Consider the following 57671-nt stretch of genomic DNA (forward strand, 5'->3'; position numbering starts at 1 on the left):
TATATTCCGGATAGATATCCAGTTCGCCGGAAGTAATCGCCCCGCGCACCACAGGAGTGGTTCCCAACTGGACTTTATTGACCGTCGGTACGCCATGGCTTTCGAGTACCTGTAAGATGATGTTGCCGAGTAGCGCGCCCTCGGTATCGATTTTCGAACCAACTTTAACGGGGGAAGCCGCCTGTAGCGGCAGGCTCACGGCTGCCAACATAACCAGTGAACCTGTCCAGAGCTTTGAGAGTGGCATGATGCTTTCCTCATTCTTTTACTGTTGTTTTCAGCGAATTAAGAGAAAAGCATAGTTGATAATAACAGGGTTAGCCTGAGCGGACGGATTCAGTTGCAGAATCAGATAAATACTTAAAGGGCATATCTTGCCCGGTGTATCTTGCCGGATGCGGCGCGAGCGCCTTATCCGGCCTACAAAGGGCGAAAATTCAGCAAGTTAAGATGTGAACATCAGGCAAAGGGCGCAAACGTCGCGCCCTTACTAAAGCATTACAGCAACTCAAACTCGCCTTTCTTAACGCGTGCGGAATCGGTACCGATGAAGACGTTGAATTTGCCAGGCTCGGCGTCATATTTCATCTGTTGATTCCAGAACTTCAGCGCCTCAATATCGATTGGGAAGCTGACGGTCTGAGTTTCGCCCGGTTTCAGGGTGATTTTCTCAAAACCTTTCAGCTGTTTCACCGGGCGACTCATGGAAGCCGTTACATCCTGCAAATACATCTGGACTACCGTCGCCCCTTCGCGCTTACCGGTGTTCGTCACCTGCACGCTGGCGGTCACTTTACCGTCACGCTTCATGGTCGGCGCAGAAAGTTTCACATCAGAGACGGTGAAAGTGGTATAGCTCAGACCATAGCCGAACGGATAAAGCGCCCCGTTAGCTTCATCAAAATAACGCGAAGTGTATTTATTCGGCTTGTCGGCATTATACGGACGACCGGTATTCAGATGGCTGTAGTAAACCGGGATCTGCCCGACAGAACGCGGGAAGGACATTGGCAGCTTACCGGACGGGTTGTAATCACCAAACAACACATCGGCAATCGCATTACCCCCTTCTGTACCCGCAAACCAGGTTTCCAGAATCGCATCAGCCTGCTGATCTTCTTTCACCAGCGCCAGCGGACGACCGTTCATCAGCACCAGCACCAGCGGTTTTCCGGTGGCTTTCAGCGCCGCAATCAAGTCACGTTGGCTTTGCGGAATAGTAATATCGGTACGGCTGGAGGCTTCGTGCGCCATCCCCTGGGCTTCACCGACCACAGCCACTACCACATCAGATTGTTTCGCGGTTTGCACCGCTTCATCAATCATCTCTTGGGCAGAACGAGGATCGACTTTGACCGCTTCTTCATACTGATTCAGGAAATCGATAATGCCTTTGTCACTAGTAACGTTCGCCCCTTTGGCATACAGCACTTTACCGTTTTCACCGACGGCATTTTTAATCCCGGTCAGCACAGTCACGGATTGATCGGCGACACCGGCTGCGGACCAGCTGCCCATCACGTCACGTTTACTGTCCGCCAATGGCCCAACCACCGCAATGGTTGCTGATTTTTTCAGCGGTAACGTTTCGAGACGGTTTTTCAGCAACACCAGGCTTTCGCGCGCCACTTCACGCGCTTCTTTGCGGTGCAGGCGGCTTTCAGCATTGGTATCCACCGGGTCAGACTCTTTCGGACCGAGATGGCTGTATGGGTCGTTAAACAGCCCCATATCATATTTAACGTTCAATACGTGGCGGGCGGCGTCGTCCAGCTCTTCCATCGTCACTTTGCCGGACTTGATCAAACCGGGCAGATACTTCGAGTAATACTCGTCGCTCATGCTCATGTTGATCCCGGACTTAAGCGCCACGCGCACCGCATCTTCCGGGTCTGCCGCCGTACCGTGTTTGATCAACTCTTTGATTGCGCCATGATCGGAAACGGTGATGCCTTTAAAGCCCCACTGATCGCGCAGGACATCTTTCAGCAGCCAGGAATCAGAAGTTGCAGGCGTGCCGTTGAGTGAGTTCAGCGCCACCATCACCGCGCCGCTGCCTGCGTCCAGCCCCGCTTTGTACGGCGGCATATAGTCATTAAACAGACGCTGCGGGCTCATATCGACAGTGTTGTACTCTTTACCGCCTTCTACCGCGCCGTAAGCAGCAAAGTGTTTGACGCTGGTCATCACCGAGTAGCGATCCGCCGGGCTTTTACCCTGCATCGCTTCAACCATGGTTTTACCCATAGTTGAGGTGAGATACGTATCTTCACCAAAACCTTCGGAAGCGCGACCCCAGCGAGGATCGCGCGAGACATCAACCATCGGCGCCCAGGTCATGTTCAGGCCATCGTCCGCCGCTTCATAAGCTGAAACGCGCCCGACGGTTTTCACTGCGTCGAGGTTAAAAGAGGACGCCAGACCGAGGCTAATCGGGAAGACGGTGCGCTGACCGTGCAGCACGTCGTAGGCAAAGAAGAGAGGAATTTTCAGGCGGCTCAGTTCCATCACCTGATCCTGCATGGCGCGGATATCCTGGCGTGTGACGGTATTGAAAATCGCCCCCACCTGCCCGTCTTTGATCATCTCGCGGATCGCCTCTTTCGGGTTATCCGGACCAACACTGATTAAACGCAGCTGACCAATTTTCTCATCGACCGTCATTTTCTTGAGCAGTTCGGTGACGAACGCATCCCGCGCTTCGGGCGTTAATGGATGGTTGCCGAATAAATCATCCGCCAGTGCTGGCTGTAGGGCCAGACTCACCGCGATACCTACTGAACATAGCCATTTCATATGGATTATTCTTCCTCTGTTGCCCGACGTGGCAGCGAAAATGGTGCAAAAGAGGTAGTTTGCCATAACCCTGATAGAGAGAGAAAAAGAAAGCTCAGTTTATTGTCTGAATTTTCAAAATATTCACTCGCTGAATTGTCATACAAGGCGCTATTCTAGTTTCTGATATTTTTTCGCCACCACAAGGAGTGGAAAATGTCTTCCATGACAACAACTGATAATAAAACCTTTTTGAATGAACTTGCCCGTCTGGTCGGTTCTTCACACCTGCTCACCGATCCCGCAAAAACGGCCCGCTATCGCAAGGGCTTCCGCTCCGGTCAGGGTGACGCGCTGGCCGTTGTTCTTCCAGGCTCGCTACTGGAATTGTGGCGAGTACTGAAAGCCTGCGTCACCGCCGACAAAATTATTCTGATGCAGGCCGCCAATACCGGTCTGACCGAAGGCTCCACGCCAAATGGTAACGATTATGATCGCGATATCGTGATCATCAGCACCCTGCGCCTCGACAAGCTGCATGTTCTCGGTAAGGGCGAACAGGTGCTGGCATATCCTGGCACCACGCTCTATTCGCTGGAGAAAGCTCTCAAACCATTAGGCCGCGAACCGCACTCGGTGATTGGTTCATCGTGTATTGGCGCATCGGTTATCGGCGGCATCTGTAATAACTCTGGCGGCTCGCTGGTGCAGCGTGGCCCGGCGTATACCGAAATGTCGTTATTCGCACGCATAGATGAAAACGGCAAGCTGACGCTGGTTAACCATCTGGGAATTGATCTGGGTGAAACGCCGGAGCAGATCCTTAGCAAGCTGGATGACGATCGCATCAAAGATGACGATGTGCGTCACGATGGTCGTCACGCCCACGATTATGACTATGTCCACCGCGTCCGTGATATTGAAGCCGACACGCCCGCACGTTATAACGCTGACCCGGATCGCCTGTTTGAATCCTCCGGTTGCGCTGGCAAACTGGCAGTTTTCGCAGTGCGTCTGGATACCTTTGAAGCGGAAAAAAACCAGCAGGTGTTTTATATCGGCACCAACCAGCCGGAAGTACTGACCGAGATCCGCCGCCATATTCTGGCTAATTTCGAAAATCTGCCGGTTGCCGGCGAATATATGCATCGGGATATCTACGATATCGCGGAAAAATACGGCAAAGATACCTTCCTGATGATCGACAAGCTAGGCACCGACAAGATGCCGTTATTCTTTAATATCAAGGGACGTACCGATGCGATACTGGAGAAGGTGAAGTTCTTCCGACCACACTTTACCGATCTCGCAATGCAGAAATTCAGTCATTTGTTCCCCAGTCATTTGCCGCCACGCATGAAAAGCTGGCGCGATAAATATGAACATCATCTGCTGTTAAAAATGGCGGGGGATGGCGTGGGCGAAGCAAAATCCTGGCTGGTAGATTTTTTCAAACAGGCCGAAGGCGATTTCTTTGTCTGTACGCCGGAAGAAGGCAGTAAAGCGTTTTTGCACCGTTTCGCGGCGGCAGGCGCAGCGATACGTTATCAGGCCGTGCATTCCGATGAAGTCGAAGACATTCTGGCGCTGGATATTGCTCTGAGGCGTAATGACACCGAGTGGTATGAACATCTACCGCCGGAAATCGACAGCCAGCTGGTGCATAAGCTCTATTACGGGCATTTTATGTGCTACGTCTTCCACCAGGATTACATCGTTAAGAAAGGCGTGGATGTGCATGCGCTGAAGGAACAGATGCTGGAGTTGTTACGCCAGCGCGGCGCGCAATATCCTGCCGAGCATAACGTCGGTCATTTGTATAAAGCACCGGAGACGTTGCAGAAGTTTTATCGTGAAAACGATCCGACCAACAGTATGAATCCGGGGATCGGTAAAACCAGTAAGCGGAAAAACTGGCAAGAAGTGGAGTAAATACGGCTGGATGCCTGATGCGCAAGCATCGCATCAGGCATGGGCATCAAATGCCGGATGCGGCGTAAACGCCTTATCCGGCCTACGGGCGCGTCACGTTTGTAGGCCTGATAAGATGCGCAAGCATCGCATCAGGCACGGGCATCGAATGCCGGATGCGGCGTGAACGCCTTATCCGGCCTACGGGCAAGCAAACTTAATCGTTTTGTGCCGTCTGCCCTGCCGCCGCCATCTGGGCGGCCTTTTGTTTTTTATAACTCAACGCCGCTGCCGGAACGGGCATCACTTTGCCGGTTTCAATCCATGTACGCAGGCGGCTAGCATCGGCAAAATGGGTATATTTGCCAAACGCATCCATCACCACCAGCGCCACCGGTTTATTATTGAAAACCGTGCGCATCACCAGGCAATGCCCTGCGGCATTGGTAAAGCCCGTTTTGGTTAGCTGGATATTCCAGTTATCGCGATACACCAGATGGTTAGTATTGCGGAATGGCAGCGTATACGACGGGTTAGAGAAGGTCGCCATATCTTCACGGGTGGTACTTAACTGACCGATCAACGGATATTGTTTGGTGGCAATCAACAATTTGGTCAGATCACGGGCAGTCGAAACGTTATGCACAGATAGCCCGGTCGGTTCAACGAAGCGCGTGTTATTCATCCCGAGAGCTTTTGCTTTCGCATTCATTGCTTTAATAAATGCGTTATAACCGCCAGGATAATGATGTGCCAGGCTCGCCGCCGCGCGGTTTTCCGAAGACATCAACGCCAGCAGCAGCATATCTTTACGGCTGATTTCGCTGTTCAGTCGTACGCGCGAATAGACCCCTTTCATCTCCGGCGTCTGGCTGATGTCTACTTTTAGTTTCTCATCCAGCGGCAGTCGTGCATCCAGCACAACCATCGCAGTCATTAATTTGGTGATTGAGGCAATCGGACGCACCAGATCCGGGTGGTTCGAATAGATCACTTTGTTGGTATTAAGATCAACAATCATCGCACTACCGGAAGCAATTTCCGGCTGCGAAGCGGTGGTAGCGGCTGCCGTTTTCGCAGCGGCCTGCGGTGCAAAAGGCACAGCCAGCATCAGGGCCAGGCTAAATAAAGAAACTCGAAATTTCGGCATGATGAGCATTCAAATAGTGGTTCACGCGCACGGGTTGCGCACCGCCGGAGTAAGGATTTACTGAGGCTAGCGAAGCCATCATAACGAGCAAAAAGTGCGGTCGTCAAAGGAGAATCGTGAGGAAATGCTGCATTGCTGACATTTACGCCAGCAATGCAACGCAAAAGAACTTTCTAGAACAGACGATAACCGTACCCCCAAAGTATGACGGTAAGGGCGAGCAGGACTTCCAGTACCAGCACACCAATCGCCAGTGTCGAACTGGAGAAGCTAAGACCTTCCTCTTTGTTAATATTCAGGAAGCTTGGAATACCGAGATAAAGCAGATACCCCGTGTAAAACAGCGCCACCGTGCCGACCAGAGCACACAGCCAGACCAGCGGGTAAAGCGCTACCAGACCGCTTAGAAACAGCGGCGTCGCGACGTATCCCGCGAAGACCATACAGTGCGCAAGCGACGGGCGCTGTGGGTAATTGCGCGCCATCCACCAGATGACCCGCCCCATCACCGCGACCCCAGCCAGCATCACGCCATAAAACAAGACAGCCAACGCCAGTCCGGTAAACCAGGATAACTTCAGGATAGTGCCATCGCCAAAATTCCAGCCGATTTGCGTGGTGCCAATGAAGGCGCAAATCACCGGAATCGCCGCCATCAGCAAAACGTGGTGGGTGTAGTGATGAGAAATCGTTTCGTTTTCACGATTAATCACCTGCATTTCACGATCGGGATGGGAAAACAGTCCCCAGACATGGCTCATACCGCCCCCTTGTTGTGAGTTCATGAACCTGACAGTTCAAGTATAAGTCAGCTTGTGATTAATTTTTATTCAACCACAAAATTAGTGCACTACCCTGAGGGGCTTTTTCTGCGTGAATAATTTACTGGGTGTATGCTTACAGGTAACCAAAGGGAGACAGACTGGCCTATGGATATTAATACACTTATTTCACAATATGGTTATGCCGCGCTGGTACTTGGCAGTCTGGCTGAAGGTGAAACCGTCACCTTGCTCGGTGGTGTTGCCGCGCATCAGGGGCTGCTGAAATTCCCGCTAGTGGTACTTTCCGTAGCACTTGGCGGCATGATTGGCGACCAGGCGCTTTATCTGTGCGGGCGGCGGTTTGGCGGCAAGCTGTTACGACGTTTATCAAAACATCAGGATAAAATTGAACGGGCGCAGAAGCTGATCCAACGTCATCCGTATCTGTTTGTTATTGGTACACGTTTTATGTATGGCTTTCGGGTGATTGGTCCGACGCTGATTGGCGCTAGTCAGCTACCGCCGAAAATATTTCTACCGCTGAATATTCTCGGCGCATTTGCCTGGGCGCTGATTTTTACCACCATTGGCTACGCAGGTGGCCAGGTGATTGCGCCGTGGTTGCACGAACTTGACCAACATTTGAAGCACTGGGTTTGGTTGATTCTGGTTGTGGCTCTGGTGGTTGGTGTTCGCTGGTGGCTGAAACGGCGCGGGAAGAAAAAGCCGGATAATCAGGCGTAAAGCAGTTATCTCATGATGCGGCCTGTAGGTCGGATAAGGCGTCCGCGCCGCATCCGACATTCGGTGCACCATGCCTGATGCGACGCTTGCGCGTCTTATCAGGCCTACAAAATATTACCTATTGAAATAGCCACTCACCTCATTGCACTACTCCGGCTTAAACTGCGGATTTGCCAGCATAAAACCGCCATCGACAATCAGCGACTGCCCGGTGGTGTAATTGGCGCCTTCGGAACATAGCCAGGCCACCAGGCTGGCAATCTCTTGCGTTGCGCCGAAACGTCGCAGGGGGATCGAAGGCTCTGCATCAGGCTTCACATCGCCGTCATCCATTCCGTTCATCGGCGTGGCAATCGCGCCAGGCGCGACCGCATTCACCAGAATCTTGTGCCGCACTAACTCCAGCGCCATTGCTTTAGTTAACCCGCCGAGCGCATGTTTAGCGGCTGTGTAGGCGCTGGCATCCGGCAGCGGCGTATGTTCATGTACCGACGTAATGTTGATGATGCGACCGCCCTGCCCTTGTTTCACCATCTGGCGGGCAGCAATTTGCGAGCATAAAAATGCACCATCGACATCAACGGTAAAAATCTTTCGCCACTCATCAAAAGCCATATCAAGAAACGGCGCTTTGGCCATCGTGCCCGCATTATTCACCAGCACATCAATGCGCCCCAGCCGTTGAATAAGTTTCTCCAGCGCCAGTGCTCCTTCTGGCAGTTTACCGAGATCCAGTTGCACGATCTCCGCACGTACACCGTGGCTAACCACCTCACGGGCGGTATCTTTTGCCCCTGCTTCATCAGAGTGCCAGGTAATGCCAATATCAAACCCCTGCTGCGCCAGTGATAACGCGCACTCTTTACCTATCCCTGAATCAGAAGCGGTAATAATCGCGACCTGCGCCATTGAGTTCTCCACCTAACGCTGACTAAACGTTAAGTATAGAAGGCGCATATCCTCAGCGTTTGTAGCCCCCGCCCAGCGCACTGGTGAGTTGAATGGAGGCATCCAGCCATTGCCCTTGCAAAAGCAGGCCGTTGGCTCGTTCGCGAAGCGCCGGAATTCTGGCTTCACTGACGCGGGAACCCGCGATGATGTCCGCGTTAAATCGCGCCTGTGCCAGCCCCACCACTCGCATGGCATCGCGCTCAATTTGTGCCTGATGCTGGTTTTTCTCTGCCAGTATCTGCACCTGACTCGCCGCCCGCGCCACATCGTTCACCGCCTCGACCACTGCTTTGTTGTAGTTGGCAATCGACAAGTTGCTTTCGGCTTTCGCAATATCAAGATTGGCATTAAGTCTGCCGCTGTCGAATATTGGCAATGTCAGCCCCGCCGTGACGCCCATCTGTTGGGCGGAGCTACGAAAAAGATCGCTTAAATGCAAAGCATCCTGTTGCAGGAAGGCCATCAGATTGATGTCGGGATAAAATGCCGCTTTTGCTGCGTCGATGGTACTTAACGACGACTCGACATACCAATGCGCCGCCTGCAAATCTGCCCGCCGGGCCAGCAAGGAATATCCCAGTTCATCAGGAAGCTGGCTTGCCACTTTCGGCAACGTGACCGGATGCAGCTTCAATGCGCTTTTCTGATGGTTGGTGAGCGCACTTAATCGCGCCTCGATGATTTTCATTTTACCCGCGACATCGTTGAGCTGTTGCTGGGTTTTACTGGCATTAATATCGGTTTCCACACCTTCAACCGAAGAGGTAATTCCACGCTGATAGAGCTGGCGATCGGTCGCAATAATGGTGTTCTGCTCTTTTTCGATTTGCAGCAATACAGTGTTCAAAGCTGCCTGGGTTTGCCACTCCCAGTACAGGCGTGCCACGCTGCCAGCCAGCAATTGTCGGGTCTGCTCACGTTCAGCCGCCCGTGCTTTAACATTCCCCAGGCGAGCAGTAACTTCCGCCCGATTCTTTCCCCAAATATCAAGATGCCAGCCCGCCGTTAAACCAAAAGTACCGTTGGTATACCACGGCCCCGTAGTTCCTGCGGCAGGATCGTTCAGGGCAAACGGCCCCATTAACCCTTCAGCCGACATTTTTTGCCGTTCCATATCCGCAGAAAAACCTACCTGCGGGCCATCCTGGGTCGCTACTGCTTTCGCCTGCGCTTCAGCCAGTTGAATGCGCTGTTCAGCCACCTGCATATCCGGCGCGTTCTGTATTGCATTATTAATTAAGGAAGTGAGTTGATTATCGTGGTATTCCAGCCACTGGCTGTCTGGCCAACCGTTTTTCAATGCCGCAGGTAACGCAGTGTCCACTTGCGTGGCAGGCGTTTGCAGGCTTAACGCCTGGCGAGTTTCGTGCACAGGCGCACACCCAGCCAACAAAATTAAAAGCGGAAAACAGACGCTTGCTGCATTAAATGAATCACGATTCATGGGGAATAATCAGGTAAGAAACGGTGCGCGGAGATTACCGTGTGTGGCGATATATTTTTTAGTTTCGCGTGGCAATACATCAGCGGAAATAAAACGACATATCCAGAAAATATACAGTAAGTGAATGATATCCTCTGATTTATCTTAATCGTTTATGAATGACGGCAAAGAGTTTCATTTTTTCCTATACTTATTCAGCATTCACAAATAAAGGAACGCCAATGAAAATTATACTCTGGGCAGTATTGATTATTTTCCTGATTGGGCTACTGGTGGTGACTGGCGTATTTAAGATGATATTTTAAAAATCAGATATGGCATAAAAGTTGTCAGGCTAGTAATTAGATGTTTTGTGTACTTGATTTGCAAACAGCTCCGGTGTTGGTGGCGTCAAAATCGCTGAAGCGTTCCCCGAAGGCCGGGGCAGCCCACATGGATGTGGGCTGAGGGCGCGTCATACAAGGACGTTACCTCGCGCCCGACCCGGTAGCCGAGGGGGATAAGCTGAAGGTACCGCGCAGCGGCGATTTTGTTCGCCAGAGCCCGGGGGTGCAGGGGGAGGAGGCGATTGTCCTCCCCCTGTGCGCTCCTTGCACCAGTAGCAATATGTGGCTTAGCTCATGAAAGGAGCGCAACAAGATGATGAAGCTGAATAAGCGATTCATTGTCCCTTATAAGCTGCGATTCCACTATTATCGCAGCTTATCGATATCAATTGCCTGAATAGCCATTGCAATATCAGGGGAATTATTCAACACCCGCACATGCTGAAATAATTCCGTTGCTTCATCATATTCTTTACGTAAATAACTCAACCACTGCTTAATCCGCGCGACGTGATATAAGCCGGTATCTCCCTGTTTCTCCAGACGGGTATACTTTTGCAGCAATGCAACGACCTCCGGCCACGGCATTCGCGGTTCGTTATATTTCACCACCCGACTCAGGTTGGGAATATTGAGCGCCCCGCGCCCAATCATCACCGCGTCGCAGCCGCTGATAGCCATGCATTGTTGCGCACTCTGCCAGTCCCAGATTTCACCATTGGCAATCACCGGAATATTCAGCCGCTGGCGAATCTCGCCAATCGCCCGCCAGTCGATATGCTCCGCGCGGTACCCCTGCTCTTTTGTCCGCCCATGCACCACCAGCTCCGTAGCACCAGCCTGTTGAACAGCATCGGCAATTTCAAATTTTTTCTCGCCACTGTCCCAGCCCAAACGCACTTTCACGCTGACGGGCAAATGCGCCGGTACGGCTTCGCGCATCGCTTTCGCGCCCTGGTAGATGAGTTCGGGATCTTTCAGTAACGTTGCCCCACCGCCGCTGCCGTTAACCGTTTTCGACGGGCAGCCGCAGTTAAGATCCACGCCCCAGGAACCTAATTCCACCGCACGGGCGGCGTTCTCTGCCAGCCATTGCGGAAACTGCCCCAGCAACTGTACGCGCACCAGCGTACCTGAAGGAGTACGGCTGGCGTTTTGTAGCTCAGGACAAATGCGATGAAAAACTTTTACCGGCAGCAGTTGATCCACCACGCGAACAAACTCAGTGATGCACAGATCGTAGTCGTTAACTTCAGTCAGCAATTCGCGCACCAGAGAGTCAAGTACCCCCTCCATTGGCGCCAGTAACACACGCATATCATCACCCGCAAAAAAATGAGGCGCTATGTTAGCGCCTCCGGTCAGCGGATTAAAGGTCTGCCGAGAGGGATTGCGGCAAAGCTGCAATCCCTCTCTATGCTTGATCTATGGCAAACACACTTTCTGTTGCGAAAAAGCAGATTTGCCTGAGTTCGCTGCTCACATCGTCATACCCAGGCACGAAAAATAGCGATGAATTCTTAATGTGATCTGTAGCACATTTTATGAATTAATTGTATGATGAATCCATCTCATCTGGGGTGTTGATTATGAGTAAGACACTGAACATTATCTGGCAATATTTACGCGCTTTCGTCCTGATTTATGCCTGCCTGTATGCAGGCATTTTCATTGCATCCCTGCTACCGGTAACCATTCCGGGCAGCATTATCGGGATGCTGATCCTGTTTGTCCTGCTGGCCTTGCAAATTCTTCCGGCGAAGTGGGTCAATCCGGGGTGTTACGTTTTAATTCGCTATATGGCGCTATTGTTTGTGCCGATTGGCGTAGGCGTAATGCAATATTTTGATTTACTACGTGCGCAATTTGGCCCGGTAGTGGTTTCCTGTGCAGTCAGTACGCTGGTGGTTTTTCTGGTGGTGAGCTGGAGTTCTCAACTGGTGCACGGTGAACGTAAAGTCGTAGGTCAGAAAGGATCAGAAGAATGATGGCAAATATCTGGTGGTCATTACCGCTGACGTTGATTGTCTTTTTTGCCGCCCGCAAGCTGGCGGCGCGGTATAAGTTTCCCTTGCTTAACCCGTTGCTGGTGGCAATGGTGGTGATCATTCCTTTTTTAATGCTGACCGGCATCTCTTACGACAGCTACTTTAAAGGTAGCGAAGTGCTAAACGATCTGCTGCAACCGGCGGTCGTCGCACTGGCCTATCCTTTATATGAACAGTTGCATCAAATCCGCGCCCGCTGGAAATCAATCATCACCATCTGTTTTATCGGCAGCGTGGTAGCGATGGTGACAGGGACTTGCGTGGCATTGTTGATGGGGGCTTCACCGGAAATTGCTGCGTCAATATTACCGAAATCAGTCACCACGCCAATTGCGATGGCTGTCGGCGGCAGTATTGGCGGTATTCCGGCAATCAGTGCAGTTTGTGTCATTTTCGTCGGGATCCTCGGCGCGGTCTTTGGTCATACGTTACTTAATGCGATGCGTATTCGTACCAAAGCGGCGCGCGGTCTGGCGATGGGGACGGCTTCCCACGCCCTCGGTACGGCGCGCTGTGCTGAGCTGGATTATCAGGAAGGCGCATTTAGTTCGCTGGCGCTGGTGTTATGCGGGATTATTACTTCGTTGATCGCGCCGTTTCTTTTCCCAATTATTCTGGCAGTAATGGGCTAAAATTTGCGATGCGTCGCGCATTTTTGATGTACGTTTCACTTGTTGCATAATTAATGAGATTCAGATCACATATAAAGCCATAGCAGGTTCGTAAACTGTTATCCCATTACATGATTATGAGGCAACGCCATGCATCCACGTTTTCAAACTGCTTTTGCCCAACTTGCGGATAACTTGCAATCTGCGCTGGAACCTATTCTGGCAGACAAGTACTTCCCCGCTTTGTTGACCGGGGAGCAAGTCTCTTCGCTTAAGAGCGCAACCGGGCTGGACGAAGACGCGCTGGCTTTCGCACTGCTACCGCTGGCTGCGGCCTGTGCGCGTACGCCATTGTCGAATTTTAACGTTGGCGCTATTGCACGCGGCGTGAGTGGTACATGGTATTTCGGTGCCAATATGGAATTTATTGGTGCAACAATGCAGCAAACTGTTCATGCCGAACAAAGTGCTATCAGCCACGCCTGGTTAAGCGGTGAGAAAGCTCTCGCGGCCATCACCGTTAACTACACGCCTTGTGGTCACTGCCGTCAGTTTATGAATGAACTGAACAGCGGTCTGGATCTGCGTATTCATCTGCCGGGTCGCGAAGCGCACGCACTGCGTGACTATCTGCCGGATGCCTTTGGACCAAAAGATCTGGAGATAAAAACGCTGCTGATGGACGAGCAGGATCACGGCTTTGCGTTAACTGGTGATGCGCTTTCTCAGGCGGCGATTGCCGCGGCAAACCGTTCGCACATGCCTTACAGTAAGTCACCAAGCGGTGTAGCGCTGGAATGCAAAGACGGTCGTATTTTCAGCGGCAGCTACGCTGAAAACGCCGCATTCAACCCGACTCTGCCGCCATTGCAGGGTGCGTTAATTCTGTTGAATCTCAAGGGTTATGATTACCCGGATATCCAGCGCGCGGTTCTGGCAGAAAAAGCCGATGCGCCGTTGATTCAGTGGGATGCAACCTCCGCAACGCTGAAAGCTCTCGGCTGTCACAGTATCGACCGCGTTCTTCTCGCTTAAGCCTGGTGCCGGATGCGGCGGGAACGCCTTGTCCGGCCTACAGGTCTGGCACGCTGATAAGCGTTGCATCAGACTTGCCAGCGCTCTCCTGATGTCGAAAATCCCGGCAAACAGTTTACCGTTTCTTGCGCAAAAGCAGCGGGTAAAGTAGCCTGATAAAAATTTCCCGAGATCGAGTCTTCTGCATGTTAAAGCGTCTGTTCTACAGCCTGTTAGTCATGATCGGCTTGCTGCTGTTGACTGTGCTCGGCCTCGATCGCTGGATGAGTTGGAAAACCGCGCCTTATATCTACGACGAGTTGCAGGATCTCCCCTACCGTCAGGTCGGCGTGGTGCTTGGCACAGCAAAGTATTATCGCACCGGAGTCATTAATCAGTATTACCGCTACCGTATTCAGGGGGCGATTAATGCCTATAACAGCGGTAAGGTGAACTATCTATTACTTAGCGGCGATAACGCGTTGCAAAGTTATAACGAACCGATGACCATGCGCAAAGATTTAATAGCCGCTGGCGTCGACCCCTCTGATATTGTTCTCGATTACGCGGGCTTCCGAACACTGGATTCCATCGTACGCACGCGCAAAGTGTTCGATACTAACGATTTCATTATTATCACCCAGCGTTTTCACTGTGAGCGGGCATTATTTATCGCTTTACATATGGGTATTCAGGCCCAGTGTTATGCCGTACCATCGCCAAAAGATATGTGGTCTGTCCGTATTCGCGAATTTGCCGCCCGTTTCGGCGCGCTGGCTGACCTTTATATTTTTAAACGTGAGCCGCGCTTTTTAGGTCCATTGGTCCCTATTCCGGCAATGCATCAAGTGCCGGAAGATGCGCAGGGCTATCCCGCCGTCACGCCCGAGCAGTTACTTGAATTACAAAAGAAACAAGGAAAGTAGTTATGGATGTACAGCAGTTTTTTGTCGTTGCCGTTTTTTTCCTCATCCCTGTATTTTGTTTTCGCGAAGCGTGGAAAGGCTGGCGTGCTGGCGCGATTGATAAACGGGTTAAAAATTCGCCGGAACCGGTGTATGTCTGGCGCGAAAAAAATCCGGGACTCTTCTTTGCTTATATGGTGGCGTATTGTGGTTTCGGAATTTTATCTATTGGCATGATTATTTATCTTATTTTCTATCGTTAATATTCCCCTCTCCAGTTAATTATTGAGAATAGTTATTACTTCACCTGATAAGCTGCGGATATCACATTCTTAACCGCAGCTATTTGTGAATCCTTTCACAGTTTAAATTTCCCCGCACGCTTAGCCTTAATATCAGTACATTATTATTGACTAAACGCTCGCCTTAATTACCTATAGCATTAAGGAAGATCACATGCCGCAACAAAATTATCTGGATGAACTCACTCCGGCTTTTACGCCTTTACTGGCGATTAAAGAAGCCTCTCGCTGTTTATTATGTCACGACGCGCCCTGTAGTCAGGCTTGCCCGGCGCAAACCGATCCGGGAAAATTTATTCGCTCAATTTATTTTCGTAATTTTAAAGGTGCTGCCGAGACGATTCGCGAAAATAATGCCTTAGGTGCCGTTTGCGCCAGAGTATGCCCTACGGAAAAATTATGCCAGCGAGGTTGTACACGTGCCGGTGTCGACGACCCGATTGATATTGGCCGCTTACAGCGTTTTGTTACTGATTTCGAACAGCAAACCGGAATGGAGATTTATCAGCCCGGCAGTAAAACGCTCGGCAAAGTGGCGATTATTGGTGCAGGCCCTGCCGGGCTACAAGCGAGTGTGACACTGACCAACCGGGGATACGACGTCACGATTTATGAAAAAGAAGCACAGCCAGGTGGTTGGCTGCGTAATGGCATTCCGCAATTTCGTTTGCCGCAATCAGTGCTGGATGCAGAAATCGCCCGTATTGAAAAAATGGGGGTGACCATTAAGTGCAATTGCGAGATTGGTAACACACTCACGCTGGAACAATTGAAAGCGAAAAACCGAGCGGTTCTGGTCACCGTGGGGTTATCGAGCGGTTCTGGTCTGCCGCTGTTTGAACATAGCAACGTTGAGATTGCCGTCGACTTCTTGCAACGTGCACGACAGGCGCAGGGCGATATCAGCATCCCACAGAGCGCATTAATTATTGGCGGCGGCGATGTCGCGATGGACGTTGCCAGCACGCTGAAAGTTCTTGGTTGCCAGGCGGTGACCTGCGTTGCGCGTGAAGAGTTAGATGAGTTTCCGGCAAGCAAGAAAGAGTTCACCAGCGCTCAGAAATTGGGGGTATCGATTATCGATGGCTTTACGCCAGTGGCTGTAGACGGCAATAAAGTGACGTTTAAACATGTCCGTTTACCGGGCGAACTGACGATGGCGGCGGACAAAATTATTCTCGCTGTAGGTCAGCATGCCGAACTTGCCGCGTTTGCGGCGCTGGAACCACAGCGCAACACCATCGAAACGCAAAATTACCAGACCCGCGACCCGCAACTGTTTGCCGCTGGCGATATTGTTGAGGGTGACAAAACCGTGGTTTATGCAGTGAAAACCGGGAAAGAAGCCGCCGAGGCGATCCATCACTATTTAGAGGGAGCTTGCTCATGTTAACGAAAGATCTTTCTATTACCTTTTGCGGCGTGAAGTTTCCCAACCCGTTCTGCCTCTCTTCTTCACCGGTTGGCAATTGCTACGAGATGTGCGCCAAAGCCTACGACACCGGCTGGGGTGGCGTGGTGTTCAAAACGATCGGCTTTTTTATCGCTAATGAAGTCTCACCGCGTTTTGATCATCTGGTGAAAGAAGATACCGGTTTTATCGGCTTCAAAAATATGGAACAGATTGCTGAACATCCGTTGGAAGAGAATCTGGCCGCCTTGCGTCGGCTGAAAGAAGATTACCCGGACAAAGTATTGATCGCTTCGATTATGGGGGAAAATGAGCAGCAGTGGGAAGGGCTGGCGCGTCTGGTGCAAGAAGCTGGCGCCGATATGATCGAGTGTAACTTCTCCTGTCCGCAAATGACTTCTCATGCGATGGGTAGCGATGTCGGGCAAAGCCCGGAGCTGGTAGAAAAATATTGTCGGGCAGTGACACGTGGTTCCACGCTGCCAATGCTGGCGAAGATGACGCCGAATATCGGTGATATGTGCGAAGTGGCGCTGGCGGCGAAGCGCGGCGGCGCAGATGGCATTGCAGCGATTAACACCGTCAAATCCATCACCAATATCGATCTTAATCAGAAAATTGGTATGCCGATCGTTAACGGCAAATCGAGCATTTCCGGTTATTCCGGTAAAGCGGTGAAACCGATCGCCCTACGCTTTATTCAGCAAATGCGCACGCATCCAGAGCTGCGCGATTTCCCGATCAGCGGTATCGGCGGTATTGAAACCTGGGAAGATGCGGCGGAGTTTTTATTGCTCGGCGCGGCAACCTTGCAGGTGACCACCGGCATTATGCAGTACGGGTATCGCATTGTGGAAGATATGGCGAGCGGGTTGTCCCATTACCTTGCCGATCAGGGATTTGATTCGTTGCAGGAGATGGTAGGTCTGGCGAATCATAATATTGTTCCGGCAGAAGATTTAGACCGCAGTTATATTGTCTATCCCCGTATCAATCTTGATAAATGTGTTGGCTGTGGACGCTGTTATATTTCCTGTTACGACGGCGGTCATCAGGCGATGGAATGGAACGAGAAAACGCGTACGCCGCATTGTAATACCGAAAAATGCGTTGGTTGTTTGCTTTGCGGTCATGTTTGCCCGGTGGCTTGTATCGATCTCGGAGAAGTGAAGTTTAAGAAAGGAGAGAAAGAACACCCGGTAACGTTGTAAAACCAGCATTTGGCACCGATTGCCGGATGCGGCGCATCCGGCAATACCCACAATCACATCACTTCTTACGTGCGTATTTCAGTGAATCCAGCGCCACAGCGAAGATAATAATCGCCCCTTTGATGATGTACTGCCAGTACGGGTTTACGCCGATGTACGTCAGGCCGTAGTTAATGACCGTAAAGATAATTACCCCGGTAACCACGCCAATCACCGTCCCCACACCGCCGCTGAACGATACGCCGCCCACCACGCACGCCGCGATAGCATCCAGCTCATACATGAAGCCGAGGTTGTTGGTGGCAGAGCCGATACGTCCGGCTTCTAACATCCCGCCGAAGGCATAGAACACGCCAGACAACGCGTAGATCATCAGCAGGTTCAGGCCGACGTTGACACCAGAAACTTTTGCCGCTTCCGGGTTACCGCCAATGGCAAAAATGTTCTTACCAAAACGGGTTTTGTTCCACAGCACCCAGACGAATGCCACCGCAATCAGGGCGTAGAAGGTGATGTAAGAGAGACGGAAACTCCCCAGCGCAATAAAGCCCTGGGCAAAAGTGGAGAAACCACTGTCAAAACCAGAAATAGGCGACGCTCCAACAAAGTCGTAATAGAGCGAGTTAATGCCATAAACGATGATCATCGTGCCGAGAGTGGTTATGAATGGCGTTACGTTGAGATAGGCGATAATCAGCCCGTTGATCAAACCGATAACCGCGCCAATAGCACAGACAATCAGAATAACCAGCGCAATCGGCATCGTCGCCATTTCCGGGAACACTTTGTTGGCGTTATCCATCGACTGCAATAACGTCGCTGCTACCACTGCCGCCAGCCCTACCTGACGACCAGCAGAAAGGTCAGTCCCCTGGGTGACAATTAACCCTGCCACGCCGAGCGCGATAATAATACGCACCGATGACTGGGTGAGAATATTACTTAAGTTCAACAGACTTAAAAATGTTGGGTCCTGGAAAATAATAATCGCCAGCAAAACTAAAAGAACGACGTAAATACCGCCCTCTTTCAGGTAAGTAAGAAAACTTTTCTTATTTAACGCACTCATGGGAAGCCCCTAATCTTAAAGGTGCAAAGACGCAAGACGCAGAATTTCGTTTTGCGTTGTTGTTTTTGTATCGACAATTCCGGAAACGAGGCCATTGCTCATAACCAGAATACGGTCTGTTATCCCTAACAACTCTGGCATTTCAGAGGAGATAATAATAATCCCCTTGCCTTTCTTCGCCAGTTCGGCAATTAACTGATAAATTTCAAACTTCGCCCCGACATCAATACCGCGCGTCGGTTCGTCGAGCATTAATATTTCTGGTTGCGTTAGCAGCCAGCGACCAATAATCACCTTTTGCTGATTACCACCTGAGAGCGAACCAATTTGCGTCCGATGCCCTGGCGTTTTTACCCGCATCGAATCAATCACCCACTGGGTATCGCTTTTCATCCGCGAGTTATCCAACAAGCCAACTTTATTTTTGTAGTTGCGAATATTGGAAATTAATGAGTTAAAGCCAATATCCAGATAAGCATAAATTCCCGTTGAACGGCGTTCTTCAGTTACCAACGCGAATCCGTGGTTAATGGCTTCGTTGGCGTTATGGTTATTGATCTTTTTGCCGTGCAACGTAATGGTGCCAGCAGATTTCTCGCGAATGCCAAATAACGTCTCAACAATATCGGTACGTTTCGCCCCCACCAGCCCGGCAATACCGAGGATCTCCCCTTTATGCAAGTCAAACGAGACATCGCGAATCGATGGCTGGCGTAGTGACGTCAGGTTACGCACTTCGAGGATCACTTCGCCCGGCTTGTTTTCTTTATCCGGGAAACGCTGGTTAAGAGAACGACCAACCATCATGGCGATGATCTTGTCCATCGTCAGCCCTTCCAGCGGTTCGGTAGCGATCCACTGACCGTCGCGCAATACGGTGACTTCATCACATAACTGGAAAATCTCTTCCATTTTATGCGAGATATAGACAATACCGCAGCCGCGTTCTTTTAATTTACGAATAATAGTAAACAGATGATTGACCTCTTTTTCGGTTAACGAAGAAGTCGGTTCATCCATAATCACAATTTTCGCGTTATAGGAAAACGCTTTAGCAATTTCGATCATCTGCATTTGCGAAACGGATAATGTGCCGACGCGCGCACGCGGATCGATATCAATATCCAGTTCATCAAAAATCGCTTTAGTTTCGCGGTACATTTTGTCCTGATCAACAAACATGCCTTTGGTGGGATATCGCCCCAGCCACATGTTGTCCATCACCGAACGTTGTAATACCAGGTTTAACTCCTGGTGTACCATCGAAATACCATTTTCCAGTGCTTCTTTGGCAGAATGAAAATCGATCTCTTTACCCTGGAATAAAATGGTGCCGGAATCTTTTTGATAAATACCAAACAGGCATTTTAATAATGTTGATTTTCCCGCACCGTTTTCCCCCATTAACGCATGGATAGAGTGTGGTCGGACTTTTAAATTAACGTTATCAAGTGCCTTAACACCAGGAAAAGACTTGTTGATACCGCTCATTTCCAACAAGTATTCACCTGATGACGGAGTCGTTGAGCTGACCATATAATTTTACCTTGTTGGTCATACAATAAGGGCGCAATAAACTATTGCGCCCGTTCAGTCTTATTTCTTGCTGAATTCAGCCAGGTTATCTTTGTCTACGCCAACATAAGGTACGCGAACCACTTTGTTGTCGATTTTCCAGTTGGTGCCGTCAGCAGCGCCCTTGCCATCGGCCAGGTTTTTCGCCAGATCAAAAGTCGCTTTCGCCTGGTTGTTGGCATCATTCAGTACGGTCCCCGCCAGCGCACCGGATTTCACCAGCGCCAGAGCTTCTGGCAGCGCATCGACGCCAAACACCGGAATGCTGGACTTGTTGTGTGCTTTCAGCGCTTCAACCGCACCCATTGCCATCGCATCGTTGTTAGCAATAACCACTTCGATTTTGTTGGCGTTCGGGCCAGACAGCCAGGCGTCCATCTTATCTTTCGCCTGAGCAGTGTCCCACATAGCGGTATCTAACTGTAACTGTTCAGTTTTGATGCCTTTATCGTTCAGCTCTTTAATCACGTAAGTGGTGCGTGCTTCTGCATCCGGATGGCCCGGCTCACCTTTCAGCAGTACGAACTGAATCTGACCGTCTTTGTTCAGATCCCACCCCTGATTCGCCGCCCAGTGTTTAGCAATCAGATCGCCCTGGATAATGCCGGACTCTTTGGAGTCAGTACCAACGTAGTAGGCTTTGTCGTAGCTATCCAGTGCCTTGCGGGAAGGTTCTTTGTTGAAGAAAACCACCGGCACGTTTTGCCCGCGCGCTTTCTCAATCACCGTACCCGCAGCTGCCGGGTCAACCAGGTTGATTGCCAGCGCCTTCACCCCTTTCGCCAACAGCACGTCAATCTGATCGTTCTGCTTGGACTGGTCATTCTGTGAATCATTCATCAGCAACTGGACGTCTGGTGCTGCTTTCGCATCCTGTTCGATAGCCTTACGCACAACAGACATAAAGTTATCGTCATATTTATAAATCGTCACACCAATACGGGTATCAGCAGCGTGTGCAGCGGCGCCGAATAACATGCTGGCCATCACAGCAGACAGGGTTAACACCTTCTTATTCATGGTATCTCCGGTTTTTCTTATGCAGGGTAGTGCTTGAGATAAATGCTCGGCGGGCCAGTATGGTTAATGAAGTGTTACTGAACGCCGAAGCTCATTTTTAAAAATCCGTTCGTCCATGCCCGGTAACGCTCCATAAAACGGCTCTAATTGTTGTTATGACGCCATAACCTCGATAAAAGCGATTATTCGCTGTTACATACAAGTTACAACGTTAAAACGGTGCAATCATAGCTACCACATTGTTAACATACTGTGAAATCACTCACAAATTGAAAGCGGTTACATCCCCTGATTTGCTCAGTTAGTGATCGCCGCCGCATTCTGGCGTATTGCGACAGAATGGCGGCGCACTAACGTCGGCATAAAACAGTGGCTGGCACGCGGATCAATGTTGCCTGCTGCCCCCTGCAAGGCCAGTTCCGTGGCTAATTTTGCCATCGAAGCAATGGGGTAACGCACAGTCGTTAATTGCGGGTCGGTGTAACGAGCAATGGGGATATCATCGAAACCAATGATTGAGAGATGTAACGGAATCGCAATGCCATTATCTTTTAATGCCGTCAGAGCGCCTGCGGCCATATTGTCGTTATAGGCAAATACAGCGGTAAGTTGTAGATTGCGCCCGAGTAGTTCAACCATCGCCGCCTCGCCGCCTGGCATATCCGGCGTACCCGTGCCAATCCAGCTTTCCGGCGGAACAATATCCTGCTCTTTCAGCGCGCTTATCCAGCCCGCTTTACGCATTGCGTCATCTTCAATGCTGTGGCTGGAAGAGAGATAACCGATACGTTGATGGCCGTTGTTCAGCAACATGCGCGTCGCCATTCTGGCACCGCTGATATTATCCAGACAAACACAGCGATGGGCATAGCCTGGCACAACCCGATTGATGAGCACCATGCCGGGAATGTTGTCCATAAATTGCGCCAGCTCGTCGTCACTTAACGCTTTTGAATGAACGATCAACGCGTTACAACGCTGGCGAATTAACACCTCAATGGCGTGACGCTCTTTTTCCGCTTCATGATAGCTATTGCCAATCAACACATATTTCTGATGTTGCTGGGCAACGAGATCGACGGCTTTAACCAATGCGCCGAAAAATGCATCTGAAACATCCATGACCACCACACCGATGGTATCGCTCACCTGAGTTGCCAGCGCTTGTGCATTGGCATTTGGCCGATAATCCAACTCACTCACCGCTTTCATAACTGCTTCACGCGTGTCGGCACTGACCAGCGTGCTGTTATTGAGCACCCGGGAAACCGTTGCCACAGAGACGCCAGCCTGACGCGCTACATCACGAATGGTGATCATATTCACTACCTGTTATGAGAATGCAGTAGGTTACTGCTTGCTGGCGGCTATTTTGTCAGCACTGAATACAGGACTTCGTGAATCGAGTCACAGCAATGGAAACGGTTACAGCCGTTTTGTTAATGAATGTGATCCAGATCGTTATCTGGATGTTTTAGATAATGCAGGTCCGGCAGCGCGCAAGGTTAACTGACGCCAGAGCCATTCCACCGGCCCCTGACGGAAGTAACGCAGCCAGATAACAGAGAAAAGCAGGTTCGCCAGCCATACCGGAATGACAAACACCAGCAACTCCAGGCGGTCAAACTGCATAAACAAACCGAGGTGGTAAAACAGCGTGGTACAAATCAGCGTTTGCAGTAGATAATTGGTTAGCGCCATCCGTCCGACGCAGGCGATTGCCAGCACCAGCCTGAAGCGGCTTAATTGCGGCCAAAAGCCATAAAACAGCGACGCATAGCCAATTGCCTGAAACGGCGCGTTAAGTTCACGCGGCATTTGAAGTAAGAAGGCACACCAGCGATACGCCCAGTCCAGCCGCCATTGCAGTGCGATAGCAGGAAGGTTAATCAGCACACCAATTGCCACCAGCACAAAACCGGTACGACGATAGTGACGTAAGCTGAACTGCCCTTTCAGCCAGCCGCTACGCATCAGCGCAGCGCCAATTAACATCATCCCCGCCAGTTGCCAGCCATACTGCGCGCCCAGTGCCAGTAAACTGTTGCCGACGCCATCGGCGCGGTTACTGATCGCTTCAACGCCGCCATGAAGTTTCCAGTATTTTTCATACAAAATGGCCGATGCATCTGGCGTCCAGGCGCGGCTGGTCTGGCTGTCAGAAATCAACCCCAGCAACAGCAAAACGCCAATCCCCACCAGATACAGCATCACGCCAGTATTAAATAAACTTTTTACCGATGGCGCATCACGCACCAGTCGCCAACTGATTAAGCCCACCAATCCGTAAGCCAGCAGGATATCGCCGTCCCAGAACAATAAACCGTGAATAAAGCCCAGCAAGACTAGCAGTGTTAACCGCGACTGGATCCAGCGTCTGCCGCGCGGCAGCAACATTTGCAGGCCCGCGCCAAACAGCAGCGCAAAAAGCGTGAGGAATTTTACCTGGCCGATGAGATCCAAAAACGCCCAGGTCCAGGCGTCGGACGGGGTAATAGTGCCATACCAGGCGGGATTGAGATAAGCCGCCTTTGGTAAACCAAAGGCGCTGATGTTTAATAGCAGGATCCCCAGAATGGCGACGCCGCGAACAAAATCGAGCGTGACGTTGCGCTCCATGGTTCCTGCCTTTTAATCAGTTGTGATGACGCACAGCGCGCAGAAACTCGTGCCGCGTATTCTGACTGGATTTGAACAAACCACCGAGGGAGGTCGTTGTCGTGGCGCTGGTTGCATCGCGGATGCCACGCGCTTTCACGCAGTAATGCACCGCGTCGATGGAGACAGCCACGTTATTGGTCCCCAGCAGCGTTTGCAGCGCAATGAGGATTTGCTGAGTCAGACGTTCCTGCACCTGCGGGCGCTGGGCAAAGAACTGCACGATGCGGTTAATTTTCGACAGGCCGATCACCGAATCTTTCGGGATATAGGCTACCGTCGCTTTGCCATCGATAGTGACAAAATGGTGCTCGCAGGTGCTGGTCAGGGTGATATCACGCACGGTGACCATTTCATCGACCTTCATTTTGTTTTCAATGAGGGTGATTTTCGGGAAATTGGCGTAATCCAGACCGGAGAATATTTCATCGACATACATTTTAGCGATGCGATGCGGCGTTTCCATCAAACTGTCATCAGCGAGGTCGAGATTCAATAGCTGCATGATTTCAGTCATATGACCGGCGATAAGGCTTTTGCGCGTTTCGTTATCCATTTCATGCACGGGCGGGCGCAGCGGTGTTTCCAGTCCTCGCGCAACTAACGCTTCATGAACCAGGGCCGCTTCTTTACTGAGTGATGGCATTTATGTTTTCTCCTGCAGGTGTGACGCCTCCGCCCTGCGTGGGGGCAAAGTTATTAAGCTGATTAGCAGCCCGATTATTGTGCGTGAGGTGGCGCACATAATCCAGTATTCACAGCGATAATTATTGTAATTGCCGCTGCCTTTCAGCGTTAGATGTTAAAACATCGTTATGCATATGCGGAAGTGAAAGTTACTCACAGCGCATTGAATAAACGGTATGATGACTAAAATGCAAACAACACAACAAGGAGCCACGCATGGAAATGCTCGAAGAGCACCGCTGTTTTGAAGGCTGGCAGCAACGCTGGCGGCACGACTCCAGTACCTTAAATTGTCCGATGACGTTCAGCATCTTTCTCCCACCGCCCCGCGACAACGCCCCTCCGCCTGTGCTGTACTGGCTTTCAGGTTTAACCTGCAATGACGAGAACTTCACCACCAAAGCAGGCGCTCAGCGCGTAGCGGCAGAACTGGGGATTGTGCTGGTAATGCCAGACACCAGCCCGCGCGGCGAACAGATTGCTAACGATGATGGCTACGATTTAGGCCAGGGTGCGGGGTTTTATCTCAACGCCACGCAACCGCCGTGGGCGACGCATTACAGGATGTATGATTATCTGCGCGATGAATTACCGACGCTGATTCAATCGCAATTTAACGTCAGCGATCGCTGTGCTATTAGTGGTCATTCGATGGGGGGTCATGGCGCATTGATTATGGCGCTGAAAAATCCGGGCAAATACACCAGCGTTTCAGCCTTTGCGCCGATTGTGAATCCGTGCTGCGTCCCGTGGGGAATCAAAGCGTTTAGCCGCTATTTAGGTGAGGACAAAGATGCATGGCTGGAATGGGACAGTTGCGCGCTGATGTATGCCAGTCATGCGCAGGATGCGATCCCGACGCTTATCGATCAGGGCGATAACGATCAGTTTCTTGCCGACCAGCTGCAACCCGCAGTTCTGGCAGAAGCCGCGCGGCAGAAAGCGTGGCCGATGATGCTACGTATTCAACCTGGTTATGATCACAGTTATTACTTCATTGCTTCTTTTATAGAGGATCATCTGCGCTTCCATGCGCAGTATTTACTGAAGTAAAAGTCCGCCCGGTTCGCCGGGCATCTTCTCATCAGAAGCGATAATCCACTGCCATAAAGTAACGACGTCCGTCTTCGTTATAGCTGTAGTCGTCACGACTGAGATCCTTGTCGCCAAGGTTCAGCACGCCTGCGCGCAGTTTGACGTCTTTAGTCACCTGCCAGGCCGCGCCGGTATTCCAGATGGTATAACCGCCCGGTGTTTTAGCCGTGGCGCTGTCGGCTCGTTTCTGCCCGGTATAGTGACCAGAAACATAGAATGACCAGTCTTCCAGCGCCAGCGGTTTCCAGTCCAGCGTACCGTTAGCGGTATGGAACGGCAGATCGGATAGCGGTTTGTTTTCACCGTTGCTGACATCGCGTCCATCGTTGTAGGTGTAGTTGAGTGACAGCTTCCATTCATCGTTGAACGGAATTTTCAGCTCGGTTTCCACGCCCTGAATACGAGCTTTGTTAACGTTGTAGTAGCTGAACACCGGTATACGTCGACCGTTTGCCCCCGTTTCAAAACCAACAAAGTTTTGGTAACCCGGCGCAGCATTGACGTCAGATGTACGGCTGATGCTAATACGATCTTTCACATCATTGCGGAAGACGGTCACACTGGATTCAACACCTTCCAGCCAGCCCTCTTCACCCATGTAGTAAAGCCCCAGTTCCCAACTTTCGCTGGTTTCTGGTTTCAGATCCGGGCTACCCACAATCTTACATGCGCCACGGCAGGAATTGGTCGTCCAGTCGGGGCTAAGTTGTAATAACGAAGGTGCTTTAAAAGCCGTCGCCCAGCCGCCTTTTACTGTTACGGTATCAGTGGCGTTATAGACCAGATAGGCTCGCGGACTCCAGTGTTCGCCGTAGGTTTCGTGATCGTCCATACGCACGCCGGTCGTCAGCGCCAGCGGCTCGAAGATCCGCCATTCATCTTCCACAAACAGCGCGTACTGACTGGCGGACGTTTTAGTGCTGGTGCCGCCGGTCAGGTTCACCGCATCGCTAAGTTTGTCGTGGCGCCATTCCCCCCCCACCGTGACAAACTGATTGATAGCCGTCAGCGGCAGCGTGTATTTACCATCGACCGTGTTACTTTCGGAAGTAATCGGGCTACTGTTGCCTGGGTTTTTGTTCTCGACTTTCTCACCATAATATTTCAGTTCGCTGGTGCCGTAATCCCAGCGCCCATTATGGCTTACGGAGTAGTTCTGGCGTTCGAGGCGGTTTTTGTCCAGCGAGTCAGAATCGCGATCCTGGCGGTCAAAACCGTAACCAGCGGTAAAATCGTGATTTTGATTCGGCGTCCAGGCAAATTCGACATTGCCGTCGCGACTGGAGAATCCTTCAATACGCGGCGTTTCTCCCGTGTCGGTAGTAGAGGAACTCTGCGGGTCATCCTTTTCACGTTTTGCCAGGCTACCGTAAGCTTTCATTCCCAGCACGCCGTCAATCAGCGGTCCACTCGTGAAGAACTGGCCGTTGTAGGTGTCACCGCGATCGCGATGTTCCTGAATGGTGGTATCTACCGTTACAGTGCCTGACCATTTCTGGCCGATTTTTTTGGTGATGATGTTCACCACGCCGCCGAGCGCATCGGAACCATACAGTGAAGACATCGGGCCACGTACCACTTCGATACGTTCGATGGAATCGACCGGGATCCAGTTCAGGTCAAAGTCATTATGGCGGAAGACGGCATTGCGCGAGTTAACACGTTTACCATCGACAAGAATCAGGGTGTAGCTGCTATCCAGACCACGAATACTGACACCCTTACGGTTGTCCCCTTCGTTAGTCAGTTGTACGCCCGGCACTTCTTTGAGGACATCCTTCAAATTTTGCACTGGTTTACGTTGCAAATCTTGCTGGGTAATGACACTGATACTGGCGGGCGCATCTTTGAGGTTTTGTTCAACGGAAGATGCCGTGACTACCATCGTTTCGCCATCATCATCAACCGCTAACACAGGCCATGCACATGAAACTGCGGACAAACACAGCCCGACCCGTACGAAAGGGTTCAACCTAAACATTCCATATCTCCATGAGGTAACTACGAAAATAAAATGGGTTATCGCTCACATCTTCTTCATGTCCCCTTGCGTACGGCAGCATCGCGGTAGACTTTTTTGTATGCAGGTGATCATCCCAAAAGCCTGAACAGCCTCTGATTTGTCAGCCTTTTTTGATTTCGGCGTAACGATAATGCAAACGATAACAATTATCAATCCAAATGTTAAATTTTATATCCGTATGAATACTAAGGAAAAGAAAAAGCCCTCTCGGTTGAGAGGGCTTTATTAAGGAAGGGGTAAAACTTATTTCTTATCGTTCTGCGGGAACTTCATTTCGCTGTAGCGTACGAAGTGGGTTCCTTTAATCAACTTATAGCCAAACCAGATCATAAGGAACAGCGGGATGCCAATATAGGTTGCCGCTACGCCACCCCAGTCGATAGTGTCTTTCAGGAACGCTTCGTAGTTCTGGCCCAGAGTGATAATCAGGCACAGCACAAAAGCGAAGATCGGTCCCAGCGGGAAGAAGCCTGAACGGTACGGCAGATCGTTAATATCATGCCCCTGCAGCACATAACCGCGACGGAAACGATAATGGCTGATCGCAATTCCCAGCCAGGCGATAAAGCCTGTCATACCGGAGGTGTTCAGCAGCCACAGGTATACCGTCTGGTTACCAAACATGGAGGTCAGGAAGCACAGACCCGCAATTACCGTGGTCGCATACAGCGCGTTACGCGGTACGCCGCCACGCGACAATTTAGCGAAAATGCGCGGCGCTTTACCGTCACACGCCAGGGTGTACAGCATACGAGTAGACGCATACATACCGGAGTTACCCGCTGACAGCACCGCCGTCAGAATAACCGCGTTCATCACCGCCGCCGCAGAGAGCAGACCCGCATGCTGGAACACCAGGGTGAACGGGCTGACGCTGATGTCTTTAACATCATTACGCAGCAGGCTCGGATCGGTGTATGGAATGATCAGGCTGATGATCAGGATTGCGAACACATAGAACAGCAGGATTCGCCAGAACACCTGACGTACCGCGCGTGGAATGTTTTTCGCCGGTTCTTCGGACTCGCCTGCAGCAATACCGATCAGCTCGGTTCCCTGGAAAGAGAAGCCGACAATCATTGCCACACCGATCATCGCCGCAAAACCACCAGCAAATGGTGCTTCGCCAATCGTCCAGTTGCTCCAGCCCGCAGGCTGTGCGCCTTTGAAGATGCCGATAATCATCATCACGCCGACGATGATAAAGACAATGACCGTGGTGACTTTGATCAGTGAGAACCAGTATTCCGCCTCGCCAAAGCCACGAACTGAAATGTAGTTCAGGAGGAAGATAACGCCGAGGAACAGCGCACTCCAGATCCAACCTGGGGTGTCCGGGAACCACCAGCTCATGACCAACTGAGCGGCCACCAGGTCAACGGCGATAGTTACCGCCCAGTTGTACCAGTAGTTCCAGCCCAGCGCGAAGCCAAAGCCTTCTTCAACATAGTTCTGACCGTAAGTGGCAAAGGAACCAGAAACCGGCATATATGCCGCCAGTTCACCAAGACTGGTCATCAGGAAGTAAACCATCAGGCCGATCAGAATATACGAGAGCAGCGCCCCACCTGGACCTGCCTGAGAGATCGTTGCGCCAGAGGCAACAAAAAGACCCGTACCGATGGAACCGCCAATGGCAATCATCGTCAGGTGACGCGCCTTTAATTCACGGCGTAAGCCCGGCGCTTCTGTGGTTTTAGTTTCGGAAACCATACGAAAATGCTATCCATCTTAAAAATGAGGCGCGATTGTAGCAGACGATTTGCAATCCTTCCGGTAGAAATACGCTTTTATAAGACACCTTCATGATCGCCCAGGGATTATAAGTAAAGCAACCAATCTCTTTTCTGGCGAATGTATACCGGTGGTGCTGCGTCACAAAATCGACACAGCCCCCGTAGGTTTCTGTACAACGGATTAACGCGGCAAAGTGGAGGAATCGCAGTACTCCAGAAAGCGCCGTAACGCGTTGGAAAGGTGTTTCTGCCGATGATGTATACGCCACAACGTACGCATCAGGCGCGGCAGAGGGACAGCAACTTCACTTAATGTGCCAGCCTGCAATTGATCTTCAATGACCCTTCGCGACAGGCAACTGATTCCCAACCCATGACGCACCGCATGTTTGATTGCCTCGGAGTTACCTAATTCCATCGCCATCTCAAACTTCGGTAAATGCGACAGTAACAGATAATCGACAATCTCCCGCGTGCCGGAACCGCGTTCACGCAGGATCCACGGCGCAGCGGCCAGCTGTTCTAAAGTGACCGGACCACGAGCCAGCGGCGAAGTCGGCGCGGCGAAAACCACCAGCTCGTCTTCCAGCCACGGTTCAGAAATGATTTCAGTGCTGTGGCACGGTCCTTCAATAAAGCCAATATCAACGCGGAAATCCAGCACCGCTTGCATCACGTCCTGGCTGTTCCCAACGCTCAGTTCAATCGGCAACTGCGGATAATCATGGCGATAACGGGCGATGACTGCAGGCAGAATGTAGTTACCGATGGTACTACTGGCATAGACACGAATCGCGCCGTTGTCTTCGCGAAACAGTTGTTCGATTTCAATCGCCTGTTCAAGCAGTGCCAACGCACGCGGATAGAGCAGCCGCCCGTGTTCATTAACAACCAGTCTTTTACCCACGCGATCAAACAGTTGCACGCCAAGCTGCCCTTCCAGGTCGGTCAAGGCTGCGCTCACTGCTGATTGCGACAACGCCAGCATCACCGACGCCTGGGTGGTTGATCCACTTTTCAATACTTCTGCAAAAACTTCCAACTGCCGGAGGGTGATGTGCATAGTCGCTTACCACTTATAAAGATTAATTATAAATATATAATCAATTTTATTTTTAAACCAGTTAGTCGTAACCTTATGCCCGGTTAAAGGAGAGGGTTATGACGAATATCACCTTACAGAAACAACATCGTACACTGTGGCATTTTATTCCGGGGTTAGCCCTGAGTGCAGTTATCACCGGGGTCGCCCTGTGGGGTGGTTCCATTCCCGCGATTGCGGGTGCCGGGTTTAGTGCCCTCACCCTCGCAATCTTGTTGGGGATGGTTTTAGGCAACACCATCTATCCGCACATCTGGAAAAGCTGTGACGGTGGCGTGCTGTTTGCCAAGCAATATTTATTACGTCTGGGTATCATTCTTTATGGCTTCCGTCTGACGTTCTCGCAAATTGCCGATGTCGGTATCAGTGGGATCATCATTGACGTGCTGACGCTGTCCAGTACCTTCCTGCTGGCTTGCTTCCTGGGGCAGAAAGTGTTTGGTCTGGATAAGCACACCAGCTGGTTGATCGGTGCCGGTAGCAGTATCTGTGGTGCTGCAGCGGTACTGGCGACTGAGCCGGTAGTGAAAGCGGAAGCCAGTAAAGTAACCGTGGCTGTTGCAACCGTTGTTATCTTCGGGACCGTCGCGATTTTCCTCTACCCGGCGATATATCCGCTGATGTCTCAATGGTTTAGCCCGGAAACTTTCGGTATCTACATTGGTTCTACTGTGCACGAAGTGGCGCAGGTGGTGGCGGCAGGTCATGCCATCAGCCCGGATGCAGAAAACGCAGCAGTTATTTCCAAAATGCTGCGCGTGATGATGCTGGCTCCGTTCCTCATCCTGCTGGCGGCGCGTGTTAAACAGCTGTCTGGGGCGAACAGCGGCGAGAAAAGCAAAATCACTATTCCGTGGTTTGCCATCTTGTTCATCGTAGTTGCCATCTTTAACTCGTTCCACCTGTTACCGCAGAGCGTGGTGAACATGCTGGTAACGCTGGATACCTTCCTGCTGGCAATGGCGATGGCGGCGCTGGGTCTGACCACTCACGTCAGCGCGCTGAAAAAAGCCGGGGCGAAACCTCTGCTGATGGCACTGGTACTGTTTGCCTGGCTGATTGTTGGTGGTGGTGCAATTAACTATGTGATTCAAAGCGTCATCGCATAAACCACTACATCTTGCTCCTGTTAACCCGCTATCATTACCGTTTTCCTCCAGCGGGTTTAACAGGAGTCCTCGCATGAAATACATTGGAGCGCACGTTAGTGCTGCTGGCGGTCTGGCAAATGCCGCAATTCGCGCCGCCGAAATCGACGCAACCGCGTTTGCCTTGTTCACCAAAAACCAACGTCAGTGGCGTGCCGCACCGCTCACGACGCAAACCATCGATGAATTCAAAGCCGCCTGTGAAAAATATCACTACACATCGGCGCAAATTCTTCCCCACGACAGTTATCTGATTAACCTCGGACATCCGGTCGCTGAAGCCCTGGAAAAATCGCGCGATGCCTTTATAGATGAAATGCAGCGTTGCGAACAACTGGGACTTTCTTTGCTCAACTTCCACCCTGGCAGCCATCTGATGCAGATTTCAGAAGAGGATTGCCTTGCGCGTATTGCCGAATCCATCAACATTGCGCTGGATAAAACACAAGGTGTGACCGCGGTGATTGAAAATACCGCCGGTCAGGGCAGCAACCTTGGATTTAAATTCGAACATCTCGCGGCGATTATCGACGGTGTGGAAGATAAATCCCGCGTCGGCGTCTGCATTGATACCTGCCATGCTTTCGCTGCCGGGTATGATTTGCGTACTCCAGCCGAATGCGAGAAAACGTTCGCTGATTTTGCTCGTATTGTTGGCTTTAAGTATCTGCGCGGGATGCACCTCAACGATGCGAAAAGTACCTTTGGCAGCCGCGTTGACCGCCATCATAACCTTGGTGAAGGCAATATCGGTCATGATGCGTTCCGCTGGATCATGCAGGACGACCGTTTCGACGGCATTCCGCTGATCCTTGAAACCATCAACCCGGATATCTGGGCAGAAGAGATCGCCTGGCTGAAAGCGCAACAAACTGAAAAAGCGGTAGCCTGAAAATGAACAACCGGGAGAAGGAGATCCTTGCAATTTTACGGCGTAACCCGCTGATTCAGCAGAATGAAATTGCGGATATGCTGCAAATTAGCCGTTCGCGCGTAGCGGCGCATATTATGGATTTAATGCGCAAAGGGCGGATTAAAGGCAAAGGTTACATTCTCACCGAGCAGGAATATTGCGTGGTGGTGGGAACAATCAATATGGATATTCGCGGGATGGCGGATATTCGTTATCCGCAAGCGGCCTCGAATCCCGGTACGATTCATTGCTCGGCGGGCGGCGTTGGGCGCAACATCGCCCACAATCTGGCGCTGTTAGGCCGCGACGTCCATTTACTCTCGGTGATTGGCGATGACTTTTATGGCGAAATGCTCCTGGAAGAGACGCGCCGCGCCGGCGTGAATGTCTCCGGCTGCGTTCGTTTACACGGCCAAAGCACATCGACGTATCTGGCAATTGCCAATCGAGACGATGAAACCGTGCTGGCGATTAACGATACCCATCTGTTGGAACAGTTGACACCGCAACTACTGAACGGGTCGCGCGATTTACTTCGTCATGCGGGCGTGGTGCTGGCTGATTGCAACCTGACAGCCGAGGCGCTGGAGTGGGTCTTCACCCTTGCCGATGAAATCCCGGTGTTTGTCGATACCGTTTCAGAATTTAAAGCGGGCAAAATCAAACACTGGCTGGCGCATATTCACACCCTGAAACCCACTTTACAGGAACTGGAAATTTTATGGGGACAGGCGATCACCAGCGATGCTGACCGTAATGCCGCAGTGAATGCGTTGCATCAGCAAGGTGTTCAGCAACTGTTTGTTTATTTGCCCGATGAGTCAGTTTATTGCAGCGAAAAGGATGGTGAACAATTTTTGCTGACTGCGCCAACGCATACGACGGTAGACAGTTTTGGTGCTGACGATGGTTTTATGGCGGGCCTGGTGTATAGCTTTCTGGAAGGAAGCAGTTTCCATGATAGCGCCCGTTTTGCGATGGCCTGCGCGGCAATTTCGCGCGCCAGCGGCAGCTTAAACAACCCTACCCTGTCTGCCGATAATGCGCTTTCATTAGTACCAATGGTGTAACAATGTTGCCGGATGCGACGCTTAACGCGTCTTATCCGGCTCATAAATCGCGCACTACGCTAAACCAATAAAGAACCCGGCAATGGTCGCACTCATCAGGTTGGAAAGCGTCGCCGCCGCCAGCGCCCGTAAACCAAGCTGGGCGATTTCCGGCGCACGGTGTGGCGCAACCGCAGAAAATGCCCCAACCACTACCCCGATAGAACCAAAGTTAGCGAAACCGCACAGCGCAAAAGAAATAATCGCCACGGTTTTTGCATCCAGAGTGCCACCCGTTTGCAGATATGGCGAGAAATTGAGATAAGCGACAAATTCATTGATCGCCAGCTTCTGCCCAATCAAACTCCCGGCAAGATTTGCATCACTCCAGTCAACACCCATCACCCACGCCAGCGGGGCCAGCAGATAACCTAAAATGGACTCCAGCGAGGCATGTTCAAAACCAAACCAGCCGCCAACGCCGCCGATAATACCGTTAATTAACGCAATGATGGCAACAAATGCCATGACTACTGTCGCCACACCCGCAGCGATTTTCAGCCCGGTCATTGCCCCTGTAGCAGCGGCCTCAATAATACTTTTTGGCGGTGTTTCGGTGAAAGAGAGGTTATTAAAGGAAACCTGCGAAGATTCTGTAGCCGGGCTTAGCAGGCGGGCAAACAAGATCCCGCCGGGGATCGCCATTAACGATGCCGCCAGCAGATATTCCACAGGTACGCCCAGTGCGGCGTAACCAATCATTGTCGAACCGGCAATTGAGGCCATCCCGCTGCAAATAGCTGTAAACAGCTCATTGCGATTCAGACGATCGATAAAAGGCTTCACAATCGCCGGAATTTCGTTTTGCCCGAGGAAAATGGTAGTGACCGCGACGAATGACTCAATCTTGCTGATATTTAATGCTTTCTGGAATATACCGCCGAGAATGCGAATTAAAATCCCCATCACACCGATGTAGTAGAGAATACTCACCAGTGCAGTGACGAAGATAATTGCCGGTAATACCCTGAAACCAAAGATAAATCCTGCGCCATCAAATAAGGTATCCATTTTCGGTCCGACCAGAGAACCGAAGATAAATGCGCTACCCGCATCGCTGTACGCCATCACTTTATGCACGCCAAAAGCGACTTTTTCAGCGACCCAACGCCCTGGCGGTAACCAAAGCATAATGCCGCCAATCACGACCTGTAACACTAACGCCGCGCCAACGGTACGCAGGCTGATCTTCTTCTTGTTTACTGACAGTAAAAACGCAATCGTCAGCAATACCACCATTCCCAGAACACTTCTCATGACATCCATAGTGATTATCTCTTCATGTCATATTGGGCGACGGCTTTCTGCCCATCAGAAATAGCCAGGCCTGCATCTTGCGATACCGGCCCGGCTTGTTATCAACACTTAATGGGTTTTGATGTAGCCGCGCACGCACTCTTCGACTAAGCCCCAGAACCAGTCGGTATCAATAGTGATGCCGACTTTGGTATTAGCGGGCTTGCCAAGAACGCCCAGCTCGTCGCAGACAGTACGCCCATAGCAAGGGCCACTGTTGACGTCCACTTCGACGTACATCTCCTGGGTTTTAATGCCATCAGGGTTAATCAGATAACCGATGCAGGTGGCGTCGTGCACCGGGCCTCCAGCCAGGCCGTAGTTTTCGAACTGCGTTTTGAGAGTGAAGTTCATGATGTCGCTGAACAGCTCCCCGGCAGGGCCGCCTGCCCTTTCCATCCGCGCAATCACGTCCGGGGTGCAAACGGTCTGGTTGGTAAGATCGAGGCCCATCATCACCAACGGAACGCCGGAGGTAAACACCACGCGTGCGGCTTCCGGGTCAGCAAAGATGTTGAACTCGGCAGACGGCGTGAAGTTACCTGTACCGTAAGCGCCGCCCATCAGTACAATTTCACGGATTTTGGGCAGGATTGCGGGTTGCATACGCATTGCCACCGCGATATTTGAAAGCGGACCAACCGGCACCAGAGTGATATCGCCATCGCTTGCCATCAGGGTATCAATGATATATTTCACCGCATGAGTACTTTCTGCCTGGCGGGTTAGCGGCTCGAATACCGGGCCATCCAGTCCGGTTTCACCGTGAATATTATCGGCAACAATTTGTTGACGCATAATGGGCTGCGGCATCCCCGCATAAACCGGAACATTAATCTCCAGTTTCTGGCAAACATTCAGGCCATTAATTAATGTTTTATCAAGCGTCTGATTACCCGCCACAATAGTGATACCTAATAAATCAATCGCCGGATGTTTCGCAGCCATCATTATGGCAATAGCATCATCATGACCCGGATCACAATCCAGAATAATTTTTCTCTTTTCCATTGTTTATTTCCTCTGTTTCCAGTTGCGTTATTTTTTCTACAGCAAAGAAAATTCGACCGGGCCGATGATTGAATCTTAACAACAGCGTACGTATGCTAAATATGAGAAATCTCATAGCGGATAAACATCGTGAAAGAAATCCACAATAATGATCTTAAGCAGCAATTGATGAGTGAATCCGCGTTTAAGGATTGCTTTTCAACGGATGTTTCAGCCGATACGCGGTTGTTTCATTTTTTAGCGCGTGACTACATTGTGCAGGAAGGGCAACAGCCGTCCTGGCTGTTTTACCTGACGCGAGGCCGTGCCAGACTTTACGCCACGCTTGCTAATGGTCGCGTGTCGCTGATTGATTTCTTTGCCGCGCCCTGTTTTATTGGCGAGATTGAGTTAATCGACAAAGATCATGAACCGCGTGCGGTACAGGCTATTGAAGAGTGTTGGTGTATTGCGCTCCCTATGAAACATTACCGTCCGCTGTTATTAAACGACACGCTATTTTTACGAAAACTCTGCGTCACCTTAAGTCATAAAAATTATCGTAATATTGTATCTCTAACGCAGAACCAATCATTTCCGTTAGTGAATCGCCTGGCAGCATTTATATTACTCTCGCAAGAAGGTGATCTTTATCACGAAAAACACACACAAGCGGCAGAGTATTTGGGTGTTTCTTATCGGCACCTGTTATATGTTCTCGCGCAATTCATTCACGACGGTTTATTAATTAAAAGTCAGAAAGGATATTTAATTAAAAACAGAAAGCAGCTGTTAGGGTTGGCGCTGGAAATGGACCCGGAGAATAAATTCTCCGGGATGATGCAGTAAAAATTATTGGCAATAGTGCGATTGCCGGATACGTCTTATCCGGACTACAAATCGAGCATTACGCCAGCCCAAGAAAGAACCCGGCAATAGTCGCACTCATCAGGTTGGAAAGCGTCGCTGCTGCCAGCGCACGTAAACCAAGCTGGGCGATTTCCGGAGCACGTTTTGGCGAAATAGCCGAAAACGCCCCAACGACAACGCCGATAGAACCAAAGTTAGCAAAACCACACAGCGCAAAGGAGATAATCGCAATGGTTTTCACTTCCAGCGTGCCGCCCGTTTGCAGGTATGGTGAAAAACTCAGGTAAGCGACGAATTCGTTAATCGCCAGTTTCTGCCCAATCAGGCTACCCGCAAGGTTGGCATCGCTCCAGTCTACCCCCATGATCCACGCCAGTGGCGCCAGCACATAGCCAAAAATACTTTCCAGAGAAGCATTGGCGAAACCAAACCAGCCGCCAATTCCGCCGATAATGCCGTTGATCAACGCAATAATTGCGACAAACGCCATTACCACCGTCGCCACACCCGCGGCGATTTTCAGCCCGGTCATCGCACCGCTCGCCGCCGCTTCGATAAAGCTTTTTGGCGGCGTTTCGCTGAACGACAGGTTTTCAAATGTCACCTGCGAAGGCTCAGTTGCCGGGCTAAGAATACGCGCAAACAAAATACCGCCGGGGATAGCCATCAGCGATGCCGCTAACAGGTAGTCAATCGGCACGCCCATTCCGGCATAACCAATCATCATCGACCCAGCAATGGACGCCATTCCGCTACAAATTGCGGTAAACAGCTCGTTGCGATTCATGCGATCGATAAACGGTTTTACGATCGCCGGGATCTCGTTTTGCCCGAGGAAAATAGTGGTAACCGCAACAAAAGATTCGATTTTGCTGATGTTGAGGGCTTTCTGGAAAATACTGCCAAGAATGCGAATCAGCAGCCCCATCACGCCAATGTAATAAAGCAGGCTAATGAGCGCGGTAACGAAGATAATCGCCGGAAGTACGCGAAAGGCGAAGATAAAGCCCGCTCCATCAAAGAGAACATCCATTTTCGGCCCAACCAGCGAACCAAAAATGAAGGCGCTACCGGCATCACTGTAAGACATCACTTTATGAACGCCTAATGCCGCCTGTTCTACTGCCCATTTTCCCGGCGGAAAATAGAGCATGATGCCACCAATAGCGATTTGCAGCAGCAACGCGGCTCCAACCGTGCGCAAACTGATACTTTTTTTATTTACCGACAACACAAATGCTATTGCCAGTAACACCACCATCCCCACAACACTTCTCATTATATCCATAATGATTTTCCCTTCATGCCAGTAAACCCGGCGTCAGCGCCAGGTTTTGGTATGCTTGATGAGTACGGGCGACGGCTTTCTGCCCGTCAGAAATTAACCCACGAGACGCTGGTATTCTTTGGCAATTTCGCTCGCCAGAATGGCGTTGTTGAACACCAGCTGGATGTTGGATTTCAGGCTGTCACCGCCGGTCAGTTCAGCAACGCGCGCCAGCAAGAACGGCGTACTTTCTTTACCAATAACACCCTGCGCTTCAGCTTCAGCTACCGCCTGATCGATCGCCGCATTGATAGTGTGTTCCGGCATAGCAAACTGTTCCGGGATCGGGTTCGCTACCACCAGGCCACCGTTCAGCCCGCTTTGCCATTTCACCGCCATCGCGCGGGCAATTTCTGTGGCGCTGTCGAGACGAATGCTGACGTCAAACGGGCTGGTGCGGCAGAAAAACGCAGGCAGCGCTTTGGTCTGATAGCCAATTAGCGGTACACCGAAAGTTTCTAAATATTCGGTAGTTAAGCCTAAATCGAGAATAGATTTTGCTCCGGCACAAACTACGGTGACATTGGTGTGCGCCAGTTCTTGCAAATCGGCAGAAATATCGAAGGTATGTTCCGCCCCGCGATGCACACCGCCAATACCACCGGTGGCAAATACTTTAATTCCGGCAAGCGCCGCAATAATCATCGTTGAAGCAACGGTGGTTGCGCCATTTTTTCCGGCGGCAACAACAAAAGGTAAATCGCGACGGCTAACTTTGGTTACGTTATGTCCTTCACGACCCAGCAATTCAATTTCTTCTTTGCTTAACCCCACTTTCATCACGCCACCAATAATGGCGATAGTGGCAGGTACAGCGCCCTGTTTACGAATAGTTTCTTCTACTTCAATTGCAGTCTGGGCATTTTGTGGAAACGGCATACCGTGAGAGATAATGGTCGATTCCAGCGCAACAACTGGTTTTTTGCTTTTTAAAGCATCCTGAACTTCCGGGGAAATTTGTAATAATTCAGGGGAAATGTTTAATTCAGACATTCTGCGTTCTCCACTAACGATATAACGTTGGCAATCGATAAATTTGGGTTATTGGTGTATTCACAGGAGAGCGCCATTGACGAACATCCCTGTGCAAAACGAACAGATTCGGCAAACGGCATTCCGTCGACCCAACACGAAGCAAGACCTGCCATCATGGCATCGCCCGCTCCGGTAACATTAATGACATTGGTTTTAATCGGTGCAGACCAGCCGTTTTCACCGCCGATTTCACTGTAGTAAACACCGTCTCCGCCCATACTCAGTACCAGGCGGTTCAGGCCATGCTGATGGAACCAGGCGGCAACTTTTGCGACATCTTCACGCCCTGACAGCGCAATCCCGCTCAGGGTTTCCGCTTCAAGACGGTTTGGCTTCAGGGTGTGGATCTGACTTAGACGGTCGCGCACTTTGACGCATTTCCATGCCGAAACCGGATCGACAAATACAGGTACGTCGGCGGCATTATCCAGAATCCAGACCAACGCCTCTTCACTGATATTACAGTCAGCGACAATGACCTTTGCTCCCTGGATAAATTCACGGTGCTGTGCGAGATATTCCGCAGAAATACAGTTGCTAATATTCATGTCATTTATAGCAACCAGCATCTCACCGGTATTATCGAGCAATGATAAATAGCTCGAGGTATTTTCCCCTGGCACAATCAGGCATTTATCGACATAAACACCGGATTGATTGGTTTGCGTCAGGAGCGATTGACCATAAAAATCACTGCCTACAGCGCTAAGTAGCCAGACTTTGTTCCCCAGCAACGCCAGATTTTGCGCGATATTGCGCCCTACTCCACCAGGAGTAAATTTTATTTTACCTGGATTTGAATCCGCATAATTTAATGATTCATGTGAATATCCGGCGACATCAATATTCGCCGAACCTATAATTACGACATATTCCTTTTCGCGCATAGCACATCCCCTGGTAAAAAATTACCAACTCTGTCAATCCACAAGAATATAGGTACTGCAAATAACGTTTAAACATGTGTTCGTATTTAAACATGTGCTCATAGTATGCATGTTTTACTTAAAGTAAATTGCCGCCAGATGGGCAAAATGGGCAGATTTGAACAGGCTCACAAAACGCTACTAAATGCATGGATTAAAAAAACGAGGAATTTGTGATGGGATGCACAGAACAGGAACAATAAAAAAGGGCAGAAATTAATCTGCCCTTGAGGAAATAACGTTGATGTCCGATGCTGATTTCAGGTTTTCACTTAAAGATAAACCATATAAATTCATATAGTTACCTTCAGTAACTTGTCAATCACCTTGCGATCATCAAATGATACAGGGCAGGAAATTTCTGCCCTGTTGTTCACGTTTTATTATGCGGCTTTCGCTACCGCGTCCACTTCCGGACGTTTCAGGAAGGCATAAGCCAAACCCGCCACCAGCGTACCGGCAATAATTGCCACCAGGTAACCCAGTACCGGCGTAATTGCGCCCGGGATCAGCAGAACAAACAGACCACCGTGCGGTGCCATCAGTTTCGCACCAATCGCCATAGAGATTGCGCCAGTCAGCGCCCCACCAACGATACAGCACGGCAGCACGCGCATCGGATCACGAGCAGCAAACGGAATTGCACCTTCCGAAATAAAGCACAGTCCCAGTACCAGAGCGGCTTTGCCGCCTTCCTGCTGCGCTTTGTCGAATTTGCGACGCGCCACCATCGTTGCCAGCCCCATTGCCAGAGGAGGCACCATACCTGCCGCCATAATCGCTGCCATTGGGCCATAGGTTTGGGTACTCAGCAGACCCACACCGAACGCGTATGCCGCTTTGTTAACCGGGCCGCCCATATCAGTACACATCATGCCGCCAAGGATCGCACCCAGCAGAACCGCATTCGCAGTCCCCATCGTTTGCAGCCAGTGAGTCAGAGCTTCGAGGATGCCAGCAACCGGTTTACCGATCAGGTAGATCATCGCCAGACCAACAACCAGACTGGAAATCAGCGGAATGATCAAAATCGGTTTCAGCGCCTCCATACTCTGCGGCAGTTTCAGTTGAGTACTGATTAACTTCGCGATGTAACCTGCCAGGAAGCCCGCAATAATACCGCCAATGAAACCAGAACCTGTGCTGACCGCCAGCATACCGCCAATCAGGCCAGGCGTGAGGCCCGGACGGTCGGCAATAGAGAAGGCAATATAACCTGCCAGTACCGGCACCATCAGCGCAAAGGCTGAACTGCCACCAATCTGCATCAGCGCCGCGGCCAGCGTACCCGGCTCTTTAAACGCTTCGATACCAAAAGCAAAAGAAAGCGCGATACACAGACCGCCAGCAACCACCATCGGCAACATGTAGGAAACGCCCGTCAGCAAGTGACGATACGCGCCAGCACTCTCTTTCTTGCCTTCAGTCGCCGCCGTTTGAGCTTTGCCTGCTGGTTCGTAAGGCGTCGCTTCAGCAACGGCTTTATCCAGTTCCTGCGCGGTTTTCTTCAGCGCCAGACCGGTAGAGGTGCGATACATCGGTTTCCCAGCAAATTTCGCCAGATCGACTTCAATATCTGCCGCCACAATTACCAGATCCGCCGCTGCCACTTCTTCAGGGGTGATGGCATTACCCGCGCCTACAGAGCCACGAGTTTCAACTTTCACCCACCAGCCACGTTTTTTCGCTTCGGTTTCAATGGCTTCTGCAGCCATAAAAGTGTGCGCCACCCCGGTCGGGCAAGCTGTCACCGCTACTACGCGTTTCGGACCACTGGCAGCAACCGGTGCTGTCGCAGCGACCGGCGCAGTGTAAGGTTTCGCATGGCCTTTGGCTTCACTCAGGAACAGCTCAGGATGCGCAACTGCCCGGGAAATATCACCCAGCCAGACATTTTTACCGTTCAGCGCGCTGTCGTTCGGGATGGAATCACCGAGAACAATCGCCATTTCGGCGTCGTTCGGATTATCGATGATTTCCAGTTTTGCTTTTCGCGCCGCCGCGCCCAGCAGGGTCTTCGCCATATAGGCGCGTGCCTGACCGAGATTAGCGTCAATAATCAGCAGCGTTTTCATTATGCCTCTCCTGCTGTCAGTTAAAAGGTTGTAAGTCGACGCGCGCCATCATTGCGGCCAACTGCGGACGATCGGTAATACCCACATTGCTTTGACTTACCGCCAGGGCAGCAACAGCTGTCGCCAGACGCAGAGTGTGTTCACTGGATTCACGCATCAGCAAGCCATAAATCAGGCCACCAACCATAGAATCCCCTGCGCCAACGGTGCTTACGACATCGACTGACGGTGGTTTGGCGATCCATTCGCCGGAGGCATTAACCCAAAGCGCGCCTTCGGCACCCAGTGAAATAACAACATGCGCGATACCTTGTTCACGCAGCGCATGCGCAGCTTCAATCACATCTTTCATTTCAGGCAGTTTACGGCCAGCCCAGATTTCCAGCTCGCGGCGGTTAGGTTTCACCAGCCACGGTGCCGCTTTTAAACCTGCCACTAACGCTTCACGACTACTATCAAAGATAATGCAAGGACACTGACTACGCAGGCGAGTCATCCAGTCGGTGAAGGCTTCCGGGCTGACGCCTGATGGTAAACTGCCGCTGACACAGACCATATCGAACTGACCAAGCCAGCTCAGAGAATCCGTCACAAAGCGTTCCCAGTCGGCTGGAGTGACTTCAAAACCCGAGAAGTTGAGGTCGGTCACTTCGCCGTCTTTTTCCGTCAACTTGACATTAATACGGGTGCGCCCCTGTACAACCTGGAAACGGTTGGCAATGCCCAGCTCGCTGAACAATTGCTGAAACCCATCCTGGTTATCTTTACCGAGGAAGCCGCCAACAGTGACATCAATCCCCAGATCTTTCAGAACTTTGGCAACGTTGATACCTTTACCCGCCGCATGCAGACCGGTGGTTTTTACCAGGTTCACTTCGCCGCGTTCAATTTCCGGGCAGAAACCAACAAGGTCATAAGCCGGATTAAGGGTGATCGTAGCAACACGTCTGCTCATTACGCGCCCTCCCCAAGACCTGCGGCGATGGCGTCGCCAATGGCGTTCAGCGCCTGTTCAGCATCTGGTCCCTGGGCGGTAAAGCGTAGGCGATGACCTTTCTTAACGCCAAGTGCTACAACTTTCATCAGACTACGTCCGTTTGCCGGTTTGCCGGTGCCATCAAGGTTTGTCACGGTAATATCACTGTTAAATTGTTTAATGGTATTGACCAACATGGTGCCTGGACGGGCATGCAGGCCGTGTTCATTGCGCACCACAAACTCCGCGCTTAACACGTCGTCGGTCGGCGCATCATCGCTGGTCAGCAGTGCCAGCAGCGTTGCCGCATCTGCTTTCAGCAAGCGGTCAGCTTTATTGTCGAGCAGCAAATCGGCGAGACGCTTAAGAACCGCGACGGGCTGATCGTCATTCATCGCCACACTCACCAGCATGGCTGCCGTTTCGCCGTCCACATCAAAAGCATTTGCCGCACGGCTTACCGCAATCGCGCTACGCAGATTACCTTCGGCGCTATCGCTCAGCCAGATGCCTTGCCCGAGATTTAATGGCTGCTCGTTGATGGCTTTGGTGACGAAGGTAGCGTCAACTGCGCCCGCTTCTTTCAGACGAGCGGCGTTTAACGCTTGCAGGGTCAGCAAATCACTGGCAACGATATCCAGTGTCAGCATTTCGTTATCAAGCTTCAGCTGCTCACTCTGCTTTTCGCCCATCAGCAATGCGCGAAGTTCTTCTGCTGTTGTTGCTGACTTCAGTTGTTCAGCAACGGAATCATCGCTCAGTACATGGGTTAGTTGGCGCAGCAAGCCCAGATGTTCATCCGAGCTGGCAGCAATACCGATCGCCACGTACGCTACCTGACCGTCACCCCAGGTGACGCCTTCCGGGAACTGAAATACCTGAACGCCGGTTTTCAGCACCTGATCGCGGGTGTCGGTAGTGCCGTGTGGAATAGCAATACCATTGCCGAGGAACGTTGAGGTTTGCTGTTCGCGCGCCAGCATGCCATTGACGTAGCCTTCCGCTACATTACCGGCTTGCACCAGCGCCGCGGCGACCTTGCGAATAGCCTCTTCTTTGTCTCCGGCCTTCTCGCCCGGATGGATGTCCTGTACGGATAACTGGAACATAGTTCTCCTCTCTTGCTGAATTGAAACGATTCAGCTTCTATGAGAAAAAAAGCGCCAACCTGGCTTAGGATTAAAGACAAGATCGCGCTGAAACGTTTCAATCAAGAATAATACTTCTTTTTCAGCACGCAAGGGAAGCCGCTAAATTATGTCCAAAAGTTTGATGTGCTGCACATTTTTTTGCCAAAAATCTGAAATGCTGACAGTGAAATTAGCCATCAACATTAGCATTTCAGCGGCGTCAGCTGAGGATCAGCAAGAGTGAAATGCCATTTTGATTATTCGTGGCGAGTTTGATTTCACTGACTGTTTATTTTCTGACAGGCAGCGTAAACTCCGCGTCTTCATCTTTCACTGATCGACCAGCATGCATAACTCCCCCGCAGTTTCCAGCGCGAAATCGTTTGACCTGACGTCAGCGGCGTTTTTAATTGTTGCCTTTCTCACCGGTATTGCAGGCGCCCTGCAAACCCCGACGCTAAGTATTTTCCTCACTGATGAAGTGCACGCGCGCCCGGCGATGGTGGGATTCTTCTTTACCGGCAGCGCCGTTATCGGAATTCTGGTCAGTCAGTTTCTCGCCGGACGCTCTGATAAACGCGGCGATCGTAAATCACTGATTGTCTTTTGCTGCCTGTTAGGCATGCTGGCCTGTACCCTTTTTGCCTGGAATCGCAATTACTTTGTTTTGCTATTCGTTGGCGTCTTTCTTAGCAGCTTTGGCTCTACCGCCAACCCGCAAATGTTTGCTCTTGCTCGTGAACATGCCGACAAAACCGGGCGTGAAGCGGTGATGTTCAGCTCTTTTTTACGCGCCCAGGTTTCGTTAGCGTGGGTCATTGGCCCGCCGCTGGCGTATGCCTTAGCGATGGGATTCAGCTTTACGGTAATGTATCTCAGCGCGGCGGTGGCGTTTATTGTCTGCGGCGTGATGGTGTGGTTGTTTTTACCGTCGATGCAAAAAGAGCTTCCGCTGGCGACCGGCACGGTTGAAGCGCCGCGCCGTAACCGTCGCGATACGCTGCTGCTGTTTGTCATTTGTACATTGATGTGGGGCTCGAACAGCCTGTACATCATCAACATGCCGCTATTTATTATCAACGAACTGCATCTTCCCGAGAAACTGGCCGGTGTGATGATGGGGACCGCCGCCGGGCTGGAAATCCCGACCATGTTGATTGCCGGATATTTTGCCAAACGTCTGGGTAAGCGCTTCTTAATGCGCGTTGCCGCCGTGGGTGGCGTCTGTTTTTACGCAGGAATGCTGATGGCGCATTCACCTGTCATTCTGTTGGGCTTGCAGCTGCTAAATGCTATTTTTATTGGCATTCTGGGCGGCATCGGGATGCTCTATTTTCAGGATTTGATGCCCGGTCAGGCAGGTTCAGCCACCACGCTCTATACCAACACTTCGCGCGTGGGCTGGATCATCGCAGGATCAGTGGCGGGCATCGTCGCCGAGATCTGGAATTATCACGCTGTGTTCTGGTTTGCGATGGTGATGATTATCGCCACTCTGTTTTGCTTACTGCGGATTAAAGATGTTTAAGGCGCGGTCAGCATTTCCAGATCGATAAGCCAGGTCATGGCTTGCTGACGTGTGTTGCCGCACATTTCAGCACTGGCTTGTAAGCCTGCACAGACTTTCGGTCGCAGTGGCGAGGTGAAAATTTTACAGCGTTGCTGTTCATCAAGCTGAATGCAGGGTGTATTGGCGGGCTTGCCATCTGGCATACCGGGAATAGGACTGGAGATTGAGGGGGCGGTGCAACACGCCCCGCAACCCGGACGGCATTCCATACGTTGTTCTCTTAAGGTTAACCACCGGATTGAGGAGCGCGCACATTACCACCTTTTTGGCACCAGCAAAAGTGCGAATACCACTTGCCTGAAAGGCCCGTCGCGAGTAGTTTGTCGCGATATTTTTGACATTTTCGACAACAGGAATTTTTCGATGCCAAGAGCGAACGAAATTAAAAAAGGTATGGTACTGAATTACAACGGCAAACTGCTGCTGGTTAAGGACATTGATATTCAGTCGCCTACCGCCCGCGGTGCCGCTACGCTGTACAAAATGCGTTTTTCAGACGTCCGTACCGGGCTGAAAGTGGAAGAACGCTTTAAAGGCGATGATATCGTTGATACCGTGACGCTGACCCGCCGCTACGTTGACTTCTCCTACGTCGATGGCAACGAATATGTCTTTATGGATAAAGAAGACTATACCCCGTATACCTTCACCAAAGATCAGATTGAAGAAGAACTGCTGTTTATGCCGGAAGGCGGCATGCCAGACATGCAGGTTCTGACCTGGGACGGTCAACTGCTGGCGCTTGAACTGCCGCAGACCGTTGATCTGGAAATCGTTGAAACCGCTCCTGGCATCAAAGGCGCTTCTGCCAGTGCCCGTAACAAACCGGCGACCTTGAGCACCGGCCTGGTGATTCAGGTACCAGAATACTTAAGCCCGGGCGAAAAAATTCGTATCCATATCGAAGAACGCCGTTATATGGGGCGTGCTGACTAACTTCAGCCACATTCAGAAAAGGGACAGCTCAGACTGTCCCTTTTTAATTTATTATACCAATCCTTCATTTTGCGCCTCCTGAACACCTTTCGCCTGCAATATTCACTTGTAAATTGATCGTCCTCACACTTCATCGCATTAACAATCCAGACCAATTTCAATTGCTGTCATATAACTTTACACTAGCGTTGTTAATCAATCGTTACTAAGACGTGACTTCTATGAACACAATTGCCTCCACTACGTTCCCGCCTCACATTCACACTCCACGTTACGATCGCCAGCAATTGAAATCCCGTATCGTTCATTTTGGCTTTGGAGCCTTTCACCGCGCACATCAGGCGTTACTGACCGACCGTGTGCTGAATGCCCAGAGCAGCGATTGGGGGATCTGTGAAATCAGTTTGTTCAGCGGCGATCGGCTAATGAGCCAACTTCGCGAACAGGATCATTTATATACCGTGTTGGAGAAAGGCGCAGACGGCAATCAGGCGATTATTGTCGGGGCCGTTCATGAATGCCTGAATGCAAAACTGGATTCCTTAGCGGCGATTATTGAGAAGTTTTGCGAACCGCAGGTGGCAATTGTGTCCCTGACCATTACCGAAAAAGGTTATTGTATCGACCCGGCCACCGGTGCGCTTGATACCAATAATTCGCGGATTATTCATGACTTACAAAGCCCGGAAGAACCTCACTCCGCGCCAGGCATTCTTGTCGAAGCGCTGAAACGCCGTCGTGAACGTGGCCTTGCGCCGTTTACCGTACTTTCCTGCGATAATATTCCCGACAATGGTCATGTGGTGAAAAATGCGGTGCTGGGGATGGCTGAAAAACGCTCTCCAGAACTTGCCGAGTGGATAAAAGAACACGTCAGCTTTCCGGGAACCATGGTCGACCGCATTGTCCCGGCAGCAACGGAAGAATCACTGGCAGAAATTAGCCAATATCTGGGCGTGAATGATCCCTGTGCAATTAGCTGCGAGCCGTTTATCCAATGGGTGGTGGAAGATAACTTCGTCGCAGGGCGCCCAGCCTGGGAAATCGCAGGTGTACAAATGGTGGATGATGTCCTGCCGTGGGAAGAGATGAAACTTCGCATGCTTAATGGCAGCCACTCTTTTCTCGCTTATCTGGGCTACCTGGCTGGATTCGCCCATATTAGTGATTGCATGCAGGACCGCGCATTTCGCCATGCCGCCAGAACATTAATGCTGGATGAGCAAGCGCCAACGCTACGGATTAAAGATGTCGATTTAACATACTATGCGGATACGTTAATTGAACGTTTTGCCAATCCGGCGCTGAAACATAAGACCTGGCAAATCGCGATGGATGGCAGTCAAAAATTACCGCAACGCATGTTGGCAGGAATTCGCATTCATCTGGCTCACGAAACAAACTGGCCGTTACTGGCATTAGGCGTCGCAGGTTGGATGCGCTATGTGAGCGGCGTAGATGATGCCGGAAAAGCTATCGATGTCCGCGATCCGCTTTACGATAAAATTCACAACCTCGTTGCGGGCAGTAGCAGTGAACAACGCGTCACCGCCCTGCTTTCTTTGCGTGAAGTATTCGGTGATGACCTACCAGATAACCCGCATTTTGTGCAGGCCATCGAACAAGCCTGGCAACAAATCGCGCAGTTCGGCGCGCATCAGGCGCTATTAAACACCCTCAAAATTTAACGATTTCTGCGGTTAAAGCGGATGAAGCATCGCTTCGTCCGCCCTCTCTCTTCTCTTTTCCGCCTTTTTTAGCCAGGATTAACGCACAGTTAACTCATCTGATTATTGCGGAGCCGTTGTGACCAGGACCAACCTCATCACCGGTTTTCTCGGCAGCGGGAAAACAACCTCTATTCTTCATCTGCTAGCCCACAAAGATCCCAACGAAAAATGGGCGGTTCTGGTTAATGAATTTGGGGAAGTTGGAATTGATGGTGCTTTGCTCGCCGATAGCGGCGCATTGCTGAAAGAGATCCCCGGCGGCTGCATGTGCTGCGTTAATGGTTTACCCATGCAGGTAGGGTTGAATACCTTACTGCGCCAGGGAAAACCAGACCGCTTGCTGATAGAGCCGACCGGACTGGGTCATCCGAAACAGATCCTCGATCTGTTAACCGCGCCGGTCTATGAACCGTGGATCGATCTGCGCGCCACGTTGTGCATTCTCGATCCGCGCCTGCTGCTGGACGAAAAAAGCGTCGGTAATGAAAACTTCCATGATCAACTGGCTGCCGCAGACATCATTGTCGCCAATAAATCCGACCGTGCTACGCCAGAAAGCGAGCAAGCGTTACAACGCTGGTGGCAACAAAACGGTGGCGAACGGCAATTAATTCACAGCGATCATGGGCAAATTGAAGGTCATCTTCTGGATTTACCTCGTCGAAATTTAACTGAGTTGCCCGCCAGCGCTGCCCATTCGCATCAACATAACGAGAAAAAAGGATTAGCGGCATTAAGCCTGCCAGAGCATCAACGCTGGCGTCGCAGTCTGAATAGCGGACAAGGACACCAGGCCTGCGGTTGGATATTCGACGCTGATACCGTGTTCGACACCATTGGCATTCTGGAATGGGCGCGACTTGCGCCGGTCGGACGCGTAAAAGGCGTGATGCGGATACCAGAAGGTCTTGTGCGCATCAACCGTCAGGGCGACGACCTGCACATTGAAACGCAAAACGTTGCACCGCCAGATAGCCGCATTGAGCTGATTTCCAGCGACGAAACTGACTGGAACGCCTTACAGAGCGCGCTGTTGAAGCTTCGTTTAGCGACCAACGCGTAAGGTTGCCTGCGTTTTTCAGTAAGATAATTAGAGAAAATATGATCAAAAATTTGCCGCAAATAGTGCTGTTAAATATTGTCGGCCTCGCGCTGTTTCTTTCCTGGTACATTCCCGTCAATCATGGATTCTGGTTGCCGATTGACGCGGATATTTTTTATTTTTTTAATCAGAAACTGGTCGAAAGCAAGACTTTTTTATGGCTGATTGCGTTGACTAATAATCGCGCCTTCGACGGTTGTTCACTGCTGGCGATGGGAATACTGATGCTGAGTTTCTGGCTGAAAGAAAACGCCCCCGGCAGACGGCGTATTGTGATTATTGGTCTGGTCATGCTGTTAACCGCTGTGGTATTAAACCAGTTGGGCCAGGCATTTATTCCGGTAAAACGGGCCAGTCCGACATTGACCTTTACAGATATTAACCGCGTCAGCGAACTGCTATCTGTTCCAACGAAAGATGCCTCACGAGATAGTTTTCCCGGCGATCATGGCATGATGCTGCTTATTTTTTCCGCTTTTATGTGGCGATATTTCGGAAAAGTCGCAGGAGTAATCGCCCTTATTATATTTGTGGTTTTTGCATTTCCCAGAGTGATGATTGGCGCACATTGGTTTACCGATATCATTGTCGGTTCCATGACGGTGATATTGATTGGGTTGCCCTGGTGGCTAATGACACCTTTAAGTGATCAATTAATCGCCTTTTTTGACAAATCACTGCCTGGAAAAAATAAACATTCATAAAACAAATAACTCACAGTAATTAACATCATCAGGTTTATTTTCATAGTAGGGATAATCCTGATGATGTGCGACTTTGCTCTCGTTCATTAAGTGAAATGATCATTCTCTAAGCAAATGAATGGATTGCGCATCTTTTAGACAACAGTGCTTTAATTGACCAATCCCGTTTATTAACTTTCTGTATCACTTTTTCTTATAAAAAATCATGTAAAACCGCTCGCCAAGACCGCGTCAATCGGGTAATCTCGAACACGTTTTGCCTCGGCGGTAGATTATCCTCACAGCATATAATTTTGTGCGTTAGTCCACAGATTTGGCCTTAAGGAATTGTTTCAACGTGCCCTGGTAATTAGTCTCGTGTCGCTTGGCATTTTTTTATAACGATATTTGTCGTTAAGGACTTCAAGGGAAAACAAACAACATGGTCAAATCTCAACCGATTTTGAGATATATCTTGCGCGGGATTCCCGCGATTGCAGTAGCGGTTCTGCTTTCTGCATGTAGTGCAAATAACACCGCAAAGAATATGCATCCTGAGACACGTGCAGTGGGTAGTGAAACATCATCACTGCAAGCTTCTCAGGATGAATTTGAAAATCTGGTTCGTAATGTCGACGTAAAATCGCGAATTATGGATCAGTATGCTGACTGGAAAGGCGTACGTTATCGTCTGGGTGGCAGCACTAAAAAAGGTATCGATTGTTCTGGTTTCGTACAGCGTACATTCCGCGAACAATTTGGCTTAGAACTTCCTCGTTCAACTTATGAACAGCAGGAAATGGGCAAGTCAGTTTCCCGCAGTAATTTGCGTACAGGTGACTTAGTTCTGTTCCGTGCTGGTTCAACTGGACGCCATGTCGGTATTTATATCGGCAACAATCAGTTCGTTCATGCTTCCACCAGCAGTGGTGTTATTATTTCCAGCATGAATGAGCCGTACTGGAAAAAGCGTTACAACGAAGCACGTCGGGTTCTTAGCCGCAGCTAATAAACCGTTTGGATGCAATCCCTTGGCTATCCTGACGAGTTAACTGAAGGCACTGCTTAAGCAGTGCTTTTTTGTTTTCATTCATCATAGAAAATGATGTTTCCGTGCCTTGAACCAGGCTATAGTCCCGTCATTCTCTTCCACTTCAGCGTTGTCGTAATCTCGGGAATATTAACGGAACCATGTTCATACGCGCTCCCTCTTCCGGACGTAAGATCCTGCTTACCTGCATTATTGCGGGCGTGATGATCGCAATACTGGTCAGCTGTCTTCAGTTTTTGGTTGCCTGGCATAAACACGAAGTCAAATACGACACACTGATTACCGACGTACAAAAGTATCTCGATACCTACTTCGCCGACCTGAAATTAACCACTGACCGCCTACAGCCGCTCACCTTAGATACCTGTCAGCAGGCTAACCCTGAACTAACTGCCCGCGCGGCGTTTAGCATGAATGTTCGCACATTTGTGCTGGTGAAGGATAAAAAGAGCTTTTGTTCATCAGCGACGGGGGAAATGGATATACCGCTCAATGAGTTGATCCCGGCGCTCGATATTAACAAAGACGTCGATATGGCGATGTTGCCAGGCACGCCAATGGTGCCCAACAAACCTGCTATCGTCATCTGGTATCGCAACCCTTTATTGAAAAATAGCGGCGTTTTTGCAGCATTAAACCTGCACCTGACGCCATATCTTCTCTATAGCTCTCGTCAGCAAGATTTCGACGGAATCGCACTCATTATTGGCGATACCGTGCTTTCGACATTTTCGTCGCATTTGATGAACGTCCGTGAGTTATCCGGCAAACCAGTACGCGAAACCAAAATAACAGGCATTCCGCTGACTGTGCGTCTTTATGCTGATGACTGGACATGGAACGATGTGTGGTATGCGTTTTTACTGGGCGGTATGAGTGGAACTGTCGTTGGCCTGCTCTGCTATTACCTGATGAGTGTGCGTATGCGCCCTGGCAGAGAAATTATGGCTGCCATCAAACGTGAGCAATTTTACCTGGTGTATCAGCCGGTGGTTGATACACCAACGCTGCGGGTCACGGGCCTGGAAGTGCTGCTACGCTGGCGTCACCCTGTTGCAGGTGAAATCCCGCCGGATGCCTTCATTCAATATGCCGAATCGCAAAAGATGATCGTGCCGCTAACCCAGCATCTGTTTGATCTTATAGCCCGTGATGCGGCTGAATTACAAAACGTACTGCCGGTGGGCATAAAGTTTGGCATTAATATCGCACCGGAACATCTGCACAGCGAGAGCTTTAAAGCGGATATACATCGGCTGCTCGCCTCCCTACCCGCGCACCATTTCCAGATTGTACTGGAGATAACCGAACGCGATATGCTGAAAGAGCATGAAGCCACAAAACTGTTCGCCTGGCTGCACTCTGTCGGCGTGGAAATTGCTATTGATGACTTCGGCACCGGACACAGCGCGCTTATCTATCTGGAACGCTTCACACTCGAGTATCTGAAAATTGACCGTGGATTTATCAATGCTATAGGTACGGAAACGGTCACATCTCCGGTGCTTGACGCGGTGCTCACGCTGGCGAAACGTCTCAATATGCTGACGGTTGCTGAAGGTGTCGAAACACCGGAACAGGCGCGCTGGCTACGTGAGCGCGGTGTTAATTTCCTGCAAGGCTATTGGATTAGCCGTCCCTTACCGATAGATGATTTTGTCCGCTGGCTGGAGAAACCGCATACGCCGCAGTGGTAAGGTGTGCTTGTGTCCCTTATTATTCATAGTTGAAGCATGCCGGATTGCGGCTAATGATGAGTAAAAGGAAATCCGTTGCAGATGATTGTGCGCATACTGCTGCTGTTTATCACCCTGTTCACCTTCGGTGCGCAGGCGCAAGCTATCAAGGAAAGCTATGCCTTTGCGGTGCTGGGAGAACCCCGGTATGCTTTTAATTTCAACCATTTTGATTATGTGAATCCCGCTGCGCCGAAGGGCGGGCAAATAACGTTATCCTCCATTGGTACCTTCGATAATTTTAACCGCTATGCACTACGCGGAAACCCCGGCGCACGCACCGAGCAACTGTACGACACGCTATTTACCACTTCCGATGACGAACCCGGCAGTTATTACCCGCTGATTGCCGAAAGCGCACGCTATGCTGACGATTATTCTTGGGTAGAAGTCGCTATCAATCCGCGCGCCCGTTTTCATGATGGTTCGCCGATTACCGCACGCGACGTTGAGTTTACTTTTCAAAAATTTATGACCGAGGGCGTGCCACAGTTTCGCCTGGTATACAAAGACACAACGGTCAAAGCCATAGCGCCATTAACCGTGCGTATTGAGTTAGCCAAACCAGGCAAAGAAGATATGCTGAGTCTGTTTTCGCTGCCGGTATTTCCAGAAAAGTACTGGAAGGATCATAAACTTAGCGACCCGTTATCTACACCTCCGCTTGCCAGTGGTCCGTACCGCATTACGTCCTGGAAAATGGGGCAAAATATTGTCTATTCCCGCGTGAAAGATTACTGGGCGGCCGATTTACCGGTAAATCGTGGTCGCTGGAATTTCGATACCATTCGCTACGATTATTATCTCGACGATAATGTTGCCTTCGAAGCGTTTAAAGCTGGCGCCTTTGATTTACGCATGGAAAACGACGCCAAAAACTGGGCCACGCGCTATACCGGTAAGAATTTCAATAAAAAATACATTATCAACGATGAGCAAAAGAACGAATCAGCCCAGGATACGCGCTGGCTGGCGTTTAATATTCAACGACCGGTATTCAGCGATCGCCGGGTCCGGGAAGCCATCACCCTCGCCTTTGACTTTGAATGGATGAATAAGGCGTTGTTTTACAATGCCTGGAGTCGCACGAACAGTTATTTTCAGAATACCGAATACGCGGCCAGAAATTACCCCGACGCCGCTGAGCTGGTGCTTCTGGCGCCAATGAAAAAAGATCTACCGCCAGAAGTGTTCACGCAAATCTACCAGCCACCAGTGTCCAAAGGCGATGGCTACGACCGTGACAACCTGTTAAAAGCCGACAAACTTCTCAACGATGCAGGCTGGGTGCTGAAAGGTCAGCAACGCGTTAATGCCACCACAGGCCAGCCACTCAGCTTTGAATTATTGCTTCCTGCAAGCAGCAATAGTCAGTGGGTATTGCCGTTCCAACATAGCCTGCAACGGCTGGGTATCAACATGGACATTCGCAAGGTGGATAACTCGCAAATCACCAACCGAATGCGCAGCCGCGACTATGACATGATGCCGCGCGTGTGGCGGGCGATGCCGTGGCCCAGTTCCGATTTACAGATTTCCTGGTCATCGGAATATATCAACTCCACTTATAATGCCCCCGGCGTGCAAAGCCCGGTTATCGACTCGCTAATTAACCAAATTATTGCCGCGCAGGGAAATAAAGAAAAATTACTGCCTCTGGGGCGCGCCCTGGATCGCGTATTAACGTGGAATTATTACATGTTGCCGATGTGGTACATGGCGGAAGACCGTCTCGCCTGGTGGGATAAATTCTCCCAGCCGGCCGTGCGCCCCATCTATAGCCTCGGTATCGATACCTGGTGGTATGACGTCAATAAAGCGGCCAAACTGCCGTCCGCCAGCAAACAGGGAGAGTAGATGGGCGCTTACCTGATTCGCCGTCTGTTGCTGGTGATCCCAACATTATGGGCGATTATCACCATCAACTTTTTCATCGTGCAAATTGCGCCTGGCGGTCCCGTCGACCAGGCCATCGCCGCCATTGAGTTTGGTAATGCCGGAGTATTACCCGGCGCAGGCGGCGAAGGCGTTCGTGCCAGCCATGCGCAAACGGGCGTCGGCAATTTCAGCGACAGTAATTACCGTGGCGGACGCGGGTTAGATCCAGAAGTGATCGCTGAGATCACCCATCGCTACGGTTTCGATAAGCCGATCCACGAACGTTACTTCAAAATGCTTTGGGACTACATTCGCTTTGATTTTGGCGACAGCCTGTTTCGCAGCGCCTCGGTGCTGACGCTGATTAAAGACAGTCTGCCTGTTTCCATCACCCTCGGATTGTGGAGCACGCTGATTATCTATCTGGTGTCGATTCCGCTGGGTATTCGCAAAGCCGTTTATAACGGCAGCCGCTTTGACGTCTGGAGTAGCGCATTTATCATCATCGGCTACGCCATTCCAGCCTTTTTGTTCGCCATCCTGCTGATTGTCTTCTTCGCGGGCGGCAGCTATTTCGACCTGTTCCCTCTACGCGGCCTGGTTTCCGCTAACTTTGATTCGCTGCCGTGGTATCAGAAAATCACGGATTATCTGTGGCATATCACGCTGCCGGTGCTGGCGACAGTGATTGGTGGCTTTGCGGCGCTGACCATGCTGACAAAAAACTCATTCCTTGATGAAGTGCGTAAGCAATACGTGGTTACCGCGCGTGCGAAAGGGGTAAGTGAGAAAAATATTCTCTGGAAACATGTGTTCCGCAACGCCATGCTGCTGGTGATTGCCGGTTTTCCGGCAACGTTTATCAGCATGTTTTTCACCGGCTCGCTGCTGATTGAGGTGATGTTTTCGCTCAATGGCCTCGGTTTACTGGGCTACGAAGCGACCGTCTCGCGCGATTATCCGGTGATGTTTGGCACCCTGTACATTTTCACCCTGATTGGCCTGCTGCTGAATATTGTCAGCGACATCAGCTATACGCTGGTCGATCCTCGTATTGATTTTGAGGGACGCTAATGTCGCGACTCAGCCCCGTCAATCAGGCCCGTTGGGCGCGTTTTCGTCATAATCGTCGCGGCTACTGGTCGTTATGGATTTTCCTCATCTTGTTTGGTTTGAGTTTGTGTTCTGAACTGATCGCCAACGATAAGCCATTGCTGGTACGTTATGACGGCAGCTGGTATTTCCCGTTGCTGAAAAACTACAGTGAGAGTGATTTTGGCGGCCCACTGGCAAGTCAGGCTGATTATCAGGACCCGTGGCTGAAACAACGGCTGGAAGATAAAGGCTGGGTACTGTGGGCGCCGATTCGCTTTGGCGCTACCAGTATCAACTTTTCCACCGACAAGCCCTTCCCCTCCCCACCTTCCCGGCAAAACTGGCTGGGAACGGATGCCAACGGTGGCGATGTGCTGGCACGCATTCTGTATGGCACGCGGATCTCGGTTCTGTTTGGCCTGATGCTGACTCTCTGTTCCAGCGTGATGGGCGTGCTGGCGGGGGCGCTACAAGGCTATTACGGCGGTAAAGTCGATCTCTGGGGGCAACGCTTTATTGAAGTATGGTCGGGGATGCCGACGCTGTTTTTGATTATTCTGCTTTCCAGCGTCGTACAGCCTAACTTCTGGTGGCTGCTGGCAATTACTGTCTTGTTTGGCTGGATGAGTCTGGTCGGCGTGGTGCGGGCGGAGTTTTTACGTACCCGTAATTTCGACTACATCCGCGCGGCGCAGGCGCTTGGCGTCAGCGATCGCAGTATTATCCTGCGTCATATGTTGCCTAATGCCATGGTCGCGACCCTCACCTTTTTACCGTTTATTTTATGTAGTTCGATAACCACCCTGACCTCGCTCGATTTCCTCGGCTTCGGTCTGCCGCTCGGTTCACCATCACTCGGCGAACTGCTGCTACAAGGGAAAAATAACCTTCAGGCTCCGTGGCTTGGGATCACTGCCTTCTTGTCGGTGGCGATATTGTTGTCTTTGCTGATCTTTATTGGTGAAGCCGTCCGCGACGCATTTGATCCTAATAAGGCGGTGTAACATGACGCAAACTCTGTTAGCGATTGAAAATTTGTCGGTGGGTTTTCGCCATCAGCAAACTGTTCGTACCGTAGTGAATGGTGTTTCACTACACATTGAGGCTGGCGAAACGCTGGCGCTGGTGGGTGAGTCAGGTTCTGGCAAAAGCGTTACCGCGCTGTCAATTTTACGCCTGCTCCCTTCCCCGCCGGTTGAATATCTCTCTGGCGATATCCGTTTTCATGGAGAATCGCTGCTTCATGCCAATGAGCAAACATTACGTGGCGTGCGGGGAAATAAGATTGCCATGATTTTCCAGGAGCCGATGGTGTCATTAAACCCATTGCATACCCTGGAAAAACAGCTTTATGAAGTGCTTTCACTCCACCGCGGAATGCGTCGGGAGGCGGCGCGTGGCGAAATTCTTAACTGCCTTGATCGCGTCGGTATCCGTCAGGCGGCAAAACGGCTGACAGATTATCCGCATCAGCTCTCCGGCGGCGAACGCCAGCGGGTGATGATTGCGATGGCGCTGTTAACGCGACCGGAATTATTAATTGCCGATGAACCGACCACCGCA

Annotated in this window: 51 protein-coding genes (2 of these 51 cut by a window edge); 26 read left to right on the plus strand and 25 right to left on the minus strand. The window is 50.8% G+C overall.

Annotated elements, in window-relative coordinates; all coding sequences use genetic code 11:
* Both osmF and bglX read right to left on the minus strand, forming a co-directional pair.
* Nucleotides 1-247, minus strand: partial view of a glycine betaine ABC transporter substrate-binding protein OsmF gene (gene osmF / locus D9597_RS05860; RefSeq protein WP_130221864.1) — the 5' portion only. It extends 671 nt beyond the left edge of the window; the window shows 247 of its 918 coding nt (coding positions 1-247); the start codon lies at nt 245-247; its stop codon lies beyond the left edge, outside the window.
* A 251-nt stretch (nt 248-498) separates the two neighbouring features.
* Nucleotides 499-2796, minus strand: coding sequence for a beta-glucosidase BglX (gene bglX, locus D9597_RS05865; protein WP_130221865.1), 2298 nt, complete (start codon nt 2794-2796; stop codon nt 499-501).
* Nucleotides 2797-2991: 195 nt separating this feature from the next.
* On the opposite strand from bglX, the gene dld reads away from it, so the two are divergent.
* Nucleotides 2992-4707: a D-lactate dehydrogenase gene (dld, locus tag D9597_RS05870; RefSeq protein WP_130221866.1), complete on the plus strand. Its 1716-nt coding sequence runs from the start codon at nt 2992-2994 to the stop codon at nt 4705-4707.
* A gap of 196 nt (nt 4708-4903) precedes the next feature.
* Here dld and pbpG read toward each other — a convergent pair whose 3' ends face one another.
* Nucleotides 4904-5836, minus strand: a complete 933-nt coding sequence (gene pbpG, locus D9597_RS05875) for a D-alanyl-D-alanine endopeptidase (RefSeq protein ID WP_130207042.1) — start codon at nt 5834-5836, stop codon at nt 4904-4906.
* 173 nt (nt 5837-6009) lie between these two features.
* Nucleotides 6010-6597 carry a Yip1 family protein gene (locus D9597_RS05880; RefSeq protein ID WP_001295454.1) on the minus strand — a complete coding sequence of 196 codons (588 nt, stop codon included), beginning with the start codon at nt 6595-6597 and terminating at the stop codon, nt 6010-6012.
* A gap of 168 nt (nt 6598-6765) precedes the next feature.
* Between D9597_RS05880 and D9597_RS05885 the strand changes: the two genes are divergently transcribed.
* Nucleotides 6766-7344, plus strand: a complete 579-nt coding sequence (locus D9597_RS05885) for a DedA family protein (protein ID WP_130217150.1) — start codon at nt 6766-6768, stop codon at nt 7342-7344.
* A gap of 147 nt (nt 7345-7491) precedes the next feature.
* Here D9597_RS05885 and D9597_RS05890 read toward each other — a convergent pair whose 3' ends face one another.
* Together D9597_RS05890 and mdtQ are read right to left on the minus strand one after the other, a co-directional pair.
* Nucleotides 7492-8253: an SDR family oxidoreductase gene (locus D9597_RS05890; protein ID WP_130221867.1), complete on the minus strand. Its 762-nt coding sequence runs from the start codon at nt 8251-8253 to the stop codon at nt 7492-7494.
* Nucleotides 8254-8305: 52 nt separating this feature from the next.
* Nucleotides 8306-9739 carry a multidrug resistance outer membrane protein MdtQ gene (gene mdtQ, locus D9597_RS05895; RefSeq protein ID WP_130221868.1) on the minus strand — a complete coding sequence of 478 codons (1434 nt, stop codon included), beginning with the start codon at nt 9737-9739 and terminating at the stop codon, nt 8306-8308.
* 221 nt (nt 9740-9960) lie between these two features.
* Here mdtQ and yohP point away from each other — a divergent pair, with 221 nt between their 5' ends.
* The gene (gene yohP / locus D9597_RS23285) at nt 9961-10044 is read left to right on the plus strand and encodes a small membrane protein YohP (protein WP_000691708.1); all 84 of its coding nucleotides are present in this window, start codon (nt 9961-9963) and stop codon (nt 10042-10044) included.
* Between the two features lie 387 nt (nt 10045-10431).
* Here yohP and dusC read toward each other — a convergent pair whose 3' ends face one another.
* A complete protein-coding gene (gene dusC / locus D9597_RS05905; protein WP_130221869.1) occupies nt 10432-11382 on the minus strand; it encodes a tRNA dihydrouridine(16) synthase DusC in 951 nt (316 codons plus the stop codon).
* A 272-nt stretch (nt 11383-11654) separates the two neighbouring features.
* On the opposite strand from dusC, the gene D9597_RS05910 reads away from it, so the two are divergent.
* The 7 genes from D9597_RS05910 (at nt 11655) to preA (ending at nt 17567) form a co-directional block, all read left to right on the plus strand.
* On the plus strand, nt 11655-12053 hold the full coding sequence (locus D9597_RS05910) for a CidA/LrgA family protein (RefSeq protein ID WP_001295452.1): 399 nt from the start codon (nt 11655-11657) through the stop codon (nt 12051-12053).
* The gene (locus tag D9597_RS05915) at nt 12050-12745 is read left to right on the plus strand and encodes a CidB/LrgB family autolysis modulator (RefSeq protein ID WP_130207051.1); all 696 of its coding nucleotides are present in this window, start codon (nt 12050-12052) and stop codon (nt 12743-12745) included. Before D9597_RS05910 ends, D9597_RS05915 begins: the two co-directional genes overlap by 4 nt.
* Nucleotides 12746-12874: 129 nt before the next feature.
* Nucleotides 12875-13759, plus strand: coding sequence for a cytidine deaminase (gene cdd, locus D9597_RS05920; protein ID WP_130221870.1), 885 nt, complete (start codon nt 12875-12877; stop codon nt 13757-13759).
* 185 nt (nt 13760-13944) lie between these two features.
* Nucleotides 13945-14664 (plus strand): outer membrane permeability protein SanA, encoded by a 720-nt coding sequence (sanA, locus tag D9597_RS05925; RefSeq protein WP_130207054.1) that lies wholly within the window; start codon nt 13945-13947, stop codon nt 14662-14664.
* Between the two features lie 2 nt (nt 14665-14666).
* Entirely contained in the window at nt 14667-14906 is a 240-nt protein-coding gene (locus D9597_RS05930; RefSeq protein ID WP_130207056.1) for a DUF2542 family protein, read from the plus strand.
* 193 nt (nt 14907-15099) lie between these two features.
* The gene (gene preT, locus D9597_RS05935) at nt 15100-16338 is read left to right on the plus strand and encodes an NAD-dependent dihydropyrimidine dehydrogenase subunit PreT (RefSeq protein WP_130221871.1); all 1239 of its coding nucleotides are present in this window, start codon (nt 15100-15102) and stop codon (nt 16336-16338) included.
* Entirely contained in the window at nt 16332-17567 is a 1236-nt protein-coding gene (gene preA, locus D9597_RS05940; protein ID WP_130221872.1) for an NAD-dependent dihydropyrimidine dehydrogenase subunit PreA, read from the plus strand. Before preT ends, preA begins: the two co-directional genes overlap by 7 nt.
* Before the next feature lie 58 nt (nt 17568-17625).
* Here the strand turns inward: preA and mglC are convergent, their stop codons facing one another.
* The 6 genes from mglC to folE form a co-directional block, all read right to left on the minus strand.
* Entirely contained in the window at nt 17626-18636 is a 1011-nt protein-coding gene (gene mglC, locus D9597_RS05945; RefSeq protein WP_001275110.1) for a galactose/methyl galactoside ABC transporter permease MglC, read from the minus strand.
* A 15-nt stretch (nt 18637-18651) separates the two neighbouring features.
* Nucleotides 18652-20172, minus strand: coding sequence for a galactose/methyl galactoside ABC transporter ATP-binding protein MglA (gene mglA / locus D9597_RS05950; RefSeq protein WP_130221873.1), 1521 nt, complete (start codon nt 20170-20172; stop codon nt 18652-18654).
* Nucleotides 20173-20232: 60 nt separating this feature from the next.
* Nucleotides 20233-21231: a galactose/glucose ABC transporter substrate-binding protein MglB gene (gene mglB / locus D9597_RS05955; RefSeq protein ID WP_001036964.1), complete on the minus strand. Its 999-nt coding sequence runs from the start codon at nt 21229-21231 to the stop codon at nt 20233-20235.
* Between the two features lie 297 nt (nt 21232-21528).
* A complete protein-coding gene (gene galS, locus D9597_RS05960) occupies nt 21529-22551 on the minus strand; it encodes an HTH-type transcriptional regulator GalS (protein WP_130207064.1) in 1023 nt (340 codons plus the stop codon).
* Nucleotides 22552-22692: 141 nt separating this feature from the next.
* Nucleotides 22693-23850 (minus strand): DUF418 domain-containing protein YeiB, encoded by a 1158-nt coding sequence (gene yeiB, locus D9597_RS05965; protein ID WP_130221874.1) that lies wholly within the window; start codon nt 23848-23850, stop codon nt 22693-22695.
* Nucleotides 23851-23866: 16 nt separating this feature from the next.
* Complete coding sequence (gene folE / locus D9597_RS05970; protein WP_001139613.1) at nt 23867-24535, minus strand: GTP cyclohydrolase I FolE; 669 nt, start codon at nt 24533-24535, stop codon at nt 23867-23869.
* Between the two features lie 257 nt (nt 24536-24792).
* Between folE and yeiG the strand changes: the two genes are divergently transcribed.
* On the plus strand, nt 24793-25629 hold the full coding sequence (gene yeiG / locus D9597_RS05975; protein ID WP_130221875.1) for an S-formylglutathione hydrolase: 837 nt from the start codon (nt 24793-24795) through the stop codon (nt 25627-25629).
* A 31-nt stretch (nt 25630-25660) separates the two neighbouring features.
* Here yeiG and cirA read toward each other — a convergent pair whose 3' ends face one another.
* The 3 genes from cirA to yieE form a co-directional block, all read right to left on the minus strand.
* Entirely contained in the window at nt 25661-27652 is a 1992-nt protein-coding gene (gene cirA, locus D9597_RS05980) for a catecholate siderophore receptor CirA (protein WP_130221876.1), read from the minus strand.
* A gap of 285 nt (nt 27653-27937) precedes the next feature.
* On the minus strand, nt 27938-29407 hold the full coding sequence (gene lysP, locus D9597_RS05990) for a lysine-specific permease (RefSeq protein ID WP_130207072.1): 1470 nt from the start codon (nt 29405-29407) through the stop codon (nt 27938-27940).
* Between the two features lie 204 nt (nt 29408-29611).
* Nucleotides 29612-30493 (minus strand): DNA-binding transcriptional regulator YeiE, encoded by an 882-nt coding sequence (yieE, locus tag D9597_RS06000; protein WP_130207074.1) that lies wholly within the window; start codon nt 30491-30493, stop codon nt 29612-29614.
* Nucleotides 30494-30591: 98 nt separating this feature from the next.
* Between yieE and D9597_RS06005 the strand changes: the two genes are divergently transcribed.
* From D9597_RS06005 to D9597_RS06015, 3 genes are all read left to right on the plus strand, one after another.
* Nucleotides 30592-31641, plus strand: coding sequence for a YeiH family protein (locus D9597_RS06005; RefSeq protein WP_000182044.1), 1050 nt, complete (start codon nt 30592-30594; stop codon nt 31639-31641).
* A 73-nt stretch (nt 31642-31714) separates the two neighbouring features.
* Complete coding sequence (gene nfo / locus D9597_RS06010; protein WP_130221877.1) at nt 31715-32572, plus strand: deoxyribonuclease IV; 858 nt, start codon at nt 31715-31717, stop codon at nt 32570-32572.
* 2 nt (nt 32573-32574) lie between these two features.
* Nucleotides 32575-33663, plus strand: a complete 1089-nt coding sequence (locus D9597_RS06015) for a sugar kinase (protein WP_130221878.1) — start codon at nt 32575-32577, stop codon at nt 33661-33663.
* 54 nt (nt 33664-33717) lie between these two features.
* Here D9597_RS06015 and D9597_RS06020 read toward each other — a convergent pair whose 3' ends face one another.
* On the minus strand, nt 33718-34968 hold the full coding sequence (locus D9597_RS06020; RefSeq protein WP_000382967.1) for a NupC/NupG family nucleoside CNT transporter: 1251 nt from the start codon (nt 34966-34968) through the stop codon (nt 33718-33720).
* 99 nt (nt 34969-35067) lie between these two features.
* Complete coding sequence (gene rihB, locus D9597_RS06025) at nt 35068-36009, minus strand: ribosylpyrimidine nucleosidase (RefSeq protein WP_000415429.1); 942 nt, start codon at nt 36007-36009, stop codon at nt 35068-35070.
* A 129-nt stretch (nt 36010-36138) separates the two neighbouring features.
* Here rihB and D9597_RS06030 point away from each other — a divergent pair, with 129 nt between their 5' ends.
* On the plus strand, nt 36139-36837 hold the full coding sequence (locus tag D9597_RS06030; RefSeq protein ID WP_130217122.1) for a transcriptional regulator YeiL: 699 nt from the start codon (nt 36139-36141) through the stop codon (nt 36835-36837).
* A 58-nt stretch (nt 36838-36895) separates the two neighbouring features.
* Here D9597_RS06030 and D9597_RS06035 read toward each other — a convergent pair whose 3' ends face one another.
* The 6 genes from D9597_RS06035 to fruB form a co-directional block, all read right to left on the minus strand.
* On the minus strand, nt 36896-38146 hold the full coding sequence (locus tag D9597_RS06035; protein WP_130221879.1) for a NupC/NupG family nucleoside CNT transporter: 1251 nt from the start codon (nt 38144-38146) through the stop codon (nt 36896-36898).
* 93 nt (nt 38147-38239) lie between these two features.
* Nucleotides 38240-39178: a pseudouridine-5'-phosphate glycosidase gene (gene psuG / locus D9597_RS06040; RefSeq protein WP_130221880.1), complete on the minus strand. Its 939-nt coding sequence runs from the start codon at nt 39176-39178 to the stop codon at nt 38240-38242.
* Nucleotides 39166-40107: a pseudouridine kinase gene (locus D9597_RS06045; RefSeq protein WP_130221881.1), complete on the minus strand. Its 942-nt coding sequence runs from the start codon at nt 40105-40107 to the stop codon at nt 39166-39168. Before D9597_RS06045 ends, psuG begins: the two co-directional genes overlap by 13 nt.
* Nucleotides 40108-40529: 422 nt before the next feature.
* The gene (fruA, locus tag D9597_RS06050) at nt 40530-42221 is read right to left on the minus strand and encodes a PTS fructose transporter subunit IIBC (protein ID WP_130221882.1); all 1692 of its coding nucleotides are present in this window, start codon (nt 42219-42221) and stop codon (nt 40530-40532) included.
* Between the two features lie 16 nt (nt 42222-42237).
* Nucleotides 42238-43176: a 1-phosphofructokinase gene (fruK, locus tag D9597_RS06055; RefSeq protein WP_000091270.1), complete on the minus strand. Its 939-nt coding sequence runs from the start codon at nt 43174-43176 to the stop codon at nt 42238-42240.
* Complete coding sequence (gene fruB / locus D9597_RS06060; protein ID WP_130221883.1) at nt 43176-44306, minus strand: fused PTS fructose transporter subunit IIA/HPr protein; 1131 nt, start codon at nt 44304-44306, stop codon at nt 43176-43178. The genes fruK and fruB overlap by 1 nt, the downstream gene beginning before the upstream one ends.
* 367 nt (nt 44307-44673) lie before the next feature.
* On the opposite strand from fruB, the gene setB reads away from it, so the two are divergent.
* Nucleotides 44674-45855, plus strand: coding sequence for a sugar efflux transporter SetB (setB, locus tag D9597_RS06065; protein WP_130221884.1), 1182 nt, complete (start codon nt 44674-44676; stop codon nt 45853-45855).
* Here the strand turns inward: setB and D9597_RS06070 are convergent.
* A complete protein-coding gene (locus D9597_RS06070; protein ID WP_064526801.1) occupies nt 45852-46106 on the minus strand; it encodes a YkgJ family cysteine cluster protein in 255 nt (84 codons plus the stop codon). The genes setB and D9597_RS06070 overlap by 4 nt on opposite strands.
* A 154-nt stretch (nt 46107-46260) precedes the next feature.
* On the opposite strand from D9597_RS06070, the gene yeiP reads away from it, so the two are divergent.
* From yeiP to yejF, 10 genes are all read left to right on the plus strand, one after another.
* Entirely contained in the window at nt 46261-46833 is a 573-nt protein-coding gene (yeiP, locus tag D9597_RS06075) for an elongation factor P-like protein YeiP (protein ID WP_001136827.1), read from the plus strand.
* A 221-nt stretch (nt 46834-47054) separates the two neighbouring features.
* A complete protein-coding gene (locus tag D9597_RS06080; protein ID WP_130221885.1) occupies nt 47055-48521 on the plus strand; it encodes a mannitol dehydrogenase family protein in 1467 nt (488 codons plus the stop codon).
* A gap of 118 nt (nt 48522-48639) precedes the next feature.
* The gene (gene yeiR, locus D9597_RS06085; RefSeq protein ID WP_130221886.1) at nt 48640-49626 is read left to right on the plus strand and encodes a zinc-binding GTPase YeiR; all 987 of its coding nucleotides are present in this window, start codon (nt 48640-48642) and stop codon (nt 49624-49626) included.
* Between the two features lie 38 nt (nt 49627-49664).
* On the plus strand, nt 49665-50369 hold the full coding sequence (gene lpxT, locus D9597_RS06090; RefSeq protein WP_130221887.1) for a Kdo(2)-lipid A phosphotransferase: 705 nt from the start codon (nt 49665-49667) through the stop codon (nt 50367-50369).
* Between the two features lie 421 nt (nt 50370-50790).
* A complete protein-coding gene (gene mepS / locus D9597_RS06095) occupies nt 50791-51357 on the plus strand; it encodes a bifunctional murein DD-endopeptidase/murein LD-carboxypeptidase (RefSeq protein ID WP_000241011.1) in 567 nt (188 codons plus the stop codon).
* 182 nt (nt 51358-51539) lie between these two features.
* Nucleotides 51540-53096, plus strand: a complete 1557-nt coding sequence (locus D9597_RS06100) for a cyclic di-GMP phosphodiesterase (RefSeq protein ID WP_130221888.1) — start codon at nt 51540-51542, stop codon at nt 53094-53096.
* Nucleotides 53097-53177: 81 nt separating this feature from the next.
* Nucleotides 53178-54992: an extracellular solute-binding protein gene (locus D9597_RS06105; protein WP_130221889.1), complete on the plus strand. Its 1815-nt coding sequence runs from the start codon at nt 53178-53180 to the stop codon at nt 54990-54992.
* The gene (locus D9597_RS06110) at nt 54993-56087 is read left to right on the plus strand and encodes a microcin C ABC transporter permease YejB (protein ID WP_130221890.1); all 1095 of its coding nucleotides are present in this window, start codon (nt 54993-54995) and stop codon (nt 56085-56087) included.
* The gene (locus D9597_RS06115; RefSeq protein ID WP_130217098.1) at nt 56087-57112 is read left to right on the plus strand and encodes an ABC transporter permease; all 1026 of its coding nucleotides are present in this window, start codon (nt 56087-56089) and stop codon (nt 57110-57112) included. Before D9597_RS06110 ends, D9597_RS06115 begins: the two co-directional genes overlap by 1 nt.
* Nucleotide 57113: 1 nt before the next feature.
* Nucleotides 57114-57671, plus strand: the start of a protein-coding gene (yejF, locus tag D9597_RS06120) for a microcin C ABC transporter ATP-binding protein YejF (protein WP_130221891.1). The gene runs 1032 nt beyond the window's last position; only the first 558 of its 1590 coding nucleotides appear in the window; it begins with the start codon at nt 57114-57116; its stop codon lies beyond the right edge, outside the window.

Origin of the sequence: Escherichia sp. E13S3, assembly GCF_004212325.1 — a bacterium.
Classification (GTDB): domain Bacteria; phylum Pseudomonadota; class Gammaproteobacteria; order Enterobacterales; family Enterobacteriaceae; genus Escherichia.

What these genes read in the sequence shown, in the direction of transcription:
- bglX (WP_130221865.1), bottom strand. Translation starts at nt 2,796, where the DNA reads ATGAAATGGCTATGTTCAGTAGGTATCGCGGTGAGTCTGGCCCTACAG.
- dld (WP_130221866.1), top strand. Translation starts at nt 2,992, where the DNA reads ATGTCTTCCATGACAACAACTGATAATAAAACCTTTTTGAATGAACTT.
- pbpG (WP_130207042.1), bottom strand. Translation starts at nt 5,836, where the DNA reads ATGCCGAAATTTCGAGTTTCTTTATTTAGCCTGGCCCTGATGCTGGCT.
- D9597_RS05880 (WP_001295454.1), bottom strand. Translation starts at nt 6,597, where the DNA reads ATGAGCCATGTCTGGGGACTGTTTTCCCATCCCGATCGTGAAATGCAG.
- D9597_RS05885 (WP_130217150.1), top strand. Translation starts at nt 6,766, where the DNA reads ATGGATATTAATACACTTATTTCACAATATGGTTATGCCGCGCTGGTA.
- D9597_RS05890 (WP_130221867.1), bottom strand. Translation starts at nt 8,253, where the DNA reads ATGGCGCAGGTCGCGATTATTACCGCTTCTGATTCAGGGATAGGTAAA.
- mdtQ (WP_130221868.1), bottom strand. Translation starts at nt 9,739, where the DNA reads ATGAATCGTGATTCATTTAATGCAGCAAGCGTCTGTTTTCCGCTTTTA.
- yohP (WP_000691708.1), top strand. Translation starts at nt 9,961, where the DNA reads ATGAAAATTATACTCTGGGCAGTATTGATTATTTTCCTGATTGGGCTA.
- dusC (WP_130221869.1), bottom strand. Translation starts at nt 11,382, where the DNA reads ATGCGTGTGTTACTGGCGCCAATGGAGGGGGTACTTGACTCTCTGGTG.
- D9597_RS05910 (WP_001295452.1), top strand. Translation starts at nt 11,655, where the DNA reads ATGAGTAAGACACTGAACATTATCTGGCAATATTTACGCGCTTTCGTC.
- D9597_RS05915 (WP_130207051.1), top strand. Translation starts at nt 12,050, where the DNA reads ATGATGGCAAATATCTGGTGGTCATTACCGCTGACGTTGATTGTCTTT.
- cdd (WP_130221870.1), top strand. Translation starts at nt 12,875, where the DNA reads ATGCATCCACGTTTTCAAACTGCTTTTGCCCAACTTGCGGATAACTTG.
- sanA (WP_130207054.1), top strand. Translation starts at nt 13,945, where the DNA reads ATGTTAAAGCGTCTGTTCTACAGCCTGTTAGTCATGATCGGCTTGCTG.
- D9597_RS05930 (WP_130207056.1), top strand. Translation starts at nt 14,667, where the DNA reads ATGGATGTACAGCAGTTTTTTGTCGTTGCCGTTTTTTTCCTCATCCCT.
- preT (WP_130221871.1), top strand. Translation starts at nt 15,100, where the DNA reads ATGCCGCAACAAAATTATCTGGATGAACTCACTCCGGCTTTTACGCCT.
- preA (WP_130221872.1), top strand. Translation starts at nt 16,332, where the DNA reads ATGTTAACGAAAGATCTTTCTATTACCTTTTGCGGCGTGAAGTTTCCC.
- mglC (WP_001275110.1), bottom strand. Translation starts at nt 18,636, where the DNA reads ATGAGTGCGTTAAATAAGAAAAGTTTTCTTACTTACCTGAAAGAGGGC.
- mglA (WP_130221873.1), bottom strand. Translation starts at nt 20,172, where the DNA reads ATGGTCAGCTCAACGACTCCGTCATCAGGTGAATACTTGTTGGAAATG.
- mglB (WP_001036964.1), bottom strand. Translation starts at nt 21,231, where the DNA reads ATGAATAAGAAGGTGTTAACCCTGTCTGCTGTGATGGCCAGCATGTTA.
- galS (WP_130207064.1), bottom strand. Translation starts at nt 22,551, where the DNA reads ATGATCACCATTCGTGATGTAGCGCGTCAGGCTGGCGTCTCTGTGGCA.
- yeiB (WP_130221874.1), bottom strand. Translation starts at nt 23,850, where the DNA reads ATGGAGCGCAACGTCACGCTCGATTTTGTTCGCGGCGTCGCCATTCTG.
- folE (WP_001139613.1), bottom strand. Translation starts at nt 24,535, where the DNA reads ATGCCATCACTCAGTAAAGAAGCGGCCCTGGTTCATGAAGCGTTAGTT.
- yeiG (WP_130221875.1), top strand. Translation starts at nt 24,793, where the DNA reads ATGGAAATGCTCGAAGAGCACCGCTGTTTTGAAGGCTGGCAGCAACGC.
- cirA (WP_130221876.1), bottom strand. Translation starts at nt 27,652, where the DNA reads ATGTTTAGGTTGAACCCTTTCGTACGGGTCGGGCTGTGTTTGTCCGCA.
- lysP (WP_130207072.1), bottom strand. Translation starts at nt 29,407, where the DNA reads ATGGTTTCCGAAACTAAAACCACAGAAGCGCCGGGCTTACGCCGTGAA.
- yieE (WP_130207074.1), bottom strand. Translation starts at nt 30,493, where the DNA reads ATGCACATCACCCTCCGGCAGTTGGAAGTTTTTGCAGAAGTATTGAAA.
- D9597_RS06005 (WP_000182044.1), top strand. Translation starts at nt 30,592, where the DNA reads ATGACGAATATCACCTTACAGAAACAACATCGTACACTGTGGCATTTT.
- nfo (WP_130221877.1), top strand. Translation starts at nt 31,715, where the DNA reads ATGAAATACATTGGAGCGCACGTTAGTGCTGCTGGCGGTCTGGCAAAT.
- D9597_RS06015 (WP_130221878.1), top strand. Translation starts at nt 32,575, where the DNA reads ATGAACAACCGGGAGAAGGAGATCCTTGCAATTTTACGGCGTAACCCG.
- D9597_RS06020 (WP_000382967.1), bottom strand. Translation starts at nt 34,968, where the DNA reads ATGGATGTCATGAGAAGTGTTCTGGGAATGGTGGTATTGCTGACGATT.
- rihB (WP_000415429.1), bottom strand. Translation starts at nt 36,009, where the DNA reads ATGGAAAAGAGAAAAATTATTCTGGATTGTGATCCGGGTCATGATGAT.
- D9597_RS06035 (WP_130221879.1), bottom strand. Translation starts at nt 38,146, where the DNA reads ATGGATATAATGAGAAGTGTTGTGGGGATGGTGGTGTTACTGGCAATA.
- psuG (WP_130221880.1), bottom strand. Translation starts at nt 39,178, where the DNA reads ATGTCTGAATTAAACATTTCCCCTGAATTATTACAAATTTCCCCGGAA.
- D9597_RS06045 (WP_130221881.1), bottom strand. Translation starts at nt 40,107, where the DNA reads ATGCGCGAAAAGGAATATGTCGTAATTATAGGTTCGGCGAATATTGAT.
- fruA (WP_130221882.1), bottom strand. Translation starts at nt 42,221, where the DNA reads ATGAAAACGCTGCTGATTATTGACGCTAATCTCGGTCAGGCACGCGCC.
- fruK (WP_000091270.1), bottom strand. Translation starts at nt 43,176, where the DNA reads ATGAGCAGACGTGTTGCTACGATCACCCTTAATCCGGCTTATGACCTT.
- fruB (WP_130221883.1), bottom strand. Translation starts at nt 44,306, where the DNA reads ATGTTCCAGTTATCCGTACAGGACATCCATCCGGGCGAGAAGGCCGGA.
- setB (WP_130221884.1), top strand. Translation starts at nt 44,674, where the DNA reads ATGCATAACTCCCCCGCAGTTTCCAGCGCGAAATCGTTTGACCTGACG.
- D9597_RS06070 (WP_064526801.1), bottom strand. Translation starts at nt 46,106, where the DNA reads ATGGAATGCCGTCCGGGTTGCGGGGCGTGTTGCACCGCCCCCTCAATC.
- yeiP (WP_001136827.1), top strand. Translation starts at nt 46,261, where the DNA reads ATGCCAAGAGCGAACGAAATTAAAAAAGGTATGGTACTGAATTACAAC.
- D9597_RS06080 (WP_130221885.1), top strand. Translation starts at nt 47,055, where the DNA reads ATGAACACAATTGCCTCCACTACGTTCCCGCCTCACATTCACACTCCA.
- lpxT (WP_130221887.1), top strand. Translation starts at nt 49,665, where the DNA reads ATGATCAAAAATTTGCCGCAAATAGTGCTGTTAAATATTGTCGGCCTC.
- mepS (WP_000241011.1), top strand. Translation starts at nt 50,791, where the DNA reads ATGGTCAAATCTCAACCGATTTTGAGATATATCTTGCGCGGGATTCCC.
- D9597_RS06100 (WP_130221888.1), top strand. Translation starts at nt 51,540, where the DNA reads ATGTTCATACGCGCTCCCTCTTCCGGACGTAAGATCCTGCTTACCTGC.
- D9597_RS06105 (WP_130221889.1), top strand. Translation starts at nt 53,178, where the DNA reads ATGATTGTGCGCATACTGCTGCTGTTTATCACCCTGTTCACCTTCGGT.
- D9597_RS06110 (WP_130221890.1), top strand. Translation starts at nt 54,993, where the DNA reads ATGGGCGCTTACCTGATTCGCCGTCTGTTGCTGGTGATCCCAACATTA.
- D9597_RS06115 (WP_130217098.1), top strand. Translation starts at nt 56,087, where the DNA reads ATGTCGCGACTCAGCCCCGTCAATCAGGCCCGTTGGGCGCGTTTTCGT.